This is a genomic window from Bacteroides sp. 3_1_23 (genome assembly GCF_000162555.1).
GTDB classification, from domain to species: domain Bacteria; phylum Bacteroidota; class Bacteroidia; order Bacteroidales; family Bacteroidaceae; genus Bacteroides; species Bacteroides ovatus.
In genome coordinates, this window is record NZ_GG774949.1 from 2,337,472 (window position 1) to 2,395,142 (window position 57,671).

A 57,671-nucleotide genomic window follows, 5' to 3' on the forward strand; every position below is an offset into this window, starting at 1 on the left:
GAATCAGATACGACAAATACATTACGTAAAGGGAGAATCGGATAATCCTAAACTAGCGGAACTGTATAAGTCCTCACCGCAGATTAAAGAACTTTTAAGCGTGTGTCAGAATTTCAGAGATATGATTAATGGGAACACTTATGATAAGGATATTAGAAAGTGGATTGAAAAAGCGAAGGCAACACGGAATATGGCACTGACGAACTTTGCATATGGTATTGAAAAAGACTGGGAGGCAGTACAGGCAGCTATTGATATCCCCTTCAGTAACGGATTACTGGAGGGGACAGTGAATAAAATTAAAGCGGTAAAAAGACAGATGTACAATAGGGCAGGAATTAAACTACTGAGAGCGAAGATTATTTATTCACAATAGAAGAAGTACCACCAAATTTGACGAAGAACCAATAGTAAAAAAGTGTCTCATTTCAGGAATGAGACACTTTTTATTTTTATAGCTAAAAGCAATCCGTTACTTTTGATGCAAAATAAAACTACGACGTTGGCATCATCAACAGATTAATCGAATACTAAGATAAATAGAATATGAATATTGACAATTGTAATCACACCGACACAGAAAAACATCAAGAAGAAAAGATCTTTTTATATACTACCATTACTGGAAACTTGCAACTAATCCATTTAGAACAGATTGGCTATTTCCGGTATAACTCCAAGAGTAAACTATGGGAAGCCGTATTAAATAATAATCATACCCTGGCACTCAAAAGAAATACAAACTCACAAAAGATATTGAGTCTGCATCCCTATCTTATCCAGATTAGCCAGTCACACATTATCAATATAAGCTATCTGGTTTCGATTGAAGACAACAATTGCATATTGCTTCCTCCATTTAATGAGATGGAACTTTTACAAGTAAGCAAGTCTTTTATGAAAAAGCTAAAAGAAAAATATCCATGTATCTGATTGTATATAGCTCATCTTTATGCTTTATGCTCTATGCAACACCAAGCAATTCCACTTCGAAGATCAATGTCGAGTAGGCAGGAATAGAATCAAAAGATTTGATACCGTATCCCATTGCATAAGGAATATAAATAATCCATTTATCACCAACATGCATTTTCTGAAGTGCCACCTGCCACCCTTCTATTACATCACTAAGACGTAGGGCATCGGGACAAGTACGCTCATAAGAATTATCAAACACCTGGCCATCAATCAGACTTCCTTTGTAATGCACGGTAACAATGCTCCGTGCACCCGGAGAAATCGTACTTTCGCCAGTTTCCAAAACTTTGTAATAGATTCCACACGGCAACGCGAAAACACCTTCCTGAAAAGATAGTTTTTTCAAAAATCGCCGATTGGCCTCTTTGTATTCTTTCTTTTTCCCCATAAATAAATTGATTAAGAACTTGCAAAAATAATCAGAATAACAAAGGATTTAGCATAAAAACTGTATATTTGTTTGTTGAACTATAAAAAACTTCTCACTATGGGACAAACAAAGACTACACGTAGCATCAGTGCTACCGGACTATTCTTACTTATCATGATGACTGTGGGCCTATATTCATGCACACGCACTCAAAAAGACATCATTCCTTCTGCCGATTATGCACCGTATGTAAATGCGTATACGGGAGGAGTCATCTCGCAAAATTCGACCATACGTATAGAACTGACCCACGACCAACCCATGGTGGATATGAACAATGAGTTAAAAAGCAATCCGTTCAGTTTCTCACCTTCATTAAAAGGAAAAGCATATTGGGTTAGCAACAACACCATTGAATTTGTGCCCGAAGAAGGAGCGCTGAAACCGGGAACACTTTACGAAGGAACTTTCCGGCTCGGAGACTTCATCGAAGTGGACAAAAAGCTGAAAGAGTTCAACTTCTCATTCCGTGTACAGGAACGTAACTTCACCCTGCAACTGGAATCATTGCCGATTACAGCTACCCAACCGAATGAAATAAATATTAAAGGAGAGATACGTTTCAGCGACGTAGTGAAAAAGGAAGAGGTAGAAAAGATGCTGACTGCCAGTGACGGAAAAAAGAGTTATCCGGTGGAAGTCACCGCAACCGACAATCATACCCGGTATTTGTTTAGTATCAGACAAATCCCCAGAGAAGCCGATGATTACCCCTTGACTATCACAGCCAACGGCAACGCAGCCGGCATCGACCGTAAACAAAGCGAAGAAGTACTGATACCGGCGAAAGATTGTTTCCGTTTCATGTCTGCCGAACGCATCGACCAACCGGAAAATGGAATCGAGATTGTTTTCTCCGCTCCCTTATCCACCACTCAAGATTTAAAAGGACTGATTGAGATCCCGGAAATCTCCTCATCAATCTTCCAAATCAGTGAGAACAGAGTTTTTATCTATTTCGAAGCAAACACACAGAACAAACTGACGTTGAATATCCATGAAGGAGTCAAAGACAGTCAAGGTAAAGCGTTGGGAACTTCTCATACGATCTCATTCAGTGAAGTAAGTCTGAAACCACAAGTGGAAATGTCTACTACCGCCGCTATCCTGCCCGATTCGAAAAGTCTGATTATTCCTTTCAGGGCTGTCAACCTGTATGCTGTGGATTTGAGCGTGATCCGCATTTTCGAGAACAATGTATTGATGTTTATGCAAACCAATTCACTGGCCTCGGCCAATGAGCTACGCCGTTCGGGAAGACTGGTTTACAAGAAAACGTTATGGCTTGCCAAAGATGCTTCCAAAGACATTCATCATTGGGGAGATTACTCGATAGACCTTGCCGGATTAATCCATCAGGAACCGGGTGCCATCTATCGTGTGATACTTTCATTCCGTCAGGAATACTCCGCTTATCCTTGTGGAGGAGGCGAGAATCAGGATATGAAATTCGCCGACAGCAGCACCTCCGACGGGCTGACCAAAGTAAGTGGAAGTGTCTTGTCCGAAGAAGATGAAGCAATCTGGAATACTCCCGAAGCCTACTATTATTACAACGGAGGAACAATGGACTGGAGTGTGTACCGATGGACGGAACGTGACAATCCCTGCCACCCGTCTTATTATATGGATTCAGACCGGGCAGCTGCCTGCAACGTTTTTGCTTCCAATCTGGGAATGATTGTAAAACGGAACTCACTGAATAAACTGTGGATTGCCGTTAGTAATATTTTGGATACAAAACCGATAGGGAAAGCACAGGTAACAGCGTATAACTTCCAGTTACAACCCATAGGGAAAGGAGAAACCAATGGAGAAGGATTCGTTGAAATCACTCCGAACGGTGTGCCTTTCATTATCGTGGCAGAATCGGACAAACAAAAGGCGTACGTCCGCGTTGTGGACGGTGAAGAACAGTCGGTCAGCAGATTCGACGTGGGAGGAAAAGATATTCAAAAGGGACTGAAAGGATTTATATATGGCGAAAGAGGGGTATGGCGCCCGGGAGACACGCTGCACATTTCCTTTATATTGGAAGACCGCGAAAAGAGAATCCCCGACAAGCACCCCGTAGCACTGGAGATTTACAATCCGAGAGGACAGTTCTACACGAAAATGATTTCAACACAAGGAATGAACGGATTCTATACATTCGACGTTCCGACACAGGCAACAGACCCGACCGGACTTTGGAATGCGTATATTAAGGTGGGAGGAACCACCTTCCACAAAGGTCTGCGTATCGAAACCATAAAGCCCAACCGCTTGAAAATAAATCTGGCATTGCCGAAGGTTCTTCAAGCCACGGACAAGGATTTCTATGCCCCACTCACTTCAACCTGGCTGACAGGAGCAACTGCCTCCAAACTGAAAGCCAAAGTAGAAATGTCTTTATCGAAAGTGAATACACAGTTTAAGAATTACGGACAATATATCTTTAACAATCCGGCTACGGATTTCACGACTATCAAAACAGATATATTTGACGGCACACTGGATGCAGAAGGAAAAGCAAATGTCATGCTGAAAGTTCCGACCGCAACGGAAGCGCCGGGTATGCTGAACGCCACTTTCACCACCCGCGTGTTCGAACCGGGAGGAGATGCCAGCATCTACACTCAAACAATTCCATTCTCACCATTCACCTCTTATGTCGGTATCAATCTAAACCAGCCAAAAGGCAAATATATTGAAACTGACAAAGATCATGTATTCGATATTGTAACTGTAAACACGCAGGGACAGTTAGTGAACAGTTCTAATCTGGAATACAAAATATACCGCATCGGCTGGAGTTGGTGGTGGGAAAACAGTGGTGAATCTTTCGGAACGTATATCAACAACAGTTCCATCACTCCTGTTGCCAGCGGCAATTTACAGACAAGAGGCGGAAAAGCATCTTTCAAATTCCGTATCGATTATCCGTCATGGGGACGCTACCTGGTTTACGTGAAAGATAAAGAGAGTGGACATGCCACCGGAGGTACAGTTTATGTTGACTGGCCGGAATGGCGGGGACGTTCGAGCAAGACTGATCCCAGCGGTATCAAGATGCTTGCTTTCTCGCTAAACAAAGATTCTTATGAAATAGGAGAAACAGCCACAGCAATCATTCCTGCAGCAGCGGGAGGACGTGCACTGGTATCCATAGAAAACGGTTCTACCGTATTACGACAAGAATGGATAGAGGTTTCCAACGGAGGAGATACGAAATATACATTCAAGATTACACCGGAGATGACTCCGAATGTATATCTGCATATCAGTCTGTTACAGCCTCACGCACAAACAGTCAATGACCTGCCTATCCGTATGTATGGCGTCGTTCCGGTATTCGTGACTAACAGTCAGACGGTGTTGCAACCGCAGATACAGATGCCGGAAGTGTTACGCCCGGAAACCAACTTCAATGTGACCGTCAGCGAAAAGACCGGAAAACCGATGACTTATACATTAGCTATTGTAGACGACGGTTTGCTGGATCTTACCAATTTCAAAACCCCGGACCCATGGAATGATTTCTATTCACGCGAAGCACTCGGCATCCGGACATGGGATATGTATGATAATGTATTGGGAGCTTCCGCCGGAAGTTACAGTTCACTTTTCAGTACGGGTGGAGACGCCACATTAAAACCTGCCGATGCAAAAGCAAACCGCTTCAAACCGGTAGTCAAGTTTATAGGTCCTTTCTATCTGGGAAAAGGTAAGAGCCAGACGCATACGCTGAAACTTCCGATGTATGTAGGTTCGGTACGTGCCATGGTGGTTGCCGGACAAGAGGGAGCGTACGGCAATGCGGAAAAAACGGCTTTCGTGCGGACTCCGTTAATGATGTTGTCCACCTTGCCCCGTGTGCTTAGTATTCAGGAAGAAATCACCGTTCCGGTAAATATCTTTGCGATGGAAAATCAAGTGAAGAATGTAACCGTATCACTTCAGGCGTCCGGTGGAGGAGTACAGATTGTAGGGGCCAATCAACAGTCGCTCAAATTTAGCCAACCGGATGACCAGCTCGTGTTCTTTACCTTAAAAACAGGTAGTAAAACAGGAAAGGCTACCATCCATCTGACAGCCAATGGTGGCGGACAACAAACTAAAGAAACCATTGAAATAGAAGTACGCAACCCGAATCCGGTAGTAACCCTGCGCAACAGCCAATGGGTAGAAGCCGGACAAAGCAAAGAACTTTCATACAATCTAAGCAGTTCTTCTGCAAATAACCAGATAAAGCTGGAAGTATCACGCATACCTTCGGTTGATATCAGCCGCCGGTTCGACTTCTTATACAACTATCAGCATCATTGTACAGAACAGTTGACTTCCAAGGCTTTGCCTCTTCTGTTTGTCGGCCAATTCAAAACAATAGATAAGATAGAAGCCGAAAAGATAAAGACAAATGTACAGGAAGCTATCCGGCAGATTTATGGTCGTCAACTCCCCAATGGCGGATTTGTATATTGGCCGGGAAATGCTGTTGCCGACGAATGGATCAGTTCTTATGCAGGAATGTTCCTGACACTGGCACAAGAAAAAGGATACGCCGTTCATTCGAATGTACTGAACAAGTGGAAGCGTTTCCAACGTGCTGCCGCACAGAACTGGCGGATGCCGCAGGATGCAAGCGGCTGGCAACAATGGCAGTCGGAATTGCAACAGGCTTTCCGTTTATATACGCTTGCATTGGCAGGAGCACCGGAATATGGGGCCATGAACCGGATGAAAGAACAGGCAGGATTATCCATTCAGGCTAAATGGAGACTGGCAGCAACCTATGCACTGACCGGAAAGATGAAACCGACTGAAGAACTGGTGTATAATGCGGAAACAACAGTAAGCCCCTACTCTTCCATGAATCAGATTTACGGTTCCTCCGACCGTGATGAAGCTATGATTCTGGAAACACTGATCCTGATGAACCGGGAACGGGATGCTTTACAGCAGGCAAAAGTCGTTTCTAAGAATCTGTCACAAGAGGAGTGGTTCAGTACACAATCCACCGCTTTTGCTCTTATGGCAATGGGACGTCTGGCTGAAAAGCTGTCAGGCACATTGGATTTCGTATGGACATGGAACGACAAACAACAACCTGCCGTGAAATCGGCTAAAGCTGTGTTTGAAAAGGAAATCGCCACCACTCCCAAATCCGGTATGATTGCTGTGAAGAATCAAGGAAAAGGAGCGCTTAGCGTAGACCTTATCACACGCACACAGTTGTTGAACGATACATTACCGGCCATCAGCGACAATCTTCGCATGGATATAAGATATGCCAACCTGAACGGTACACCGATCTCTGTCAATGATATTATACAGGGAACTGACTTTATGGCTATCACCTCCATATCCAATATTAGCGGAACTTCCGACTACACCAATCTGGCACTGACGCATATCATACCGTCCGGTTGGGAAATATACAACGAAAGAATGGTTGCCCCCGAAACGGAAAGCGTAGCAGCCGACGGTTCCGGTAAGTCCGTCAGCAAATATAATTATCTGGATATACGCGATGACAGAGTATTGACTTATTTCAATTTGCGTCGTGGTGAAACGAAAGTATTCACTGTCAGACTGCAAGCGACTTATGCAGGTAACTTTATTCTTCCTGCCGTTCAATGTGAAGCAATGTATGATGTAAACGTACAGGCACGCAGCAAAGCGGGAAGAACAACTGTCAGTCGATAAATTTTAGGCACGGATTACACGGATTACGCGGTTTTGGTTAACGAGTAGAACCGTGAAATCCGTGTAATCCGTGTAATCCGTGCCTAATTATTTCTTCCCTAATCATGTTTCAAAAAGATATGTCTCTTAGCTTTTAACATTTAAATGAACCCGATATATAAATTCTTCAAACGATTATCCGTCACTAAGAAAGTAATGACAATAAGCATTACCCTTTTGACGATAGGATACATCTTTTGCCTTCCCCGGCAACTATTTCATGTACCCTACTCCACCGTTGTGACTGATCGAAACGAAGAATTACTGGGAGCACGTATCGCTTCGGATGGTCAATGGCGGTTTCCTCCCCGAAAGACAACACCCGAGAAAATCAAGCAATGCCTTATTACCTTTGAAGATAAACACTTTTACCACCATTGGGGAGTTAATCCGTTATCTACCGGAAGGGCACTCTATCAGAATTTAAAGAATAAACGTGTTGTAAGCGGAGGTAGTACCCTTACCATGCAAACCATCCGTCTCGCCCGAAACAAACCCAGAACTATCGGAGAGAAAGTCATTGAAATGATCTGGGCTACCCGTTTGGAGTTCCGGACTTCCAAAGAGGAAATCTTATCCATGTATGTCTCTCATGCACCATTCGGAGGAAATGTGGTAGGACTGGATGCTGCTGCCTGGCGTTACTTCGGTCATTCTGCCGAAGATTTATCATGGGCGGAATCAGCCATGCTGGCTGTCCTGCCCAATGCCCCCGCCATGATTCATCTATCCAAAGGACGAAAAACACTTCTTTCCAAACGCAACCGTTTATTGAAACAACTTTTTGAAGAAGAGATTATTGATGCGTCCACCTATGAACTGGCTATCAGCGAACCGTTACCCGACGAACCACATCCTCTTCCTCAAATAGCCCCCCACCTGGTTACCCGCTTTTATCAAGAAAGAAACGGATTATATACCCGCTCAACCATCGATAAAGGAATACAAACCCATATAGAGAGTTTGGCGGAACGGTGGAGCAATGAATTTAATCGAAGTGATATCCGTAACCTGGCTATCCTAATTATAGACATTCCCACCAATCAAGTGGTAGCATACTGCGGAAATGTACATTTCGACCGTAAGCAAGGGGGGAATCAAGTAGACGTGATTCAAGCTCCCAGAAGTACAGGCAGTATTTTAAAACCCTTTCTCTATGGTGCCATGCTACAGGAGGGAAGTCTATTACCGCAAATGCTGTTACCGGACGTACCCGTTAATATCAATGGCTTTACTCCACAAAACTTCAGCCTGCAGTTTGAAGGAGCCGTCCCCGCTTCCGAAGCTCTTGCCCGCTCATTGAATATCCCGGCTGTCACCATGTTACAAAGATATGGAGTACCCAAATTTCATCACATGCTGCAACAAATGGGGTTCAAGACTATCAACCGATCAGCCTCCCATTATGGATTATCACTCATTTTAGGAGGTGCCGAAGCTACTTTATGGGATGTGACGAATGCTTATGCACAAATGGGACGAAGCCTCTCCAACAGTCATTCCAACGACCTTCCCCAAGAAAAGGAAGTGCAGATACTACTGGGAACAGAAGAAAAGACAGTTTCGGAAAGAGATGGTTCAAGAAAAGTTACTTCAGGAAAAACCATTTCAAGAAAAACAACTTCGAGAAAGGATATATCAGAAGGAGTCATTTCTGCAGGAGCGGCCTGGCTCACCCTTTCCGCCTTAACAGAAGTCAACCGCCCTGAAGAAATTGACTGGAAATCAATCCCCTCAATGCAGACTATCGCATGGAAGACCGGAACGAGTTACGGATTCCGTGACGCCTGGGCCGTTGGCGTGACTCCCCGCTATGCAGTAGGCGTATGGGTAGGAAATGCAACCGGAGAAGGAAAACCCGGATTGGTCGGTGCACAGACAGCCGGTCCCGTATTATTCGATATATTCAATTATCTCCCATCTTCACCCTGGTTCGAACGTCCCAAAGGAATTTTCGTTGATGCAGAAATATGCCGTCAATCCGGTCATCTGAAAGGACGTTTCTGTGAAGAAACCGATACCGTACTGATCCTTCCTGTCGGATTACGGACGGAGGCTTGTCCTTACCATCATCTCGTCACACTATCCGCCGACGAAAGCCACCGCATCTATGAAAACTGTGCAAACACGGAACCTACCATTCAGAAATCATGGTTTGCCCTGCCGCCCGTATGGGAATGGTACTATAAACAACACCATCCGGAATATAAACCGCTGCCACCTTTCAAAGCCGGCTGCGGAGAAGATTCTTTCCAACCCATGCAGTTCATCTACCCTCCGATGAACGCCCACATCAAGCTGCCCAAGCAACTGGATGGCAGCAAAGGCTTTATCACGGTGGAACTGGCACACAGCAATCCCAATGCCACTATCTTCTGGCATCTCGACGACACCTATCAGACACAGACACAGGATTTCCACAAAATTTCCCTGCAACCTGCTCCCGGCAAACATTCCCTGACGGCAGTAGACGGAGAAGGTAACACAGTTTCCACCACTTTCTTCATCGAATAAACATCTTATTTTATTATCTTTGCCGCATGAAACAGCCATTAAAAGAAAACGGTGGACTACCGGCATCTATCCTCTGGACACTTGCTATTGTGGCCGGTGTCTCGGTAGCCAACATCTATTATATTCAACCTCTATTAAATATGATACGCCATGAACTTGGCATATCAGAGTTCAGAACTAACCTGATTGCCATGGTCACGCAAATAGGCTATGCGGCAGGATTGTTGTTTATCACCCCTCTGGGAGATTTATATCAGCGTAAGAAAATCATTCTGGTCAACTTCACCGTTCTGATATTCTCTCTATTGACTATCGCCCTGACGCACAATTTTCATTTGATACTTATCGCTTCATTCCTCACGGGAGTTTGTTCGATGATTCCACAAATATTCATTCCGATAGCCGCCCAGTTCTCCCGTCCGGAAAATAAAGGCAGAAATGTAGGGATTGTCTTATCAGGACTATTGACCGGCATTCTGGCTTCACGTGTCGTCAGCGGATTTATCGGTGAACTGATTGGCTGGCGGGAAATGTATCACATCGCTGCAGGCATGATGTTTATCTGCGCAATCGTTGTATTAAAAATCCTTCCTGACATTCAGACCAACTTTCAGGGAAAGTATAGCGGCCTGATGAAATCTCTGTTAGCCTTAGTGAAAGAATACCCGCAACTGCGCATTTATTCGATCCGGGCGGCACTGAATTTCGGTTCCCTCCTCGCCATGTGGTCCTGTCTGGCTTTTAAAATGGGACAAGCCCCGTTCTTCGCCAACAGCGACGTAATCGGTATGCTGGGACTTTGCGGAGTGGCCGGAGCATTGACCGCTTCTTTCGTAGGAAGATACGTAAAGCAAGTAGGTGTACGCCGCTTTAACTTTATCGGTTGCGGATTGATTCTCTTTGCCTGGTTACTGTTCTTCATCGGTGAAAACACTTTTATTGGTATCATTGCCGGAATCATCATCATTGACATAGGGATGCAATGCATCCAACTTAGCAACCAAACAAGTATCTTCGAACTAGACCCGCGCGCTTCGAACCGTATCAATACAGTTTTCATGACTACTTACTTTATTGGCGGTTCAATGGGAACATTTCTGGCGGGCAGCTTTTGGCAACTGTATGGTTGGCACGGAGTTATCGGTACCGGAGTCGTTTTAACCGGAATTTCTTTATTAATTACGACTTTCTACAAGAAGTGAGTCAACAAAACGGACGGTCAAACCGTTTATTACAATAAAAAAGCCAATGAAATACGGAGTTAACAGACAAATCTTACTTATCACAGCCGGCACCGTCTGGATTATAGCCGGTGCGAATATTCTGCGAATAGGAATTGTAACCTGGTTAAACACCTCCCAAGATTGGATGTTCAAAATAGGAGAAGCCACCGTCGTTTTCTTGTTATTCTTCGTTCTGGTGTTCAGAAGACTTTATTATAAACATACCCAACGAATCGAACAAAAGAAAGAACACAAAAATTGCCCGTTCTCCTTTTTCGATGTGAAAAGCTGGATTACAATGATCTTCATGATTTCTCTGGGAATTACTATACGTAGCTTCCATCTTCTGCCCGAAACGTTCATTTCTGTTTTCTATACCGGATTATCCATTGCCCTCATCCTGACAGGGGTACTTTTCATCCGTTACTGGTGGATAAGGCGTAAGACTTTCGCTAATTAAGCCGGTCTTATACATATTCCAATCAAATACAAACTTATAATAATTTTTATTGCCTGACGTTTTGAAGCAAAAGATTTCATTCTTTTTTGTTGTATCTTTGCGCGGCCATAAACAAAACAGTAGCCGGAAAACAAATAAAAGGTTATAAGAATCAACATGAAGAAAGCCCCCTCTCCCATTGTATCATTGATACCGATCATTGTACTGGTGTTATTATTGTTTGCCACTATCCGCACATTTGGCAGTGATGCCCTAAGCGGCGGAAGCCAAGTGTCACTACTCACCACTACAGCTATTTGTATCCTTATCGGTATGGTGTTCTATAAAATTCCCTGGAAAGATTATGAGCTCGCCATCACCAACAATATTGCCGGAGTGGCAACAGCCATTATTATTCTATTGATAATCGGTGCGTTGAGCGGGATCTGGATGATTAGTGGAGTAGTGCCTACGCTAATCTACTACGGGATGCAAATTATCCATCCCAGTTTCTTCCTGGCATCTACCTGCATCATCTGCGCATTGATTTCCGTTATGACCGGAAGTTCGTGGACTACCATTGCTACCATCGGTATCGCCCTGATGGGTATCGGAAAGGCGCAAGGTTTTGAAGACGGTTGGATTGCCGGAGCCATTATTTCAGGAGCATACTTCGGAGATAAAATATCTCCTTTATCCGAAACCACCATCCTGGCCTCTTCTATCACAGACACTCCCTTGTTCCGTCACATCCGTTATATGATGATTACTACGGTTCCATCTCTTGTCATTACGCTAATTATTTTCACCGTAGCAGGATTCTCTCATGATGCCAACAATACACAACACATCGCAGAAGTGGCAACAGCTCTGAATGAAAAGTTTCATATCACTCCGTGGCTACTGATAGTTCCCGTAGCAACCGGGATATTGATAGCGAAGAAAGTGCCGTCTATCGTTACGCTGTTCCTGTCTACCCTGCTGGCTGCTGTTTTTGCTTTGATCTTTCAGCCGGATTTGTTGGAAGAAATTTCAGGAATTGCCGCTTCCGGATTCGATTCACTGTTTAAAGGACTAATGATGACTATCTACGGAGAGACAAATTTACACACGGATAATGCCGTTCTGACAGATTTAATTGCCACACGTGGCATGTCAGGAATGATGAATACGATTTGGTTGATACTATGTGCCATGTGTTTCGGCGGAGCAATGACAGCAAGCGGCATGGTGGGAAGTATCACTTCCATCTTTGTGCGCTTTATGAAGAAAACAGTCAGCGTGGTCAGTGCGACGGTTTGTTCCGGTCTGTTTCTTAATCTGACCACTGCCGATCAATATATCAGTATTATTCTGACGGGAAATATGTTTCGCGATATTTATGCCAAGAAAGGGTATGAAAGTTGCTTACTAAGCCGTACCACGGAAGATGCAGTAACCGTTACATCCGTATTGATCCCGTGGAACAGCTGTGGAATGACTCAAGCCACTATCTTGAGTGTACCCACACTTGTGTATCTCCCTTATTGTTTTTTCAACATTATCAGTCCTTTAATGAGTATCACCGTGGCAGCCATCGGATATAAAATTGCACGACGTTCGTGAACAATCTGGCATACACTTTGTTTTTGCAATAAACGAACAACATATTAAACCTAAACAAAAAAAAGTTATGAAAAAGTTTATTGCATTAGTAGCATTAGTATTAGTGAGTGCAAGCACAATGATGTATGCACAAGAAAGTAACGCAGCAGCACGCCGCGCAGAAAGAAAAGCTCAAAGAGATGCAGAGAGAGCGAAACTCCGTGCCGAAGAAGAGGTGCAGGACATGGCAGCCTATCAACAAGCTGTACAGGCTTTGAAAAACAAGCAATTTGTATTGGAAGCTAATCAGGTTGTCTTCCGCAACGGTATGAGTGCTTTTGTTACTTCAAACACCAACTTCGTCCTGATGAACGGCAACAGAGCTACCGTACAGACTGCTTTCAACACTCCTTACCCAGGTCCTAACGGAATCGGTGGTGTGACAGTAGATGGTAATTCTTCGGATATGAAGATGAATATCGACAAAAAAGGAAATGTGAACTGTTCATTCAGTGTTCAGGGTATCGGCATCTCCGCTCAAGTATTTATTAATATGAGCAGTGGAAACAATACAGCTTCGGTTAGTATCAGCCCGAACTTCAGCAATAACAACCTGACATTGAACGGAAATATCGTTCCGCTTGACCAGTCAAATATCTTCAAGGGACGTTCCTGGTAATCCGGATACAAGAATCTTATCATAACTCCGCTACAAATCACGCAAAATGCGTACATTTGTAGCGGAGTTTTTTTTATTCAGTATGGCTTATGAGAGAATTTATCATTGCAGACAATCAGGATATCAGTAAGGCAGGAATGATGTTCCTGTTGAGTAAACAAAAGGAGGTATCCCTTCTTTTAGAAGCTGACAACAAAGCTGAACTGATTCAGCAGCTACGATTGTATCCGCAAGCAGTGATTATCCTGGATTACACCTTGTTCAATTTTGCGGGGGCAGATGAATTGATTGTCCTGCAGGAAAGATTCAAGGAAGCCGACTGGATTCTATTCTCTGACGAACTAAGCCTGAACTTTCTCCGTCAGGTATTATTCAGCAGCATGGCTTTCGGGGTAGTGATGAAAGATAACTCAAAAGAAGAAATCATGACTGCCATTCAATGCGCCACCCGCAAACAAAGGTATATTTGCAATCATGTCAGCAATCTGCTGCTTTCGGGAACTTCTTCTCCGCTGGCAGCGTCAAGCATGGACGACCATTTGCTGACGCAGACAGAAAAGAATATCCTAAAAGAAATTGCATTAGGGAAAACAACGAAAGAGATTGCCGCAGAGAAAAATCTTAGTTTCCATACGATCAACAGCCATCGTAAAAATATCTTTCGTAAATTGGGAGTGAATAATGTGCACGAGGCTACTAAATATGCGATGAGAGCAGGGATTGTGGATTTAGCCGAATACTATATCTGACACCGCTATTCACTAACCTCTACCCCTCTAAGGGAACTATTTAACAGACGATTTCTCCGCTTCCCACGCAAACTTTCGTCTCTTCATCATAAATCACCCCAAACTGCCCCGGAGCAATGCCTTGCAGCTTTTCAGAGGACAAAATGTGGAATTGCTTCTCTCCTTCCTGTATCAGTTTTCCTTTGGTAAAGTCGGGAGTGTGACGAATCTTGAAAGTGATGTCTATCTCCTTCTCCTGCCCTTTCCAGGGATTATCAGTAATGAAATGGAAATCATGCATCCGGAATTCATTGCCGTACTGTGTTTCCACACCGTAACCGCGGGACACATAAATTGTATTTTCTTCAATATCCTTCTTGACTACGAACCAGGGACCACCACTCAATCCAAGCCCTTTGCGCTGGCCGATTGTGTGAAACCAATAGCCGCGATGTGTACCCAATTTCTTTCCGGTTTCCAATTCAATAATCGCCCCTTCCTTTTCTCCTAAAAAGCGACGGACAAAATCATTGTAGTTTATCTTCCCGAGAAAACAGATACCCTGACTATCTTTCCTTCTGGCACTCGGCAATCCGGCTTTATTGGCAATCTCACGTACTTCTTGTTTCATCAAACCTCCAATGGGAAACATGAGTTTGGAAACTTGCAAGTAATCAATCTGTGCGAGAAAGTCTGTCTGGTCTTTCACAGGGTCTTTCGCTGTGCCCAACCAAGTTTTACCGTTGCGTTGCAAGGTGGTGGCATAATGACCGGTTGCCGTAAAGTCGAAGTCTTTCCCAACACGCTGTTCAAAGCAACCGAATTTGATAAGCTTATTACACATCACATCCGGATTAGGCGTCAGTCCCTGCCGGATTTTATCAATGGCATAGGCCGCTACATTCTCCCAATACTCCTGATGCAAATCCACTACCTCCAAAGACAGACCGTACTTACGTGCCGTAGCAGTAGATAATTCAATATCTTCCTCTGCCGAACAGTCCATATATTCCGCTCCGTCCATGCCTATCTTAATATAAAAAAGAGTGGGCTTATATCCTTGCTCACAAAGGAGATGTACAACAACCGAACTGTCGACACCTCCTGATAATAATGCAGCTATATCCATGAATAATGATTCGTCTATTAATAACGTTCTATATGTAAGCTAATACCTATTAAAAAATTCTATGCTACAAAGATAAGGCAAGAATCTCTAACAGCCAATCACATATTGAAGGCATTTTTATACCATAAATGTGGTAGATAAGCAAAGTATTTCCTACATTTGCACAGTAAAAAGCTTTTTATGATGACGAAATTAAGAAAGATAATCCTCATACCTGCCCTGAGCATCGTATTTATCAGTGGCTTTTTCTCCTGTGGTGTCGACCGCTGGCCGGAGTATGCCCATCAGACCGCACTGGATACATGGATGTACGACATCATGCAGCAGAACTATCTGTGGTATCAAGATCTACCTTCCTACGATGATGTGAATCTGTTTCTGGATCCTGCTTCGTTCTTGTCTAAAGTGAAATCGAAAAGCGACAGTTATTCGTTTGTGGATTCTGTGATGGAAACTCCATTGCCTAGTTATGGATTTGATTACTCGCTGGTCCGGAATCCGGATATTGATACTGCCTATAATGCACTGATTACTTATGTTATTCCAGGTTCACCGGCGGCTCAAGCAGGCTTGGAACGTGGTAAATGGATTGTGAAAGTAGACACTTCATATATCAGTAAGAAATATGAAACAAAATTACTGCAAGGTACAGAGCCATTAGAAGTTACTCTTGGAGTATATCAGAAGATAGAACCGGAAGACCCTCCTGCAGAAGAGGAAGAAGATGATATCTATCGGGTAGTGCCAGTAGGTGATCCGGTAAAGATCGGTGCAGCTGTATCATTAGTAGACAATCCGGTACATTACAAGACAATACTCCCGTATAAAGATGGTGAAGTAGGATATTTAATGTATAATAGCTTTATAGCAGGCACCAAAGATGATACGGAAAAATACAACAATGAACTACGTGCCTGGTCGGAGGAACTTGCTCAAAAGAATATCCATAAAGTGATACTTGACCTACGTTATAATAAAGGAGGAAGCATTGACTGTGTACAGTTATTAAGTGCAATTCTTGTACCGTCTTTTTATCTGGGAGAGACGATGGCGTTTCTTGAATACAACAACAAGAATACGGTCAAGGATGCAACCTTGACATTTGACTCCGAACTATTAGCTCCCTCCGGTAAGAATCTTGATTTAAGCACTCTTATTGTACTCATCAGTGGCGAAACTGCAGGAGCACCAGAAATGTTAATGCATTGTTTGAACGAAAAAGTTAAGCAACTGGTTGCTATCGGTAGTTCAACTAAAGGACAAAATGTAGCTACAGAACAATTCGTCAATGAAGAGTTTCTATGGTCTATCAATCCCGTCGTATGTACAATATACAATTCAGAGCATACCACTTATTCGGGATTTAAAGCAACTTACTCCGTTAACGCTTCAACCGATTATTTGAATTTCTTACCTTTTGGCAATCCAAACGAAACACTATTAAGCGTGGCACTCGGTTTTTTGAATGGTACTTATCCCCCTAAAGATGATACGGAAACAACTCAAAATGCACAACGTTTAAAGATAGAGAAAAGTGTAAATAGTCCTTCAAGCCGGGTATTCACAGGAGGAAACGGATTAAGAATCAAGTAAAACAATAAGGAATTGCCATTGGGGTAATGGATTGTTGGTAAATACACGATCAGAAAATCCTGTGATATAAATTCAGTATAGATACTTATATAAAGGAACGAAATGATTCTCCTATAATCGGATTGTTTCGTTCCTTTTGTCAATAGCAGATTTACGCATCATTAACAAAAGAATCCCATTATTCCACCTTTTCAAAACAGACCGTCTGATTCTACTAAACAAAGCGTCGGTTTACATCTAACAAAGCATCGGTTTACACTTAACAGAGCGTATGATTTACCCTGATAAAACACCTGATTTACCGTCCCCCAGCAGCTAAAGAGTCTTTAGACCCGGGCTTACAACCGCTACAAGCCGGGGTGAGATTCTCCGTCACCGCAGCATACAACAAAAAAGGAGAAAGCTTCCGCTCCCTCCTTCTATCGTAGTTTAACCTCAATCTATTTTATGATTCTGTACCAAAGATACAACATTGAAAAGCCAAAGTCAAGTATTCCCGGTTTTATTTCTTGAAAAACTTATCAAAGAACAGAATCTGATAATCAATGGAGTTATTCCAATACTGCCCTGTATGTCCTCCCGGACGGGTAATAAAATCATGATCGATCTTTTTTTCTAACAGGCGGTTATGCAAATCCTTGTTCACATTCAAAAAGAAATCTCCTTCTCCACAATCGACAATGATAGCCAAATCGCCATTCTCTATCTTATCAATCTGATTGATAACGGTATGATTATCCCATACTTCCTTGTTAGATTCATATTCTCCCAACTGCTTGGACATGTCCCAGTTTTTCGGGAACGGGCGAATATCCATCCCTCCGCTTGTACTTCCACTGGCACCAAACGTATCTTTATGACGGATCGCATTCCACATCGCTCCGTGTCCACCCATACTTAATCCGGTGATGGCACGTCCTTTTCTGTCGGCAATCGTCTTGTAATGTTCGTCGATATACTTCACCAGTTCCGATGAAATAAAAGTTTCATAACGATAAGACGGATTGAGCGGACTATCCCAGTACCAGCTATTCTTTCCGTCCGGACAAACGAATATAATTCCTTTTTCGTCCGCAATTTGAGGAAGATTCGGTTTAATTCCAATCCATGTTTTAGCATTTCCACCGTAACCGTGCAACAAATAAATGGCGGGACAAACTACTGCTTTCTTCCCCAGCGCAGCATCCGGCGTTACCACCACCACTTGCACATCCTTATTCATGGAAGGACTTTTAATTAATAAAGTATCTACTTTGGCAGCAAACGAAGGAGCCACCCATACTAAAAAAAGAGCAATTAATAGAAGTTTTTTCTTTTTCATTGTGTGTTATATAGTTAGATATAGTTATTCCTCTGCTACTGCGGAAGGATCAAATTTAGAAACCGGCATTTCAAAGGTTTTATGACATTGTTTACAGGTATAGTTCCAGTGGTTGTCTCCCGGGGGAATGACCATTAATGCAGAAATGATAGCAGCCCCCATCGCACGCCAGCGCTTTCCTTTTCTCAAAACCAACTGAATGTCCGATGAACCGCAATACGGACAAAGCGTTAATTCTTCCGGCCAACTATCGTTATCCTTCAACACTTGAACAGCATTCTCGTAGTCTTCATCTGCCACCAATATATCCACCCCCGCTATACTGCTCACACAACTTTTATACAAAGTAGAGAAGTTCTCATTGTGCAGAATAGACTCGATGCCTTCATTCTCCAATGCCCCTTGAAGGATATGTGCTTTCATCGCATCATTACAAGTTATCAGTTTTACAGTCTTCATAAGGAATCTGTTTTTAATATGTCCTACAAAAATAAGACATAAAAATGAAATGAGAAACAAAATCCGGCTAACTTTATCAGGAAGTAAAACGAATCAAATAAGAAGTGACTCTATTTTTATTCACGGAAGGTATCATTCTTTAATACTTTTTTTGTACTTTCGCAGCAATAATTCGCAATCACATGAAAAGACTGTTGACACTGCTACTATTTTCAAACCTTCTACTTTCCCTGCTACAGGCACAACCTGTACATCGAATCAGGGGAACGGTTATTGAGAAAAACAGCCGTCAACCATTAGAGTTCATTAACGTAATGGTTCTCGGGCTGAACAAAGGTGGCGTCACCAATGCGGAAGGCCATTTCACCATCGAACAAGTACCTCCCGGCATCTACCGCCTGCAAGCAACTGCCATCGGCTACAAAAGTGTCACTACTCCCGAATATATTGTATCTACCAAAGATCTGAATATCTCGATAGAGATGGAAGAGAACCTGACCGAACTCGCAGGAGTAACCGTCACCGCTTCTCCTTTCCGACGTGATTTGGAAAGCCCCGTCAGCCTGCGCATTATCGGATTGCAGGAAATAGAAAAAAGTCCGGGAGCTAATCGGGACATTTCACGTATTGTTCAGTCTTATCCGGGAGTTGCCTTCTCACCGATTGGATACCGCAACGACTTGATTGTGCGCGGTGGTTCTCCTTCTGAAAACCGTTTCTACTTGGATGGAGTGGAAATTCCCAATATCAATCACTTCAGTACGCAAGGAGCCTCCGGTGGTCCGGTGGGAATCCTCAATGCCGACCTGATACGTGAAGTCAATTTCTACACCGGTGCTTTCCCCACTGATAGAGGAAACGCACTTAGTTCCGTTCTTGATTTCAAGTTGCGCGACGGAGATATGGAGCACAACTCTGTAAAGGCTACCCTCGGAGCATCCGAAGTCTCACTCGCCTCCAACGGGCATATCGGGAAAAAGACCTCTTATCTGGTATCTATACGTCAATCTTATCTGCAGTTCCTGTTTGATATGCTCGACCTCCCTTTCCTGCCGACTTTCACCGATGCGCAGTTCAAATTGAAAACCCGGTTTAACGAACAGAACGAGTTGACAGTGCTGGGACTCGGAGGAATCGACAATATGCGATTGAACACGAAAGCGGATAGCGAAGACAACGAATATATTCTTAGTTACCTGCCGAAAATCAAGCAGGAGACATTTACATTGGGAGCCGTTTATCGTCATTATGCAGGCGCACATGTGCAGTCAGTGGTAGTCAGTCACAGCTATCTGAACAACCGCAACACCAAATACCGTCAGAATGATGAAAGTATTCCGGAGAATCTGATGCTCCGCCTCCGTTCTACCGAACAAGAGACAAAGTTCCGTTTCGAAAACAATTCTTCTTTCCGCAACTGGAAGGTCAACCTCGGATTGAACCTGGATTACAGCCAATATACCAACACCACCTTTCAAAAGGCATATACCAATCAGGCACAAACGTTTGATTACCATACTTATTTGGGGATGATGCGCTGGGGACTTTTCGGCACTATCAGCTACTCTTCGATGGACGAACGCTTCACTGCTTCTTTGGGATTGAGAGCGGATGCCAACAATTATTCATCGGCGATGAAATCACTCTCCGACCAGCTTTCACCGCGCATATCGCTTTCCTATCAACTTGCCGATCACTGGTTTTTAAGCGGAAATGCAGGACTTTATTACCAGTTGCCTCCTTACACGGCTCTCGGTTTTAAGGATAATAACGGAACGTATGTCAACAAATACAATCTCCGCTATATGAAAGTCAGCCAGGAAAGTCTGGGTATCAGTTGGCGCAAAGGAGATACTTTCGAAGTTTCCGTGGAAGGATTCTACAAAGATTATGATAAAATTCCGCTCTCCGTTGTGGATGGCATTCCTCTTACCTGCAAAGGAAATGACTACGGGGTGATTGGCAACGAATTGCTGACCTCCACCGCCCAGGGACGTTCGTATGGTGCGGAGATTTTGGTGAAATGGCTGATCGCCAAGAAACTGAATCTGGCTTCTTCCTTTACCTTATCTAAAAGCGAATACCGCAACGACAAAGAGAGTGAATACATTGCATCCGCATGGGACAACCGGTATATCTTCAACTTACGGGGAACCTACAATCTGCCGCGCCAATGGAGTGTCGGGATGAAAGTCAGTTGCATCGGCGGTGCTCCTTATACGCCTTATGATGAAGAAAAGTCATCTCTGGTATCTGCCTGGGATGCACAAGGTAAAGCATATTACGACTATTCTAAATATAATAAAGAACGTCTTCCGGCTTTTGCACAGGTAGACCTCCGTATCGACAAGACATTTTATCTGAAACATTGTATGCTGGGATTCTATCTTGATTTGCAAAATATCACGGTAAGCAAACTGAAACAGCAAGATGTACTGATGAGCACCGGTATCATCGAAAATCCGGAAGCCCCTGCCGACAGTCAACACTATAAAATGAAACGCCTCAAACAATCGAGCGGGACATTGCTCCCCACATTAGGAATAACATTTGAGTATTAATTTATGCATAAAACTGTAAACTAGAAAAGAGTATGAAAAGAGAAATCGCTATGATTGCCTTCGTATTGTTAGGCATGGGTATGACAGCTTCTGCACAATTCGGCAAGAAGATTAATTTGGGAAAAGCGTTACAAGCCGGTAAAGACGTAGTATCAGCCGTTACTTTATCTGATGCGGACATCGCCAACATGAGTAAGGAGTATATGGTATGGATGGATGCTCATAATCCATTGACCAAACCTGATACTGAATATGGCAAACGTCTGGAGAAGTTGACGGGACATATCAAAGAAGTGGATGGACTGAAACTTAACTTTGGTGTATATGAAGTGGTAGACGTAAATGCTTTCGCTTGTGGCGACGGTAGTGTACGTATTTGCGCCGGTCTGATGGATGTGATGACGGATGAAGAAGTGATGGCAGTGGTAGGACATGAGATTGGCCACGTAGTTCACACAGATTCTAAAGATGCCATGAAGAATGCTTATCTCCGTTCAGCCGTGAAGAATGCAGCAGGTGCCAGCAGCGATAAAGTAGCCAAACTGACCGACTCCGAGCTGGGAGCTATGGCTGAAGCTCTGGCAGGCGCACAATATTCACAGAAGCAGGAAAGCGAAGCGGATGATTACGGAGTAGAGTTCTGTGTAAAGAACGGTATCGACCCGTATGCAATGGCTAACTCACTGACTAAGTTGTCCGAACTGTCGAAAGATGCTCCACAAGCTTCTTACCTGCAAAAGATGTTCTCGTCACACCCGGATGCCATGAAACGTATCGAACGTGCGAAAGCAAAAGCAGCAACCTACGCTAAATAATAACGGACATCGTTCCTAAATCAAATAAAGGAGGAGATACTGCGGTTGACAAACCAATGTATCTCCTCCTCTGTTTTTGATAAAAAAGGACACACTATTATTAAAAAATCATTAATCTATAACATAGATTTGCATAGTGCCCTGATTTCTTGTAATTTCGACCCTATAACCATTTTAATCCATTTATGGAATTTCTTATCATACTTCTCTTACTTGTACTGAATGGCATTTTTGCCATGTATGAAATTGCGCTGGTATCATCCAGCAAAGCACGTCTTGAAACACTTGTCGCAAAAGGTAACAAATCAGCCCGTGGAGTTTTAAAACAATTGGAAGAACCGGAAAAGTTCTTATCTACCATTCAGATCGGTATTACGCTGATCGGTATCGTATCCGGTGCGTATGGTGGTGTGGCTATTGCCGACGACCTCGTTCCTTTCTTTTCCCTCATTCCGGGCGCAGAAGCTTATGCACGCAACCTGGCAATGATTACTACCGTAGCAATCATTACCTATCTTTCTCTGATTATCGGAGAGCTAGTACCCAAATCTATCGCTCTTAGTAATCCCGAGCGATACGCCACTTTGTTCAGCCCGGTCATGATTCTCCTGACAAAGGTTTCTTATCCTTTTGTATGGTTGCTGAGTGTCTCTACCCGGCTACTGAATAAACTCATCGGTTTGAAAAGCGAAGAACGCCCCATGACGCAGGAGGAAATCAAAATGATTCTCCATCAAAGTTCGGAACAGGGTGTGATTGACAAAGAGGAAACGGAAATGATACGTGATGTGTTCCGCTTCTCCGACAAACGGGCTAACGAACTGATGACGCATCGCAGAGATCTCATTATCCTTCACCCTGATGATACGCAGGAAAAGGTGATGAAGACAATCGAAGAAGAACATTATAGCAAATATCTGTTGGTGGACGAACGGAAAGATGAGATTATCGGTGTGGTTTCCGTAAAGGATATTATCCTGATGATAGGCAGTAAAAAGCTGTTTAACTTACGCGAAATAGCCCGTCCTCCCCTCTTTATTCCGGAAAGTTTATATGCAAATAAAGTTTTAGAGCTATTTAAGAAGAACAAAAACAAGTTCGGAGTTGTTGTTAACGAGTATGGCAGCACAGAAGGCATTATCACACTGCACGACCTGACCGAAAGTATCTTCGGAGACATCCTTGAAGAGGATGAAACGGAAGAAGAAGAAATCGTCACAAGGCAGGATGGTTCGATGCTGGTGGAAGCTTCAATGAACATCGACGACTTCATGGAGGAAATGGGGATTTTATCCTATGAAGATCTGGAATCGGAAGACTTCACCACTCTGGGGGGATTAGCCATGTTCCTGATTGGCCGTATCCCGAAAGCGGGAGACATCTTCACCTACAAGAATCTGCAATTCGAAGTGGTGGACATGGACCGCGGACGAGTAGACAAACTGCTTGTCATCAAACGGGACGAAGAGCAGGAATAGGATAGCAAAAAACGAGCAATAGCTCACTATATTTATATTAACTTAAAGCACTTAACGATGAAAAAAGTAATTATGTTAGCAGCAGTCGTAGCTGCTTTGGCATCATGCCAATCAAAAGCAAACAAAGCCGCAGAGGCTCAAGCAGACAGTCTAGCTCTTGCTATGACTCCGATTACCGAACTAACTGAAGTTTATGAAGGTACTCTTCCTGCTGCCGACGGTCCGGGTATTGACTATGTACTAACCCTGAACGCTGCAACTGACGGTGTGGATACTGCGTATACACTGGATATGACTTACCTCGATGCTGAAGGTCAAGGACAAAACAAGACTTTCACTTCAAAAGGAAAACAGCAGACTGTACACAAGGTAGTGAACAAAAAACCTGTGACTGCTGTTAAGTTAACTCCGAAGGATGGTGAAGCTCCGATGTATTTCGTGATTGTAAATGACACCACTCTTCGTCTGGTGAACGATAGCTTGCAAGAAGCTGTCAGCGATCTGAATTATGACATCATCAAGGTAAAACAATAAAATAAACCTAACCCTAACCAGTAAAAAAAGCTCTGCACGGAACCTTCGTTCTTGCAGAGCTTTTCGTTTTTTACTCTATCATCTATACTAATCTAATTATTCACTTTATTAGTTCTACCGATACTTTGATATTACCGTATTCATAAGCCCGGTAATACTGTTATCCCAATACTCCGTGTCCTTCTTGCAGACGTTTCAGCCTCAACAAGGCTTCGATATAATAATAATCTGCATAAATAATAGAAGCATCTATCTCTGAATGAGCCGGCCAATGCCCTACGCTATGAAGCAGGAAAGACGGTTTGCTCTTGCCACTCTGATAACTGTCAGAGTTCAGGCTTGCCAGCATTTCGATAGCTGCATCTTTATAACGTTTTCCGGTTCCATTCGGGAGGTAAGTGGATAGTTCAAGCAAAGCAGAGGCCACCACTGCCGCAGCAGAAGCGTCACGCGGAGCATCCGGTATTCCCGGTGCACTGAAATCCCAATAAGGAACCTTGTCTTCCGGCAGACGTTCGAGATAGACATCTGTCACTTTCTGCGCGAAATCAAGATACTTAGGATCTTTCGTTTCACGATAAACTACCGTGTATCCATAGATTGCCCATGCCTGACCACGCGCCCACATGGTACTGTCAGCATAACCTTGGTGGGTTACTCCTTTTATCAGATTACCTGTAATGGTGTCGTATACCGCTACATGGTAAGATGTATAGTCGGGACGGAACTGGCATTTCATCGTTTTATCGGCATGAGAAACGGCAATATCATATAAATAAGGATTTCCACCATTCTTCGCTGCCCAGAAAAGCATTTCGAGGTTAATCATGTTATCCATGATGGTATTGTGCGGCCAGTTGCGGGGTTCCACTTCACGAGGCCATGAAAGGATGGTTCCTACGATAGGATTGAACAGAGTAGCCAACGTATCGGCTGTATCAAGAATCACTTGTTTGTAAGCCGGATTCTTGGTCAGGCGGTAACCATTTCCGTAGCTACAGAACACGAGGAAGCCCAAATCATGGTCGAAAGCCGGAGTCTTGGAAAGGAATTCCAGTGAGTTCGTGAACTTCTCCGCTTCTTTCTGAATCTGTTTATCTTTCGTATATTCGTAATCATACCACAATACTCCGGGCCAGAAACCGGCACACCATTCTTCCTTCGTCGCTTTCCGACAATTCCAATGATGTTCGTCAGTCATGATATTACGTGGCATCATTGTATAGTCGATGCCGGAGTCTGTTTTCAGTTCCGCAAGCGTACGTTGTGTCTGCTCTGCACAATAGTCCAATGCCTTATTCACATCCAATGTACCGGACGGCTGATGAACACACGTACAGAAACCTAACATCACAGCCAAACCTACTACAATCTTTTTCATCTTAATCTGATATCTTCGAGTTAATTCTTAATCTTTATTTCTCTTTGTCAATTATTGATTGGTCAATTACTTATTCATCCGAAACCAATCGACATCTGCCCATCCCCGATTGCCTTCATTCGGAGTCACACAGAATAGTCCGACTTTGGCTCCAATCCATTTGCCCTGACGGGCTGTGAAAGACTCTCCTACTGTCGTATATTTCTTCCCGTCCAGACTATAAGCAAGTGTACAAACGGCTCCTTTACGAACCTTTACTTGCAAGTAAACAGTTTGCCATTCATTATCTGCTACTCCCGGCATCTTCAAATATTTTACCGGAATGTTTGCCAATTCTTTTATCTGTTCAGGATTTTGCTGTTCCGCATCCTTACAAACTGCCTGTTGCAGAATAAACTGATCGCCCGCCTTGCGAATAGAAAGATAACTATAATCCCATCCCATCACAATAATTCCGGTTTGTTCTCCATCCTGCTTGGCAGTAAATGTCAGCTTGGTCGTAGCTGTAAATTCTTCAGCCGGGAACTTTTGCATCAACAGATTAGGAACTTCCCAGAAGTTCACAAACTCTTTCGACAGACTGCCTGTATAAAGACGGATAAATCCCAAATCGGTAGTAAACCCGTAGGTGTCTTTTTTATTGGCATGCCATTGCCATTGTAATCCCAAATGCCGGGTATTGAATTCGTCACTCTCCGGCGGAGTAGCAATCGGATAGGTCTTTCCCACATTCGGTTTCTTATAAGTCGTTACAGGTTCACCGCAACCGTCTTTATCCTTGTCCACTCCGATTACAGGCCAGTCATTTACCCACATCATCGGATTCAGATGGATCACACGTCCGTAAGCGCCTTTATCTTGAAAATGGACGAACCAGGATTCTCCTGTGTTGGTGTCTACCCAGCCGCCCTGATGGGGGCCGTTTATCGTTGTCTTTCCTTGTGCCATCACGATTTTCGATTCGTAAGGGCCATAGATGTTCTTTGAGCGAAGCACCAATTGCCAACCGGTTGCTACCCCTCCTGCCGGAGCAAAAATATAATAGTATCCGTTGCGTTTATAGAGCTTCGGTCCTTCTACGGTATGATTCTTTCCATCATTTCCGTCGAACACCATCACCGGATCGGAAATAACTTCTGTTCCTTCCGCATTCAGTTCGCAAATGACGAGGATACTGTTCACCCCACTACGACTTCCGGCATAAGCATGTATCAAATATACTTTTCCGTCTTCATCCCACAAAGGAGTTGCATCAATCATTCCTTTCCCTGCTTTTACCAATACAGGTTTGCTCCATTTTCCTTTCGGGTCTTTGGTTTTAATCATATAAATTCCATAATCCGGATCCCCCCAGTAAATATAAAATTCTCCGTTATGAAAACGAATAGCCGGTGCCCATACGCCTTTACCATGCTGTGCCTTATCGAAGAAAGGTTCCGGCTCCTGAACCGGTAACGCATAGTTTACTAACGACCAATTAACCAAATCATTGGAATGAAGAATAGGAATTCCGGGAATACAATTAAAGCTGGATGCTGTCATATAGAAATCATCTCCGGCCGCACAGATATCCGGGTCTGAATAGTCAGCATGAAGAACTGGGTTCTGATAAGTTCCATTCCCCTTATCAGCCACCCAGGTCTTAGAAATTTCTTGTGCGCCTGCCAATGAACTGCAAGCCATCATTCCTGCTAAAAACAGAATCTTTTTACGCATATACCTTACTAATCAATTTCATTCAAAACTAGATTCGTTATTCCTAAAAACAGGTTCTTTCTACCTTATATAAAAACCAATCACTTTTAAAACTGAATCCTATCATCTCTGATTTCAAAACAATCTATTTACTGACCTATTTACTTATATATACGAAAGGGATTAGGTAAATACCTAATCCCTTTCCAACTTTTTTCTATTTATCTAAAAACTCATACCCATTTTATTCACGATATAACATTAACGTAGCCCAGCCCAATTGGTCAAAAGCGCCACTATTAGAACCGTAGCGATTAGCAGTCTCTCCTGCCCCACCTTCAGGACGCATTTTATCCGCCAGTATTTGAGCATACTTATAACCACTGCTCAATCCCTTAATCTTTGCATAGTGAGTATAGAAAATTTCCCATCCGGGACGAACTTCCCCACGACCATCGTCAGATACTACCTTATGATCTTGTCCGTGATTTTTATCTTTACATGTACAATTTGTACAGTACTGATACTCTTTAAAAGGTATTTTTGTTATATCAATCAGCCATGTACCATCCGAATTGTCATTTTTCACTCCATCCGTTGCATTGCTAAGTGCTACATATTCACCCATTTTCATAACTGCGTTATTATTAGCCGCGAAGAAATCTAGTCGGGAAATGTCTTTATTATCCTGATAGAATGTATAAGCTATCTGACAAAGATTAGCTGTTACGGCTGCCGACATTTGAGCATGCCCCTGGTCGCGTCCGCTTTCCTGATTCTGACATATCTCTTCACCAGACAGTGGATCAACATGAGTACCCTGGATTAAATTATTAAGAGCTCCATTGCCAACACCATTATAAAAGTAGTTCACAATATAGTTAACCATATCATCATCTTCAGTTAAAATACCAATAGACAAATAGGAGCACATATTAACTAAATCCCAATTCGACCAGTAATGTAAAGCACAATTGTTACTACCTTGATGATTATCCAGAAAATCTTTATTTTTAGAAGCGAATACTTTCACCATCCACGTTTTAAAAGTAGTTTTATCTGCTTCTGTCCAACCATCATAGGTTTGCATTATTTCTGCCGCATTAGCAAAAGTATATCCTTGCGCACCTGCCGCTAATTTATGATTAGCATCATTTGAAGTCACTTCCGTACAGGTTGCAGCCCATTGATTCAAAATGTTAACCACATTCTTTGCATACTGTTCAGTACCGGTAAGTTTCCATAAAAGCGCCATCTGATAAGCAGCTGCAGCATCCTCCATAGCATAGCTGTAGTTTTCACTACTAAATCCCGTTCCAGTTACATCACCACGAACAATCTTTGTCTGTGGTTGCGGAGTATAGGAAGAAGCTGATACATAACTGGAGTTTTTCAGATTTTCAAACTCATCCTTTACTTTTTGAGGTGCAGTCCCATCATTCAGCATTTTCTTTACCCTATCAAAATCTGCCTGATTAAACATCGCACAAGGATGATTGTAAGTATATTCAGCTTCTACCGGAACATATACTCCTTCCGGAAGTGTCAAATCCACTACTCCGAATTCATTCTCACGGCAGGAGGTCTGCACTGCTATCAGCAGTGCGAAACCCATTATCTTAATTGTATTTTTATTCATAAAGAATCTATTTTGAGCCTTAATTTATTATTCTATTATTTTATCACTTCATAAGTCAGCCCTTCTGACTTAATATATGCTTGCACATCCTGTAATGTTTTGAACGTCTGAACCCAGTAAACATTATAACTTACAGCTGTAGACGATACAATATCAGCATATTTGAATTGAAGAGTTGTAAACGATGCAACAGCAGTTGCCGGGAGTAAACCACCTGTACCCCATTTCTGACTGGCCATATCATAAATAAGCACATGACTTCCATCGCTACATTTATAATCATTCAGCCATTTATTGTTATTTCCGTCTAGACCACCGGAATATTTAGTACCATCACACATCCCGGATGCGTCAAGAGTTATATTACGTGCAGTTACTCCCTCATAATCTTTCACATCATCCATGCGAACTGCGAAAATAGGATAATTGCCAGAATGTAACCAAGAGGTTGTACTCTTACAAATCAAATCTCCACGGCATTTACCACCGGTTAATTTTGTATTGATCGTTATATAGCCTCCATCTTTATTCCATGTATGTGATTCCGCATTTGAAGCATTAGCCCATGTATAATTCTCATTACGGAAAAGCTCCCGTATTAATCCTTCTGCCAAATTCAACTCTATAGACGAAGAATTACCTGTTTCCGGACAGGTGGCAGTTATAGTAACCTTGCCAAACACCCCATTCGCATTGAAAGTAACAACACCTGCCTTCACCGTAGCAATAGTTTCATCACTTGATGTCCACTCTATCAATGACTTGGTACAATTTTCCGGCACTGTTGTAAAGTTCAAAGCAACGCTCTTTTCTGCAATAGCAAATTCATAGCCATTAGTCGATGAGTAATTTTGGTCAATAGCTACCTCCTCCGGTTGTACAATTGAGTTCACGATAATTTCTTTAGTTGCGATCACATTTGCGCCATCTAAAGAAGTTGCAGTAATAGTAACGGGCACAGCCGCACCTTTACCGCTGTCCAAACCTGTAACAACTCCATTCTTATCTACTGTAGCAACAGTTTCGTCAGAACTTGACCACTTCACAGTTTTATAAGTCGCGTCAGATGGTAAAATCCCAGCTGTCAACTGTACAGTTTCTCCTGCATATACATTATCTGCACTTGAAGTAATCGTAATACTCTCCGCACTAATCAGTGAATTCACAACCAACACTTTCAAAGCACTAGCCACATCGCTACCCGAATAATAAACACTGGGGGCAACTTGAATCACCGCTACACCTGTACCGTCACCACTAATAGCATTTACTGTTCCATTAGCATCTACTGTAGCTACGTTTGCATTACTGGAAGTCCAATTTACCTCTTTATAAGTAACATCATCAGGAGTTATATTATAGCCCAACTCTATTTTCTCTCCTTTTACTAAGGGCAAGACTTTCACTTTCGTGTCATCCACATAAATAAGTTGTTGTAAATCTTCTGAAATAATCATTTCTACCGATTTAGGATAAATCGCTTTAGATAGTGGGGATACCTCATCATTATCATCACATGACAGAAATGTGGAAACGACCGCTGTCATAAACAGACAACCTAACCCATATTTTAATATCTGTTTCATACGTTTTTTCTTTTATTCATTATTACAATAATACATCTTAGTTTTTCCATCCCGGATTCTGTTCCAATTGTGGATTCAACTGCAACTGGTCAGAAGGTAGCGGATAAAGATAAAGTTTATCATTCCAGGTACGATCACTATAGAGTATAAGGCAGCCGTCACTACTAAGCGAACGTTTATGATCAGTCCAGTTGGTTTCAAACCAAGTCCCTGTAACTTGCACTCCAAGCTGATCTTGCGGCATCTCAACTGGTGCAGTAGCCCAACGTTTCAGATCATCAATGCGAAAACCTTCCAGTACAAGTTCAACAGTACGCTCCCTACGGATTTCTTCACGCATTGAAAGATTGTTTGCCGAAACCAATTTGCTACTCAATTTTGGCATATCCGGATTGACACGAAGACGAACCAGATTTAAAGAATAATCTAATTCCGGATCCGTTATAGTACCATTTAGTTCATAAACAGCTTCGGCATAATTCAGCAACACTTCTGCATAACGAATAACTGGAAAGTCATAAGATTCGTAATAATCTTCCAACTGACGTTCTGTGCCCCACTTACGATTTTGATAGCCACTACCAGAACGTACATTAGCGGTCAGGCTACTTGTCAAATCTGCATCTGTCCAGGTTGTACGCCATTTTCCATCGTTATTCCAATACTGTTGTCCATGATACAGCATATTATTTCCCATACGGTTATCTCTATTTTGGAATTCATCAGTTACTCCGGCATATTGTTGAAACTTGGATGATTTCCCTATAGGCAACCCGTCAGAACAAAGGTACATATTCGCCAACTTACGAGTCACATAACAAGCATTTGCCACCATACCGTGAGTCAGATTCCATGCTGTTTTATCTCCATTACGATGACGTTTCACAAAGATATATTCTGTATTATCACTCTTTGAAAGGTTGGCCGGATTGCATTGTGCTCCATCTTCTAACGTAAACATATAACGATAACTCTCATTCGCTAATTTTTCATTATAGAAGATTTTATATTTACCACCTTTAATAACCTCATTAGCTGCATCCCTGGCAATAGTCAACAGTTCCGTGCTGCGAGTAGTATTTGAAGTAGCATCTTTTCCATTTGTATGAAATTTTTGCCAGGTACCTTCATATAATGCTACCCGTGACAACATGGCATAAGCGATATATTTATTCAATCGTCCGGCTTCGGAAGACGTTTCGGGTAAACTGCCGGCTGCCTCCTTCAAATCTTTAATTACCTGATCTATCACTTCACCGCGATCATTACGCTTCCCATACAATATTTCAGAGTCCAAGTCTAAAGGTTGTGTAAGAACGATGGCGTCTCCATAAAGCTGCACCAACTCAAAATGACTATATGCACGGAAGAATTTTGCTTCAGCAACAGGCACTGCAATATCTGCAGGTACAGCAAAACTTTCAGCATTCTTCAACAACAGGTTAGTATAATAGATACGTTTATATAGTCTAGTGTAATTAGCATCTGTAGCAGGAATAGCATTTGTACCCTGGCTATACACATTCATAGATGAACCCGCCACTAAATCTGAACGAAAATCACTATGAGGCTCGTCTGATACAGCACGGTTGAAGTCATGAGGCCAACTATAAAATTGATTGGCAAATAACTGGAAATTGGTAGCATTGTTCCACACCAGATTATCACCCAAATCCGACAATGGTTCTAAATTCATGCAGGAAGTTGTTACCGCCATGAAGGAAAAAAGACATGCAGCTTTTATATATTGCTTTAGTTTCATATTATCAATTATTTAAAAGGTTAAATTAGCTCCAATGGTAAAGTTACGAGTAAACGGATAACGTTTCACTCCCTTAGCAGCTTGAGTAGTATTATTGGTATCTCGAGCCGATGCTTCCGGATCCCATCCATCTTTAATTTTGGTGGTCTCCCATAAATCTGCTCCTGTCACATATATACGGGCACCTGAAATCGCTTTTGTTTTATTCAAAAGCTTGGCAGGAAACGTATAACCGATTGTCACATTCTTCAAACGAAGGTAACGGCCATCTTGCGCTGTCAAAGAAGATGCCTGATAATTATAATTATTGATATTACTTTCATTAGTATATGGAGCGTAGTAAGCATCCCGGTTATTTTGACTCCATGTGTTACCAAGAGAAGCAGTGCTTGTATTGGTATAATTACTACGGAATGGAACAGTCCAGTTATCAATCGGACGATAAACAAATCGATTGGCAGCTCCTTGAAAAACGACATTTATATCAAATCCTTTATAATCTGCGCCAAAGTTGAAAGAATAAGATATTTCAGGAGTATCACTACCCAAATAGATATAATCTTTTTCATCCAACACACCATCTCCATTCTCATCGCAATACATATTGTCACCTACACGCAAGTTAGATGGCATACCAATACCATTATTATTATAATACTTAGTCTTGTAAGCAGCCAGCTGTTCCTCGTTTTGAATTTTACCTCCGTAACGCAGACCGAAAATTGAATTTAGTGGATAGCCTTGCTGTGTTTGTACATATCCTGATTTCAACACAGTTGTACCACCATAGTCGACTAATTCATTACGGGCAAAAGTAAAAGTACCACCTACATGATAATTTACGTCTCCAATCCGGTTACGATAATTAAGCTGACCTTCATATCCCCAACCTTCAAACTTTCCGGCATTAGCTTTCGGAGCAGAATCACCTAACGTCCCCGGAAAAGTAACATTCACTAACATATTATTATTATGCTTCATAAACGCTTCAACAGAACCGGTTAGAGTTCCATTTAAAAAGCCAAAGTCAACACCTATATTATAATTCTTAATACGTTCCCAACTACGTGTAGTGGAGGCCAGAGTTCCATTTGTTTTAATATAAGAAAGCTTATTGGAACCAATATATGCACCATCATCTCCAGCCGCAACCAGATTATAGAGCTGTACCCCATCATAATTTCCAATACCACTCTGATTACCCACTTCGGCATAGGAAAGACGTAATTTCAAATCACTTAACCAATCGACTTTCTGCAAGAAAGATTCTTCTTTTATACGCCATCCAAGTGAAACACCATAAAAGAAATCCCAACGGTTTTCAGGTAAGAATTTAGAAGAACCGTCATAACGTCCATTCAATTCCAACAAATAACGTCCATCATAATCATAGTTGAAACGTCCGAAATAAGAGAGGTTTGCATTCTGATACTTCTTCTCATCACCAGTCAGAGTCACATCCCCCGAACCGTTTACTATTTCCATACCGTTCTGAATATCTTTAACCATTACACCGAAATAAGTGTATTCTTTAAATTCATACTGCGCGCCCAACGTCAAATTCAGCTTATGTTTTTGAGCAAATGTCTTATTAGCCGCCAAATATCCGGAGACAGAGTAAAAATCCATTCGTGAACTTGTCTGTGTATAAGTTGAGTTTGCCTGGCTTGGGTCTGTCCGTACTTCTACATCACCCATATAATTATAAAAAGTAACAGCGTTTGTTGTTTTATTACGAGCTGCCGTACTTGTACTATATCCTACATTGGCATTAGCTGACAGCCAATCAAAAATCTGATAATTCAAAGTTTCGCTTAATGAAATAGCAGAAACAGAGAGTTTATTGTCGCCTCCATCACGTACAACAGCTGCAGGAGATCCCCATGTTCCCCAAGCATATGGTTTTCCATTCAATGATTCAAAAGGAAGACCGGGCATAGGTAAAGTGGCAGACAAAGCTGATTCAATCTGCGTTGGCGCAACTTGTTCCTGACGATTATACGAAATAGAAGAATCTAATTTCAGGTTCTTAGTAAACTTATACGTATTGTTCATACGAAAGTTATAACGCTGGTTGTTGTTATTACCAAATTGTAAGGTAGAACCATCATAAAGATAACTCATGGAAATACGATAAGATGATTTCTCCGAACCACCGGAAACACTTAAACTATGTTCTGTACTCCATGTATCGCCAAAAAGCGTATCCAGCCAATTTACATCATCCGTAAATACAAAATCAGCGACATCAGTAAAATTGGTCGAACCGAATGGATTAGGACTGTAACGCATATCAAGATAAGAACCTTTATATTTCTTCGCTAATTCGGCATAAGTATACCATACGTCAGATGTCTTTTTATCATTAGTCAATGCTGTCATTACACCATCTGCCCATTGGTCGATATTCATAGCAGAGGCCATCAAACCAACAGTCTTCAAAGTAGCACTACCACTATACTCTACCTTTACTTTACCTTCAGCACCTTTCTTTGTAGTAATTAAAACAACACCACCGGCAGCGCGTGAACCATAGATTGCAGCCGCACCGTCTTTCAAAAAGTTCATTGATTCAATATCATTGGGATTCAACAGCCGAAGTTCGTTCACACTCTCATACGCCACACCATCAATGATAATTAATGGTTCTGTACTATTCACAGACACTGAACCGCGCAAACTCAATCCCCAACTCTCATCTCCCGGAGCAGAGGAACTACGAGTAATCATGACACCTGGCACCTGCCCCTGTAAAGCTTCCAATGGACTAGACAGTCCTCCTTTTTCCTGAAGCATTTTAGCTCCTACAACCGTAACAGCACCTGTTAATGAAGATTTTTTTTGGGTACCATAGCCTACAACCACCACTTCATCCAACACTTCAGAATCTTCCTGCAATGTAATTTTCACAGGTGCGCTACCATTCACATTAATTTCTCTTGTTTTATATCCAATATAAGAAACAACCAAAGTCCCCGGATTGACATTGCTAAGTGTAAAGTTTCCATCTATATCCGTGATTGTACCATTAGTAGTTCCTTTCATCAGCACACTAGCACCAATTATTGGTTCATTATTTGCATCCAACACAGTTCCCTTCACAGTCACAGTCTGCATCACAGATTGTGACCTGTCAACTTCTGCATAAGTCTTCTGGGGTATTCCTGTCAATAAGGCAGAAGCAACCACCATTGAAAATAAAAATCTTTTCGGTGAACATTTTAAGATATCATTCATAAAATTAAATTTGAGGTTTAAAAATAGTATTAAATTTTTGTTCTCTAAAATAAGGTGAGGCATACAAGTACCTCTTTGTAAATTCTGACTCCTTTTCCATAAGCACAAAGGGTTATTTATTAATGAATAAGATTATATACAATTCCGGAAAAACTCGCGCATTTCACGACGTCCCAGAAACAAATGGTTTTCCACCGTCCTGCAACTTAAATTCAGTTCATTTGCGATTTCCGGAGACGTTTTATTTTCGAAGCGGTTCAATGTATAAATTAACCGACGTTGTTCGGGCATAGCTGCCAAGCGGGTCCGTTCCATTGTCATTAAATCATCACCGATAATTTTTTCTTCGGTTTCATTGGTAGAAGCGGACATAGTATCATAGATGTAGCTGTCTATCTCCTGTTTCTTATAATAACGACGGATATAGTCGATTACAATATTGCGGGCAATGGTGAACAAGAAATATTTCACTGTGTCCGGACGGAGCATTTGCTTGTAGTCCAGCAGACGTACAAATACATCCTGGGTTAAATCCTCCGCTTCGTAGCGATGAGTGATACGATAAGTAATATAGGTAAGAATCACCTGATAATATTCTTCATAAGAACGGGTGATAATGTTGTCGGAAGTGTTAGCTATTGTCTCCATAATACTATCTTTTTCGGTTTTGATCACGATGCAAATATAGAGGTGATTTGGGATATAACAGCCAGAAAATAAAGCAGATCAATCTCAATGAATCTAGGTAGACTTATTTAAACATACAATTCTAATTATCAATATATTACGTTTACAAAAAAGAGAGTATCACTTTATAAAATGAGACTCAAATCACTCAAATCAACGTATCTTTGCTCCACTTACGCTCGTTTGCTCCCATCCTCTTCCCCTCTTCAATTTTATTATTTGATCGTTTCATTGTCACATCAAAGCTATTAATGAAGTACGAACATTAATAGATAAATTCCGTTTCATTAAAGATAAACTTGCTTTGCACTTATTGCAAAGTTATGTTTGATTAAGGGTAAACTATAAATGAAAGCTTCAATTATATAATTGCAAGCTTTGTTTTTATAAACGCAAGTTTCATTTATAAAAACAAAGCTTGCGTTTATAGATTACTCCCTATAAAAAACAACTTTGCAATAGGACCAAAAGAAGTTTATATAGGGAGAAGAAGAACTTATCTATTAATAGATTACGAGAAAAAGACTAGTAAAAGGAAAATCCACTTGGTGAAGGGAGGTCCTTCACCCTATAACCCCGATGAATAGGGCGGTGTGAAGGGTGAAAGGGATATGAGTATAAAATAGATTTCAGTGATAATAAGTCGAAAAGTTACTCTTCTTTGGCTGTTCCACCTATACTACGAATATATTCATTCGGAGTGACTCCCGTACTCTTTTTGAATGAACGGAAAAAAGAAGCGCGAGAACTGAAGCCGCAAAGTTCTGCCAGTGCTGTTAATGTATAGCGGGAATATTGACTATCTACCACCATTTTCTTGAATTGAGTGACGCGGTATTCGTTTATAAAATCATAATAAGACTGATTGAGATATTGATTCAAAAGATACGATAATGAATGCGAAGAAGTATCCAAAGCAGAAGCCAGATCGCCCATTTTCAAATCAGGATTAATATATGGCTTTTCTTTCTCCACATAAGCAACCAGTTTCTTATGGAGTTCTTTACATTCTTCTTCAGTCAGCCTGTTGGTTTTATACTTTTCTTCGGTTGCAGCGATAGAAGACTCTTCAGAAATCACTTCCGCCTGTTCTATCATTCGGTCTTTCTGCTGTGTATTCTCTACGGATACGGAGATTGCCGATGCAGGAGAAGTAAGCAGGCGGCGCATACGATTCCACACATAATATCGTATAAAAGCAATAATGCCTATAACTAATAAAACAGAAAGTGCCCATCCCCACCAAGGTATCATAGGACGCACCGTCACTTGATAAACAGCCTCCGACTGTTCATTTCCCGGAAGGCGCACACGGAACGTATAAGTTCCGGAAGATAATCCATAATAGGAAACCTCATTCTGCGCAGCCAATAGTTTCCAGTCTTTATCCACTCCTTCCAACTGATATTCGTATAATAGAGCAGAAGGCAGACCATAAGCAAAATCCGTAAAGCAGAAAGTCAGATTATTCTGATTATATTTTAAAGACGGGTTGGTAAAAGAAATGCCATTAGCCAATATATCCGTAAACACAATCGGACGGACTTTACCACGCACTTCATCCACGCGCTTCGGATCGACATAAATCAAACCTTTGGTGTTGCCGAACCATAATATTCCTTTTTCATCTTTATAAGCAGCCCCATTCGTAAAGGTGGGTCCCGGTACTCCATCATTGAAAGTGAAGGCATCGTACTCTTCTCCTTCTTCCTTTATGCGTAACAATCCATCATTGCAAGCCACCCACAACCAACCTTGGTTATCTTCCACGATCGACATCAGCGAATTGTCAGGAAGCGTAGAAAAGACGGAACGGTTCCGAAAACGATCCATCGTTAAAGTAGAGGTAAACAGACTTCCCTTTTCACGAATAAAATAAAGGTTGTGTCCTGTATCTTCATAAATGGTACGCACCTTATCCCTATGCACAAATCCTTCAGGGAACACATTCGATCGTAAACTTTGAGAAGCAGGATCATATATACACATACCGGTTTCCGTGGCAATCCATCCTTTGCCGGTAGAGTCAAAACTAACTTCATAAACGTTACCTTCCGGCAATTGGGAATTGGCGCTGGTAAAGTGTTTGATCTGCTTTGCCTGTCTATTATAACAGAACAATCCCTGTGAAGTGCCTATCCAGAGATTTTCTTTTTCATCCGGTCGCACACAAAAGATATGTCCTTTCTGAAACAGCTCTGCATCTCCATCTCCTCCCTGGGCAAAATATTTTAGAGATAACGTCTCCGGATTCAACACCATCATACCTCCGCCATACGTACCGATATAATATTCGCCTTCATAAAAGCAAATTGTCAATATCAAATCTGAAGTCAAAACAGGTTTCACAAAACTCTTTACGACTCCGGTAGTTTCATTTATATAATACAAACCATCACGTGAACCGATGACCTTTTCGTGTCCTCTGTTGACATAAGAACGAATGGAAAGATTGGCAGAGTTAAACAGAGGAGGATAAGCATAAGTTTGGAAAAGACCATTCTGATAAAGTGAGTAATCTAAACCTGCCTGAAAGTGCCCCACCCAAACAGCACCTCTGTCATCCACCAATAGTGAATAAATGGAATTACTGCGAATACCTTCTTTATCACTTACATCGTGACAAAAACGACGTGTCACTTGTTGGGCTTTATGCGAAAGGAAATGAACGCCATTGCCATCTGTTGCTATATATACAGTCTCCTTTCCATCACTGGATATGTCGGAAATGACATCACAGCCTAAAGATACTGTATGCGAAAAGCTCTTTTTGTTTATATCGAAACGAACGACTCCCTGGCTCATTGTACCTAGATAAAGGGTTTCTCCAATACGAGTCAGGCAGCGGAAGTAATCGGCCTCGGGAACATTCTCCTGGAAATGCCAGGAATCAATCTTACCATCTTTCAATGAATAAGAGAATAAACCTTGCACTGTAGCCAGCCATAACGCACTTTTATCTTCATTCAGACAGAGATCCATAATTCGATTACAGGCAGCCAGCATATTCCGGTCGGTCAATACTTGGAGCAATTGCCCGTCCTTTTGGATGAACAGCCCTTTCTCCGTACCGATATAGAGAATATCTCCATCCGGAAGTAAGGTATTTACAGCAAAATCTATCTTTTCGGGAACAATTCTCTCCAACTGGCCGTTCGCACGATTCAGACGCCAAAGTCCGATACCGTTTCCTACCCAAAGCTGATTGTCGGCTGTTTCCGTGATGCAGTTCACCCGTTTCTTTCTTCCGGAATCCACGCCTCGAAATTCATAATGTCGAACTTTCACACCATCAAAACGATCGAGGCAATTATCTGTTCCTAGCCATACAAAACCTTCCGAGTCTTTATAAATGGCATTCACCAATAACCCGGACAGTCCATCGGACATGACTACATTACGAAATGTATAATTCTGGGCTTGCAGATTTACACCACAAACCAAGTATATGATTAAAAGAATCAGATATTTAATCGTGTTCTTCACTTACAACCGTTTCCTTTCATATTAAACATGTGACAAACATACATAAAAATCTCCAAAAGAGCACATTCCTTCTTATAAAAAAAGTCTCCCCTTCGTATCTGTTATATGTGATAAACAAATACGAAGGGGAGAAATTATTTACTCAATGCTATTGAAGATTTATTGATATTTCACTTTCACATGAGCGTTTTTGTAAACAACAGGGAAGTTATTACCATTCACAATAACAGTTGTCGGTTTCTTCTCACTTCTGAACGTTGCATGGAAAAAAACAATGCAGGCCTTGTTCTATAATATATTAATCAGTTACAATATTATTCTTTATTGAGCGCTTTTCAAAAATTCTTCCAATGCAGCATTAAATTCTTCCGGGCGTTCCATATTCAGCATGTGTCCGCAATCGTCAATTACTTTCAGTTTTCCATTGGGAAGATATTGTAAAATGGGAGGTTCTTTTGAGAATCGGTTACCGGAAGAATGACCTTCAACAATTAAAGCAGGTACATCGGGATGATTCTTTTTCAATTCCTCGATGGCATCCAAACCAGCTACCACCCGTACTTCTTTGTGTAAAGGTTGCCACGCATCCCACTCATCGATCATTTTCCATAGAGACTCACGCATTCGTTCACGCTGACTTCCACCGGATTTCATCAATCCTTCAAACCACTCTTTCTTCATCACATCTACCCCTTTCTCTTTCAAAGCAGCAATCTCCTTATCACGTACTCTTGCTTCTTCCGGAGTCATCGGTTCACTTGGGCCTTTCGATTTCCGAATGTTTCCACTGGCTAAAAAAGCAGATAACATCCGGTCAGGGAAATACGCCAACATATCAGCAGTAATAAACCCACCCAAAGAAAGTCCGACGATATGCGCTTTCTTGATGTGCAAAGAATCCATCAAAGTAACTAAATCTTCAGCGTGTGTGAATTGATAGTCTTCCGTTTGTGAAGACGAAATGCCATATCCTCTCAAATCATAGCGGATCACACGATATTTTTTGCCAGTACGGAAAATTGTTCATCCCACATACGATGATCCAAAGAATGACCATGAACAAGGATGACGGGAGCACCTGTGCCGGCTTCCTCATAGTAAAGAGAACCGTTGCCCACTTCAACGCAGCCTTGTTTCACAACCAACGGATGTCCCTTTACAATCTCTGAAACAGTTCTCGAAATTACAGGACTACCATAAAAAGATGAGAAACCATCTTCTTTACTGGAAGCACCGACTACATGAGCAATAAAGAAGCCATAAACATTCTCCCGTTTATTGATCCACGGGTAAGCGCCAGCCCATCCTGGTGAACTGATTTGATAGGCTTCTCCTGTCTTTTTATCGACCAGTTCACGCCACTCACCTAATCCGTAAATGCCATTATGAGACTGTCCCAATGCTCTTTCCGTATATTCTCCGGGAGAAACAACAGCATTTTTCACTTGGTCGGCCTGCATTTCCTTTACAGTCTCGGTTGTCAGTATCCGCTTATCATGATATATTCCTTCGTGATAAATCATAGACAGGAAATGAATATAATCGTTCAAGGTAGTACACAGACCACCACCTAACATCGGGGCATGTCCGCCATCTGTATTTATCGGAGTAAAATGAGAATTTTTCATTTCTAATGGCTGTGCTAATAATTCCTGAAAAAGAGTTTCAAACTCTTTCCCCATTGCCACTTCCGCCATTCTTCCGGCAATCTGCATGGCAAGCCCTCCATATTGGAACCGGCTTCCCGGAGTAAAAACCGTATCTAACGGCAATATCTCAATAATGGCGGAATCCAGATGATTGTAATTATCTACACGCGGTTCAGGAAGATAGGGACGCACTCCGGAAGTATGAGATAACAATTGTCGCAAAAGGATTTTTCCTTTGGCATCTCCCTTAAATTCCGGCAACCACTTTTCCACAGGGTCATCCCAGTCCAAACTGGTACTATCCACAACCGCTCCGATAACAGCAGCCGCCACCCATTTTCCGGCAGAGGCTACGTATACTTTTGTATCAGGAGTATAGCTACCATAGTTCTTCTGAAAAATGACAGAATCATTCTTTACTACACAGATAGAAGCACCTGGATAGTACTCTTTACTCACCCAGCCTTGAATAACAGAATCTAATGAAGAGAAGTTATAACGACTCCCTTGTACGGATGATACATTGCAGGAACCTGCAATAAAACAGATACTTATAAAAATTATGATTAATAATCTTCCCTTCATTTTCGTTATCTATTAACTTCGTATTAAACACAAATTACACGAACTACGCTGTTGTTTGATGCAATTATATTTGATGCAATTATAATTATAAAACCGCGTAATTCGTGTAATTCGTTCTTAAATTTTTCTATTTCGACTGCAAATCCCAATATACCACATAACGCTGATGATGTAAATCATAAAGCGGACGAATCACATCTCCTTGTTCTGTTGTAAATTTCAGTTCTTTTCCTGTACGCTGCAAAGTACGTTCCGGATGTTTCATATCTACTTTCAATGAGGTACGCAAATCGGCAGGCACATGGAAATTATAAGTATAATAATCATTATAAAGAGCAGGATTAGAGAAAGGTGCGGGAGCCTGCATACCTTCCGTACCCCGTTCTCCGGCAAGCACTAACGGGCCATACAATAAAGCCACTTTATTCGGATTATCGGGAGTGGCTTCCAATTCAATCTGCATCGGGTAAGTAGCCGAGATACGGTCATTATCTTTCCAGTCACGGGTGATAGCGATGTAAGAACCCGACTTTTGTTTTACTGCTACTTTTTTACCGTTCACAAGAACTTCCGCTTTTTTACTCCATGAAGGATATCTTAGATAAACAGTAGTACGAACCGGTTTCTCGGCACGAATAATAAACCGGGTCGTTTCCTCTTTCGGAAATTCCGTTTCCTGGAGAAGGGTTAATCCTTTTTCTTTCCAGGTGACTTGGGAAGGAATAAACAGATTTACGTAGATTCCCTGGTTGTTGTGGTAGTAGATAGCTTCTCCATATTTAGCATGATTTTCGAATCCGCTGCCGACACAACACCAGAAAGAGTTCTCTTTGGTACTATACAGTTTATGTGAGCCCGAAAGTAAGGGTAAGAAATAAGTAACCATTCCTGTTTCCGGATCTTGCTGTCCCAGGATATGATTATATAGTGCCCTTTCATAATAATCGGCAATAGATGAATCGCCCGTCCAACAGAAAAGATGACGACTAAGTTTCAACATATTATAAGTACAGCAGGTTTCTCCGGTATAGCCGGTCAAGTGTTTAGAAAATTTCTTCGGGTCGAAAAAATGCTCCTTATCACTACTGCATCCCGGAGCAAAAGTATGGTGGTCAATCATGGTATGCCAGAAGAATTCCGAGAGCTTTTTGCTAGTCTCATTCTCTGTCAGTTCATAGTTACGCGCTTCGGCTATGACTTTCGGGATAAACGTATTCGTATGTTTGGTTCCCAAATCGTCCCGAAGTTCTTTCAACGGGTCAATTACATCATTATGGTAGAAATATTCGGCCAACCAACGGTAACGTTCATCTCCTGTGATAGCATACAAATTGTAGAATGATTCGTTGACACCTCCAAACTCATTGCGTATCATGAGTTTGCGGGTTTCTTCACTAAGTGGCTTCAGTTTGTTATAAGCCCAGTCGCCCATTTTAGTCACTGTTTTCAAAGCCTGCTGATTATCTGCATACAGATATTGGTCTATCAGACCGGAATAAAGCTTATGCAAGGTGTACCAAGGTGCCCAAACACTCTTTCCACGGATATTTCGGTTTATCAGTTCTTCGGGAAAAGCACTTAAATATCCGCCTTTCAAAGCGTTCTGAACTTCGGTCAGCCCGTTGACAAGGCTATCCCCTTTCAGCTTGAAAATCTCACTTCCGGTAGCAGCATACATCAAAGCGTAAGCCGAAAGCAGATGTCCGGTAGTATGTCCGCGAAGTTCACAGTCCAAGGATTCCCAACCACCGAGTTTTTTCACTGTCATATAACCGCCTTCACGACCGGCAAAGACTCCGGCATTTGTCCGGAAACTATGCAACAGGCGACTTACGTCGATAGAGGTCATCCATGCGGAATCCCGCAACATATTGTCACGAAAGCGACTCGGTAATAAACGGACGTCTTTCAAATCAAAACTTTCTACCCGAACAGGAGCCACTGTCTCTTTTTTCATTTTCCCCTGGTGCTGTCCGGGGTACACAGATTGAGCCGACGATATAGCCGATACTGCCAATAATGCGATTGCAACTAAAGATTTCTTATTCATAATCATTTTTAATATCCTTATTTATTATTGGATACGAATAGACTCCGCCTATTACTCAATGCAAAAATACGAATTTAATATTTCATGGATAAATGAAAAAACTCCGTTCTACCGGTTCGGCAGTCTGTACTTCTCCTGCCAATCCATATTGCCATGCCACCACAGTCACTTTCAACGGGAACTTACTGCGTGGGGGAATTCGAGTAAATACCAACTTGTTTCCCTCTATTTCTGCCGGCCCTTCTTTCACGTAGTAATATACGGGTAGCCCGCAATCGGAAGTTGCATGTAAAGAGATAGTTTCCGTGCCTTTCTTCACATCGTCAAGACCCGGAAAAAGAATATGCTGGCGTTTACCTTCCGTATTGCGATAGGGAATCCGGAAACTAAGTTCCTGAACAGTGCTTTTATAGTGCTTGTCACCATCATTGCTGGCTAGAAGACAAATATCTCCCGTACGGCGCTTATTGTACATTCCCATACGGTAGAAACGGACAGTAAAGGTTGTGTCGTTCACTTTCTGAACCGGACCACAGATACGGGTTATTTCAGGAGAAGTGAGCGAATGTTCGCCAGAAATTGCAGTATGCAAGCTATCCGTATATACAGCTTTCAGATGAAAAGTCAATCCGTCTTTTTCCGGCAGGAAGCGGGCGGCAACTTTCACATGGGATTTGGGATTATATGTGAGTAATTGCCCCTTTTGTACAAAACCTAAATATTGTGGTTTCTTACCTCTTTCCCGGCGATAGCGTTCTTCCGTCATTTCAGCCATTTCCTTATCGAAATACCAGAATGCATCGTGCGAGTCTCCTTTATACTCTTTATAAGGAGCAGCTTTTGCACGTTTCTTCTGATTCGGATGCCACCTTTCGGCAAGCCAGCCATTCTGCGGATTCAGCTTCTTCAATTCCACAGGCTTATCCAAATCATACGTTGCGGGCATACGATATTCCAGTGCTTTCTTTAAGAACAACGCAATATAACCAGCGGTACGGTCGGCTATATCGAAATGCCCGCGTCCTGTGTCGCAAAGGAAAGAGACGCAACTTTTAGGATACATCATACGGAATGCCAAAGCCGGATTTACACGGTCTTCCCACCATTCGTATTCGCCTTCAATCATCAATCCAGGGATGCCGTCAATCGTACGTTTCCCCCACTCCATATTGTCACGACCATATCCGGTAAGGTTAGTGCGTGGCGCATCTCCATGTAAAGAGATAATGGCTAATGTGCGGTCGGGATTCCAAGCAGCGAAGTTCCACGGATAGGTAGCCATTGCCGAATGTCCGAACGGAACAATCGGAGCATATTTCAATTCGTTATATCCGCTAACAGAAGCAAAGTCATCCAACATTTGTTCAAATGCCTTTTGGCTTCCGGCAGTTATGTCCCATTTCTGATCCCACCCCGGAGTTATCCATATCAGTGCCAGACCTATTTCAGACATTTTCTCCCGAAACAAGGCGTTCTCAAACAGAGTTTCTTCCGTCATATTATGAGTACCTATCATAACCCCTTTTATTTGGACACAATCAGACGGTATCCATAAAAAAGCCTGCGGATGGTCATTCGTCTCGTTGGAAACAATACCCGAAATCTGCACGGACCACTGCCATTCGGCAGCTATGCTACTTGGTAATAAACTAACAGCCAATATTACAAATATAAAAAACCGAAATAGTTTCATGTTTAATTCATTTATCATTCTCCCATATAATACGCAGTAATGACTACATATACTCAACCGAAAAATATAAAAAACTATTATTATCGGAAGTCTTTCACTGGCTATTTCACAAAAACGTTGTATCTTTATTCTCTATTAAGAAAGGAGTTATATGGATTTACGTACAGCAAATGTCACAAGATATATTCTTGCCCTGCGGGAAGGGGGCTCATTACCGGCTTTGGCCGAAGCTGACGATGAATTTAAGTATGTGGTAAAGTTCAGAGGGGCAGGACACGGGACGAAAGCGCTGATTGCCGAACTGATTGGCGGGGAAATTGCCCGTACGTTGGGGTTCAGAGTACCAGAGATTGTTTTTCTGAACCTGGACGAGGCTTTCGGACGGACGGAAGCGGACGAAGAAATACAGGATTTACTGCAATGGAGCCGCGGGTTGAATCTGGGGCTGCATTTTCTGTCGGGAGCATTAACGTTCGACCCCGTTGTGCATAAAGTGGACAGTAAGACAGCCTCGCAAATTGTGTGGCTGGATGCCTTATTGACCAATGTAGACCGTACTATCAAAAATACAAATATGCTGATGTGGCATAAGGAACTGTGGTTGATTGACCATGGGGCTTCCCTCTATTTTCACCATTCATGGACTACTTGGCAAAAGCATGCGCTTAGTCCGTTCGTGCAGATAAAAGACCATGTGCTGTTGCCGTTTGCCGATAAATTGGAAGAGGTGGATGCTGAGTTCAAGCAACTGCTGACTTCTGATAAAATCCGGGAAATAGTCAATGCAGTTCCCGATGACTGGCTGAACTGGACGGACGGGCAGGAAACTCCGCAAGACCTGAGAGATATTTATATTCAATTTTTAGAAGAAAGGATAAACCATTCCGAAACATTTGTAAATGAAGCGCAAAATGCAAGATAGGCACTTATATGAATACGCAGTCATCCGTTTCGTCCCCAGGGTTGAACGTGAGGAATTTATTAATGTAGGTATTGTACTGTTTTCCAAACGGTGCAAGTATCTTAAATCCCTTTATACAATAGACGAAAACAAATTGAAACTGTTCTCTTCCGAATTGGACATCAACTGTCTGATAGAAGGTCTGAAAGTCTTCGACAAGATTTGTCAGGGAAATAAAGAAGGAGGAGTTATTGCCAATATGGACATTCCGGACCGCTTCCGGTGGCTGACTGCGGTAAAAAGCTCCTGTATTCAAGTATCCCGTCCTCATCCGGGATTCTCTACAGATTTAGATAATACTTTAGAAAGGTTGTTCAAGGAATTAGTTCTTTAATTCCTTGAATAACCTTTCCACTCAATGAATGAGAAAACTCTCCTCTTCTCTCATTACGACCCGGAAATGGTGAAGTGGTTGATTAATTATAGCAAATAATACCTCACTATATTTTTCAGGCACGGATTACACGGATTTCACGGTTTTAGAAATGATGGTTGCATAAAGCAACAGTGTAATCTGCGTTATCCGTGCCTAAAAAGAAACATAAACTTGCCTACTTAAGCGGAGTGAAATGCAATGCGGCTCCGCCACTTGCTTTTAGCTTCAAAACAAGCTTATCTCCGGCTTTTATCTTCTTATGAGTACTGCGTACTTTCGTTCGTGTATTCAGCTTGTCATCATCTTCGTACAGGTGAAGCATATACTTCTTACCTGATTCCAGAAAATCCGTAGTCAATGTAATTGTGCGGGCTTCCGTATTCGTCATTGCTCCTACAAACCAGTCATTCCCCGAACGACGTGCCTGAACGATATATTCACCAATCTCCCCATCTAACGCGCGGCTGTCATCCCATACACTCGGAATTGCTTTCCAAAATTCCAGTTCTTCTTCTCCCTGGTAGAATTCCGGTCTGTCATACCAAAACATAAATTGCAAAGGACTGTAATACACAGCTGCCATCGCCAACTGATGTGCTTTCGTATTCTTCACCCGGTTATTGAAATAGCAAAGCGTATAGTCTCCTGCACCTGCCAGATAGCGGGTAAAAGGGAGAGTCGTATTGTGTGTGGCATCCGGCATTTCTTCATTTCCACGAATACCTTCCTGCGTCATCAGGTTAGGATAAGTACGGCTGAAACCTGTCGGACGATATTCGTCATGAATATCTACCATCAGACCATATTCTCCACATTTACGAACTGCATCATGCAGCCAAGTACTCCAACGCTGATTACCTATCTGTACAAAACCGAACTTGATACCTTTCAATCCCCATTTTTTATACAAAGGCAACAGAGTATCCAACTGCTGCACTAATGCACGCTGATTGACATACACCATAAGTCCGATTCCTTTCGATTCGGCATATTTACACAAAGCAGGTATATCAAGGTCTTTATCAGAAGAAACTGTAGTAGCGTCCGAACTCATTTTCATTTCCGGTCCGTACCAGCCTGCATCCATGTGTACATACTGAATACCGCGTTCTGCCGCAAAATCAATGGCCGCTTTTACTCTATCTTGTTTCAAGTCGCCCGAACGGAATACTTTCCCGGGTTTGATCCAAGAAGTATCAGCCAGTTTGCAAGCCGGATTCAGATTCAAGACAAGATCATTATTATTAATTAAATCGACCGGACGTTCGCCAACCATGATTACACGCCACGGAGTACTGTAAGGAGAAATAATATCGACGCTACTATACAGGCTTGTCTCCAAAGTGGAAGGTTTCTCTGCCGATAAACGGAATTTACCACGAACATAATCCACCATTTCCGCTTCCAACAAGGCTACAGATAATCCATCAGGCAGTTTCAATGTCAAAGGACGCTCACTCTCCTCTTTGCCCCATCCTTCCAACGGACGGAGTTCATAAGGCCCTTGTGCCCAACGTTCATAATACGCCATCGTTCCTTCAGGCATTGTGAAGCTAGTCTGCTCACCGACGATATGCAAGAAAAGCCCGTTTGTCATTTCCGGAAAATGATAGCGGAAAGTAACTCCTTCATTATAGGCGCGGACTATGATATTCATAAAGTAGTTTTTACGCTTATCATAACCACCATCCCGATTACCTTTTCCTTCTCCTTTCTTGAACTTCAAGGTCATCTCATTATAGCAATCACGAACCTCCGCACGCTCGCCATATACAGGCTTCCATCTCTCGTCCGTCTTTTGATGTTCAGTCCCCGTCAACTTCAGATTCTCACACCAAAAATGACAAGTATCATTCGGTATACCCAACGCCGATTCAAACAACTGATTTTCAATCAGAACACCCAGTTTACTTTCTTCAATCACCGGACGATTTTTATAAGTCAAGGTATAATACATTTGTGCATTATCCTCTCCTACCGCACGTTGATAAAAGGTAAAACGATAAGCTCCATCAGGAGACGTCAGTTCCTGACGGGTTTCTGTCATCACATCTTGCGCTTTTATCAATGCCGGTATCACCAACAACAAAAGCAAAATTCTTTTCTTCATTCTATTTACGTTCATGTTTATTCATCTTTCCTATTATATACGAACGAGAAAGAAATTATACTCAAATGTTTATTGCCTGAAAAGCTTATTCCATCTGTTCCCTATAAAAAGTAGGTGTCATTCCTGTCACCCTTTTAAAAATGCGGTTAAAATGTACAGGTGATTCAAATCCGCAAGTAGCACTGATTTGAGATATATTCATCATACTACTATTCAATAGTTTACAAGCATATCCGATACGCATATCAAGTACATACTCTTTGAATGTTTTTCCTGTGTTTTCTTTAAAGTATCGGCAGAAAGCAGTAGGGTTCATCGCTGTATAAGAAGCAATTTCATCCAGACCGATAGACTCGGTATAATGTTTATTCAAATAGGCAATCACTTTTTCCATTCTTTCATTACGCATAATCGAAGGAGACGGAGTATAATGAGAAGTAGTCAGATACTTCCTGTGATTACTGGTAGCCATCATTTGTAGGAGTGAAAGCAACAGGATAATTTGATCTACTCCTTTGGCAGAAGGTATTTGTTTTAATAGCTTAATGATTTTCCCCGAACGGGTAATTGTGAATTTAATTCCTCTGCAAGCATCCTCCAATAAATTCCTGATAGGAATAAACTGGGAGTATTGAGATATAGAATAATGCATGAAGTCTTTTTCAAACTGAATATTGACTCCTCTTACTTTCAGTTCGGATTTTTCTTCGTTATCAGATTCTTCCCCGCCGTCCGGTGGACTTTGCATACTATGAGGCAGTTCGGAACCGAAAAGAATCAAATCACCTTTTGAATAGGAGATAATGCTGTCACCCACCAGACAATCCCCCTCTCCCTTCTCCACATAAATAATTTCATACTCACTATGAAAATGCCACGGATACGTGAAACGTGGATATTCATAAAAGCGGGCACGGACGGGATTAGAAGTCGTAATAGTCAACTTCTCATTCATTATCTTCTTCATAAATCTCCTTTCTAAACTGCTTTTGCAAAGATAGGTAAATATCTTGCAAAAATACGCATCATAGCATGTATAAAAACCCGCTATTTTTGCATCCATTCATAAAAACATTTGATAGAAAACATGAACGAATTATTTAGTATTGCCGGTAAAGTTGCTGTTATTACCGGAGCAGGTGGTGTACTGGGCGGAAATATTGCCCAACACTTTGTACAGCAGGGAGCAAAAGTTGTAGCTATTGACATTCGTCAGGAGCAACTGGACAACCGTGTGGCTGAACTTAAGCAATACGGTAACGATGTAATCGGCATCATCGGTAATGTACTTGACATCGCCAGCCTGGAGAAAGTAGCCGAAGAAGTCGTAGCCAAATGGGGACAGATCGATATTCTATTGAACATTGCCGGTGGCAATATGCCGGGAGCTACTCTCGAACCGGATCAGCACTTCTATGATATGGACATCTCTTGCTGGGAAAAAGTGACTAACCTGAATATGAACGGTACAGTTTATCCGTCTATGATATTCGGTAAGGTAATGGCAAAACAGAAGAAAGGATGCATCATCAATGTATCTTCTATGGCTGCTTATAGTGCTATCACCCGTGTACCGGGTTACTCGGCCGCTAAAACGGCAGTAGCCAACTTCACCCAATGGCTGGCAAGCGAAATGGCACTGAAATACGGTGATGGTATCCGTGTAAATGCTATCGCTCCGGGATTCTTTATCGGTGACCAAAACCGTCGTGTACTTATCAACCCGGATGGTTCATTGACCGACAGAAGTAAAAAGGTGTTAGCCAAAACTCCGATGAATCGTTTCGGCGATATCAAAGAATTGAACGGTGCTGTACAATTCCTGTGCAGTGAAGCCGCTAGTTTCGTAACGGGAGCTATGTTGCCTATCGATGGTGGTTTCAGTGCATTCAGCGGCGTTTAATATTTAATCTTTTAATTTATTCAAACGCTATGATGGAAAAAACATGGAGATGGTTCGGCAAGAAAGATAAAATCACCTTGCCGATGCTCCGTCAGATAGGTGTTGAAGGAATCGTCACTGCATTACACGAGGTACCGAACGGAGAGATTTGGACAGTAGAAGCCATCAACGATTTAAAATCGTATATTGAATCGTATGGGTTGCGCTGGTCGGTCGTGGAAAGCCTTCCGGTTTGTGAGGCAATCAAATATGCGGGTACGGAACGTGAACAGTTGATTGAAAATTATAAAGTAAGTCTTGCCAACCTAAGTAAATGCGGAGTGAAAACAGTCTGTTACAACTTCATGCCGGTAATCGACTGGATACGTACGGATTTACAGTACCCTTGGCCGGACGGTACCAGTTCGCTTTACTACGACCGTATTCGTTTCGCTTACTTCGACATCAAAATACTGGAACGTGAAGGAGCTGAAAAAGACTACACAGAAGAAGAACTGCATAAAGTTGCCGAGTTGGATAAGGTTATCACAGAAGCAGAAAAAGACGCTTTGATTGATACGATCATTGTCAAGACTCAAGGTTTTGTTAATGGCAATATCAAAGAAGGAGATAAAAATCCGGTTTCCATCTTCAAGCGGTTACTTGCTTTGTACAAAGATATAAACCGGGATGCTTTGCGTGAAAATATGCGTTATTTCTTATCTGCAATCATGCCTGTATGCGAAGAATATGGAGTTAATATGTGCGTACATCCGGATGACCCTCCATTCCAGGTATTAGGTTTACCACGTATCGTTACCAATGAAAATGATATTGAATGGTTCCTGAATGCCGTAGATAATCCTCATAATGGATTGACTTTCTGTGCAGGCTCTTTGAGTGCAGGCGAACATAACGATACACGTGAGTTGGCTAAGAAATTTGCAAAAAGAACTCATTTCGTACATCTGCGCAGCACAGCTGCCATGCAAGGTGGAAACTTCATTGAAAGCTCCCATCTTACGGGAAGAGGACATCTGATTGATCTTATCCGTATCTTCGAAAATGAGAATCCGGGATTACCAATGCGTGTAGACCACGGACGAATGATGCTGGGAGATGAAGATAAAGGTTATAATCCGGGATATTCCTTCCACGGACGTATGCTGGCTCTTGCACAAGTAGAGGGAATGATGGCTGTAGTAGATGATGAGAAAAGACGACAGATAATATTATAATCATTACAGTACTGATATAGTCAGAGCTTCGTCAGAGCAATAACCTCGTTATTTGTTTCAAGCGTTGAAACTGATGGTTTCCCGTCTTGAAACTTTAGTTCCAAAGGCTCGAAACTCCAGTTCCAAAGGCGGGAAACTATAGTTTCTAAAGCAGGAAGATTCTGTCTCAAAGACAAGAAACAACCATTCTGTCTCTAGGCTTTTAGTTATAATCATATAATTCCGATACAATAAATACAACGGACTGTTCTCTCAATAGCTAAACCTTTCAATGCCAATGCATACTCATATCATTTGGTAAGCGTCGGCAGTGTGAGGGTAAATTTTACCCTCACACTACCCTCACCTTTACCCTCACCCACGAAAGTACGATGGATAAAGGGATTGAGAGCCGGGTGAGAGTGTGAGGGTAAAATCAACACAATCTTTTATTTGTTAGCTACTTTATCTGTATCTTCCCTACAAAATCTTTTTTATCTATATTCAGTTCTTCCAAAGAAGTGATCCGTTTGCCGTTCAACATTATGTTCTCAAACAAAATATTCTCAACCTTCCTATTCTTATCATAACCTTCCATCAAAGAAGGACTGATATATTTCCCGGTACATGAAATATTACGGAACGTTATGTTTCTGACACCTCTGCCGGGACCTGTGTTATATTTTTGGTTATACATCACCCGAAGATGAAATAACTGTCCTTCCTGGATATGTTCCACACGAATATCCTCAAAAGTGATGTTTTGTGCCAGATTGTGATCTCCTACATTAATAGTCATGCAGCCTTGATAATCACGATCGTCCTCATCATGTTCCAAGATATCGATATTCTTGAACAATATATCTTCTAAAACCTCATCTCCTGTTTTCGTATTTCCATGCGTACCGATATTGATAGGGTGAGCAATATCCGCCCATAGTGTAGAATTAAGTACACGGATATTACGAGAATCTCCATAATAATTCCAACGATGCGTATAGATGGCTATACAGTCGTCTGAATTACGAAGAAAAACATCATCAATCACTACATCCGAGCAAGACATAAAATCCAATCCATCACTCCAACCCTGATAACTGAATGATTTCAGATTCTTGATAGTAATTCCCTGTGATTGTCCACCGGAAACTGTATAGTGACGGGAGTTGACAACTGTAATTCCATCAATCAGTACATTCTTGGAGTATGCCACCGATATTCCCTGCTGCGGTTCAAGCAACATACCGTGTCCGAGAATCTTTACATTCTCTACACTGTCGCAAGTCAGGCAACCTTTCAGCACCGCTCCACCTTCCAGATAGACAGTCGTGTTGGAAGGAATACGGAAGCATTTGCCTGCCACATCTGTGGGTTCGTGTATGCCGGACTCAAAATACATCACATTCGGATCACTTTTATCAGGCACATTCTCAATGATCGGATTGGCAAACACATGCAGATTATTCAAACGGTCACCGTTGAACTCTACAGAGAGCTTTTGTGGTTTATCCAATGTGAACAGCAGAAAATTTCCGTCTATCTCCGGCTGAATGCCTTTAGATAGTGGACGCACTACTGCTGAACGGAGTTCCCCGTTATTCTTTTGCACCAGCACTTCCACTTTACCGGAAAAATCAAACTGTACCATGGTTGCATCCGACTTGGTATCCATATCCACCTTTACATTATATTCGTAAAGGTCTACCCAATCTTTTTCACCCACTTGCCGTACTTTTACTGTATAATCGTCATTATGGCGGGCATAGTAGATGCCTTGTGGCACCGGATAGATGACAATTTCTGCCTGTATAACTCCTGAAGTCATTACAAGTAAAAATGTAAGCGCTATTCGTATCAATCTATTCATTTTGAATTATTCATTTATTGTGCATACATCAATGTACCGAGTCCAAGTACATCATACCCACCAGAGTTAGCATCATAATAACCGCCGCCGCCTTCTATTCCTACATATTCGGTAGCAATCTTAGTATATTTGAGATTATCATCCGAGATGTTTTTTATCCCTTTGTAATGATAGTAAGGCAACGCCCATATCGCACGTTTGATCCATTTACCGCCACCAAGTGTTGTTTGTTCTTCCGGAATCGGATATCCCCATTGACTCTGTTTTTGCCATATATAAGTAGTATATGGTACAGTCTCATTGGTATAATTACAGCAAGCGGCATATTCGCAGGCCCGTAGGAAGAGATTATCATCATAAGCAAAGAAATCGTCTCCCTGGCTCCATGCCAACTGACAAATAATTCCCATCAATCCGACACACATCAACGTGTGTCCTTGGTCACGTCCACTTTCCTGCCATTGAGCAAAGTTATAGTCCGGTGCATAATCGTGATAGATAGCACGACGTAAACGTCCGTTTGTATCACCCGTCTGCAAATGGGCGATACCTTCATTATAAATATCACGACGATCGGTTACAATGCCGATAGCCATTTTAGCCGCTATATTACAAAGACACCAGTTAGCCCAATAATGTAACGCATTCGTATCGTGATGACGTTTCAGGAAATCATCATTAGCAGGATAAAACACTTTAAGCAACCAATTCTGGAACGCTGCGAAGTCCGCACGATCCCATCCTCCATAATCCCTCAATAATTCACCGGCAATAGCAAATTCATAACCATAAAGTCCTGCAGCAAGCGATAAATTCGTATTACCTGTTACACCTACACAAGTCTGTACCCACTTATTCAGATTCTCCACCGCTTTTGCCGCATATTCATCATCTTGTTCAATTTTCCAACGAAGCGCTTGCTGATATACAATAGTGGCTCCTCTGGCTGCATTCATATAATTTTCATCACCGGAAACTCCACGTTTAATCCATTCCGTAGGATAAGTATCTGCCGTCTTCTGCGAAAACTGACTTTCTACTAATAATTGATAAGCACTTACCCAAGGCTCTTCTCCGGCAGCTTTTTTATCCCGGATACGCTGGAAGTCTTCCTCTGTATGCAACCCTTCATGCAACATGGGTTCCGTTGACGGTTTAAGTTCAACTTGTTCCAAATTTACGTTATTATCAGGAAGAGGAATTTTATTCAAATCAGTTTCCACATTGACACCCGGAAGGTCAATGCCGTCACCACATCCTGCCAAAAACAGGATAGCGAATACCACGACTATATAATATATCTTTTTCATCATTTTTTTGGTTTAATGGTACACCGCATCTACCATTGATTACGGTGCACCCAATTATAGTTTATTGCTCTACTAACTCTAATTTGAAATTATCTATCTTAGCCCGTCCTTGTTTTACTGTAATCGTACATACAAAACCAATGACAACATCGGTAGGCTCTTCAACAGAAATATCAACTACTACATCACCCGTACCCGAAATAGAAGCGTTTGCCAAACTCTTACTTGGTATATCACTCGTATTTGCCATCTCATTACCTTTACAAACCGCAACATAACCGGTAAAACCTCTGCCATCATATTCATAAACGTGTGCCGTCAACTTATATTTTCCTTTTTGAAGATGAGAAGTCTGATATACCTTACCATCATTTTTAGGATTGTCAAATCCCCAATCTGTTTGTAAAGCCAAACCTGCATCACTTCCATCACCATATTTCGTTTTAAATGCCAAATCAACAGCAGCACCTCCTTCACCAGCAGTCAAGTTAGAGTTCTGAACTATCCAATAAGCAGCTTTTGCCCACTCTCCTTTTTTATGGAATCCTTTATCTCCACCTTCTTTTACATATTCAAAAGGCTGTTTATAGTTCATGAGTACATATTGAGAAATATCTCCATCCGTCGGCAGAGGTCGCAATATATCACTCTCTACGGGTTGTGCAATACCTTCAAACACCATTGTTACTTTTCCACCATTGAAACCTTGCGGAACCGTTACAGTAATAGAAGTCGTAGTAATCTCTTTAACCGTAACGGGTACGGATATTCCCTCAAAAGTAACTGTAACAGAATTCTTATCCGTTCCAAAACCTTTTCCTGTAAATGCTATTTCCTGTCCGGCTTTTACTAATGTACCATAAGGATAAATATACGGTGTTTCAACAGAAGTGATTTCCGGAGTTGCCCAAACCTCAAATGTGCCTGATTCGCCCATCTCTATTTCCTTACCCTGAATTATCAGTTTAATCTTCACCGGAGCTTCAGATGAAACTCCTTTGGGAACATTCACTACGATATTACCTTTATCATTCAGTGTCACTTTATCACAAACTGTTTCTCCGAAAAAGACCTGAATATTTTCAGCTTTCGTACCAAAGTTCTGACCAATGATCGTTACTTCCGCATTAATGTATCCGGCTTTCGTTGAAATGCCTGTTACTGTCGGCATCGGTAATACCGTATATTTCAACTGTGTCCCGATAGCTTCAAACGGAGTAATGACAGTAATTGTATAATCTCCGGCTTCCAACGAAGCAGGTACAGTGAGTGGAATACTCTTATCCGTCAAATTATCTGTATCTATTGCAGCTTCTACAGGTTCTCCGCCAGCTTTAAAGAAAGTTACTTTCAAAGGCTCCAACCCTTCAACAGACTTATCCAGCAATTCTTGCACAAGATTGGTTCCTGTTATTGCAAATTTACTGCCAGCAAAACCTGATGGAACCGGTTCGTCTTCCTTAGGAGTATCAAGCGTTGCATGCTTCAACACAGTGAAAGGATAAGAAGCCAAATCAATCGTTTGTTCTGCCATAATAAGTGTCATAACTCCACTGACAGCTGTCTCGGGAATTTTGGCCGTAAATTCGGTATCAGTAGGTGTACCCACAATCTCTGCCTTGTCTGTGGAAGTCCCGAAAGTCAAAGTATACAGTGTTTTAGAAGAAACAAATTCTTGTCCTTCGAAAACGATACTGGCACCCGGAAAACCATAAGAAGGTTTCACTACGCTGACACCCGGCTTACCAAGTACACGATAAACTAGATCAGTCTCCACACGTTGCCCGAAAACCTCAACGGTTATCTTTCCGTTTGTTGCCGATTCCGGCACTTTCGCAAGGATAGCATCATCGGCGCAGGAGACTACTACTGCCTCCTGGGAACCGATAAATACTTTCACATCTTCTGTTATGATACCAAAATCACTGCCACTTACGGTAAACTCATTCCCAACATATCCTTCTACGGGATCTATCTTTGTTACAGTCGCCACAGGATCAGTGTAACTCATTGAAACAATTTCTTCGTTATCCTCGTCACAAGCAGCTAATGCGAAAAGCGAGAGAAAAACGGGAAACAGATAGTTATATATTTTCTTCATAATCTTAATTATATTATCACGATGAATTACTCTTTTTTCTTTTTCCACATCATTCAAGAATCAATTTCAATTCTGTCACCTTAAAGTATGAATTACCTTTAGCCAGAGAAGTCAGGAATCCAATGACAACATCCGTTGTCTCCGTCACTTCAAATGAAGGTGTAACCAACGTACCCGAATCATTCGCTGTTCCCATTTTATCATA

General features: G+C 42.0%; 40 protein-coding genes (1 of these 40 running past the window's edge). 18 read left to right on the forward strand and 22 right to left on the reverse strand.

The features are described 5' to 3' along the window. Both HMPREF9010_RS15070 and HMPREF9010_RS15065 read left to right on the forward strand, forming a co-directional pair. Window positions 1-376: transposase (locus HMPREF9010_RS15070; protein WP_198139067.1), on the forward strand; the 376-nt coding region annotated here is incomplete at its 5' end. A 170-nt stretch (window positions 377-546) separates the two neighbouring features. Next, the gene (locus HMPREF9010_RS15065; RefSeq protein ID WP_004296947.1) at window positions 547-933 is read left to right on the forward strand and encodes a LytTR family transcriptional regulator DNA-binding domain-containing protein; all 387 of its coding nucleotides are present in this window, start codon (window positions 547-549) and stop codon (window positions 931-933) included. A gap of 31 nt (window positions 934-964) precedes the next feature. Here the strand turns inward: HMPREF9010_RS15065 and HMPREF9010_RS15060 are convergent, their stop codons facing one another. Continuing rightward, window positions 965-1,366, reverse strand: a complete 402-nt coding sequence (locus HMPREF9010_RS15060) for an FKBP-type peptidyl-prolyl cis-trans isomerase (protein WP_004296948.1) — start codon at window positions 1,364-1,366, stop codon at window positions 965-967. 99 nt (window positions 1,367-1,465) lie between these two features. Between HMPREF9010_RS15060 and HMPREF9010_RS15055 the strand changes: the two genes are divergently transcribed. From HMPREF9010_RS15055 to HMPREF9010_RS15025, 7 genes are all read left to right on the forward strand, one after another. Continuing rightward, window positions 1,466-7,096 carry an alpha-2-macroglobulin family protein gene (locus HMPREF9010_RS15055; protein WP_008648394.1) on the forward strand — a complete coding sequence of 1,877 codons (5,631 nt, stop codon included), beginning with the start codon at window positions 1,466-1,468 and terminating at the stop codon, window positions 7,094-7,096. Window positions 7,097-7,240: 144 nt separating this feature from the next. Then, window positions 7,241-9,649, forward strand: a complete 2,409-nt coding sequence (pbpC, locus tag HMPREF9010_RS15050) for a penicillin-binding protein 1C (RefSeq protein ID WP_008648397.1) — start codon at window positions 7,241-7,243, stop codon at window positions 9,647-9,649. Window positions 9,650-9,675: 26 nt separating this feature from the next. After that, a complete protein-coding gene (locus HMPREF9010_RS15045) occupies window positions 9,676-10,851 on the forward strand; it encodes an MFS transporter (RefSeq protein WP_008648399.1) in 1,176 nt (391 codons plus the stop codon). A gap of 46 nt (window positions 10,852-10,897) precedes the next feature. Beyond that, window positions 10,898-11,332, forward strand: a complete 435-nt coding sequence (locus HMPREF9010_RS15040) for a hypothetical protein (RefSeq protein WP_004305936.1) — start codon at window positions 10,898-10,900, stop codon at window positions 11,330-11,332. Window positions 11,333-11,488: 156 nt separating this feature from the next. After that, window positions 11,489-12,916, forward strand: coding sequence for a Na+/H+ antiporter NhaC (gene nhaC / locus HMPREF9010_RS15035; protein WP_004296953.1), 1,428 nt, complete (start codon window positions 11,489-11,491; stop codon window positions 12,914-12,916). 67 nt (window positions 12,917-12,983) lie between these two features. After that, entirely contained in the window at window positions 12,984-13,574 is a 591-nt protein-coding gene (locus tag HMPREF9010_RS15030; protein WP_004305931.1) for a DUF4251 domain-containing protein, read from the forward strand. Between the two features lie 89 nt (window positions 13,575-13,663). Next, on the forward strand, window positions 13,664-14,323 hold the full coding sequence (locus HMPREF9010_RS15025; protein WP_004319560.1) for a LuxR C-terminal-related transcriptional regulator: 660 nt from the start codon (window positions 13,664-13,666) through the stop codon (window positions 14,321-14,323). A gap of 40 nt (window positions 14,324-14,363) precedes the next feature. Here the strand turns inward: HMPREF9010_RS15025 and mnmA are convergent, their stop codons facing one another. Continuing rightward, window positions 14,364-15,431 (reverse strand): tRNA 2-thiouridine(34) synthase MnmA, encoded by a 1,068-nt coding sequence (gene mnmA / locus HMPREF9010_RS15020; protein ID WP_008648405.1) that lies wholly within the window; start codon window positions 15,429-15,431, stop codon window positions 14,364-14,366. A 180-nt stretch (window positions 15,432-15,611) separates the two neighbouring features. On the opposite strand from mnmA, the gene HMPREF9010_RS15015 reads away from it, so the two are divergent. Beyond that, the gene (locus tag HMPREF9010_RS15015; protein ID WP_032852531.1) at window positions 15,612-17,024 is read left to right on the forward strand and encodes a S41 family peptidase; all 1,413 of its coding nucleotides are present in this window, start codon (window positions 15,612-15,614) and stop codon (window positions 17,022-17,024) included. Between the two features lie 502 nt (window positions 17,025-17,526). Here HMPREF9010_RS15015 and HMPREF9010_RS15010 read toward each other — a convergent pair. Then, complete coding sequence (locus HMPREF9010_RS15010) at window positions 17,527-18,345, reverse strand: alpha/beta hydrolase (protein ID WP_004305919.1); 819 nt, start codon at window positions 18,343-18,345, stop codon at window positions 17,527-17,529. Between the two features lie 24 nt (window positions 18,346-18,369). Further along, window positions 18,370-18,804 carry a DUF2007 domain-containing protein gene (locus HMPREF9010_RS15005; protein ID WP_004305917.1) on the reverse strand — a complete coding sequence of 145 codons (435 nt, stop codon included), beginning with the start codon at window positions 18,802-18,804 and terminating at the stop codon, window positions 18,370-18,372. A gap of 182 nt (window positions 18,805-18,986) precedes the next feature. Here HMPREF9010_RS15005 and HMPREF9010_RS15000 point away from each other — a divergent pair, with 182 nt between their 5' ends. The 4 genes from HMPREF9010_RS15000 (at window position 18,987) to HMPREF9010_RS14985 (ending at window position 24,192) form a co-directional block, all read left to right on the forward strand. Further along, window positions 18,987-21,365 carry a TonB-dependent receptor gene (locus tag HMPREF9010_RS15000; protein WP_008648410.1) on the forward strand — a complete coding sequence of 793 codons (2,379 nt, stop codon included), beginning with the start codon at window positions 18,987-18,989 and terminating at the stop codon, window positions 21,363-21,365. Between the two features lie 32 nt (window positions 21,366-21,397). Further along, window positions 21,398-22,180 (forward strand): M48 family metallopeptidase, encoded by a 783-nt coding sequence (locus HMPREF9010_RS14995; RefSeq protein ID WP_008648412.1) that lies wholly within the window; start codon window positions 21,398-21,400, stop codon window positions 22,178-22,180. Between the two features lie 185 nt (window positions 22,181-22,365). Further along, window positions 22,366-23,658, forward strand: coding sequence for a hemolysin family protein (locus HMPREF9010_RS14990; RefSeq protein ID WP_004305907.1), 1,293 nt, complete (start codon window positions 22,366-22,368; stop codon window positions 23,656-23,658). 57 nt (window positions 23,659-23,715) lie between these two features. Beyond that, on the forward strand, window positions 23,716-24,192 hold the full coding sequence (locus HMPREF9010_RS14985) for a copper resistance protein NlpE N-terminal domain-containing protein (protein ID WP_004296964.1): 477 nt from the start codon (window positions 23,716-23,718) through the stop codon (window positions 24,190-24,192). Between the two features lie 160 nt (window positions 24,193-24,352). On the opposite strand, the gene HMPREF9010_RS14980 is transcribed toward HMPREF9010_RS14985, so the two are convergent. The 12 genes from HMPREF9010_RS14980 to HMPREF9010_RS14935 form a co-directional block, all read right to left on the reverse strand. After that, window positions 24,353-25,573 (reverse strand): glycoside hydrolase family 88 protein, encoded by a 1,221-nt coding sequence (locus HMPREF9010_RS14980; protein WP_008648414.1) that lies wholly within the window; start codon window positions 25,571-25,573, stop codon window positions 24,353-24,355. Window positions 25,574-25,639: 66 nt separating this feature from the next. Beyond that, on the reverse strand, window positions 25,640-27,289 hold the full coding sequence (locus tag HMPREF9010_RS14975) for a glycoside hydrolase 43 family protein (RefSeq protein ID WP_008648417.1): 1,650 nt from the start codon (window positions 27,287-27,289) through the stop codon (window positions 25,640-25,642). A 223-nt stretch (window positions 27,290-27,512) separates the two neighbouring features. Beyond that, complete coding sequence (locus HMPREF9010_RS14970) at window positions 27,513-28,907, reverse strand: alginate lyase family protein (RefSeq protein WP_008648418.1); 1,395 nt, start codon at window positions 28,905-28,907, stop codon at window positions 27,513-27,515. Window positions 28,908-28,942: 35 nt separating this feature from the next. After that, entirely contained in the window at window positions 28,943-30,493 is a 1,551-nt protein-coding gene (locus tag HMPREF9010_RS14965) for an Ig-like domain-containing protein (RefSeq protein ID WP_009040933.1), read from the reverse strand. Window positions 30,494-30,530: 37 nt separating this feature from the next. Next, a complete protein-coding gene (locus HMPREF9010_RS14960) occupies window positions 30,531-32,255 on the reverse strand; it encodes a RagB/SusD family nutrient uptake outer membrane protein (protein ID WP_008648422.1) in 1,725 nt (574 codons plus the stop codon). A 12-nt stretch (window positions 32,256-32,267) separates the two neighbouring features. Continuing rightward, window positions 32,268-35,555 (reverse strand): SusC/RagA family TonB-linked outer membrane protein, encoded by a 3,288-nt coding sequence (locus HMPREF9010_RS14955; RefSeq protein ID WP_032852532.1) that lies wholly within the window; start codon window positions 35,553-35,555, stop codon window positions 32,268-32,270. Window positions 35,556-35,624: 69 nt separating this feature from the next. After that, the gene (locus HMPREF9010_RS14950) at window positions 35,625-36,140 is read right to left on the reverse strand and encodes an RNA polymerase sigma-70 factor (RefSeq protein WP_032852533.1); all 516 of its coding nucleotides are present in this window, start codon (window positions 36,138-36,140) and stop codon (window positions 35,625-35,627) included. 690 nt (window positions 36,141-36,830) lie between these two features. Then, on the reverse strand, window positions 36,831-39,665 hold the full coding sequence (locus HMPREF9010_RS14945) for a two-component regulator propeller domain-containing protein (protein WP_008648426.1): 2,835 nt from the start codon (window positions 39,663-39,665) through the stop codon (window positions 36,831-36,833). A 321-nt stretch (window positions 39,666-39,986) separates the two neighbouring features. Then, on the reverse strand, window positions 39,987-40,658 hold the full coding sequence (locus HMPREF9010_RS26555) for an alpha/beta fold hydrolase (RefSeq protein ID WP_008648428.1): 672 nt from the start codon (window positions 40,656-40,658) through the stop codon (window positions 39,987-39,989). After that, entirely contained in the window at window positions 40,655-41,899 is a 1,245-nt protein-coding gene (locus HMPREF9010_RS0124325) for a serine hydrolase (RefSeq protein WP_008648430.1), read from the reverse strand. The genes HMPREF9010_RS26555 and HMPREF9010_RS0124325 overlap by 4 nt, the downstream gene beginning before the upstream one ends. A gap of 127 nt (window positions 41,900-42,026) precedes the next feature. Continuing rightward, a complete protein-coding gene (locus HMPREF9010_RS14940) occupies window positions 42,027-43,949 on the reverse strand; it encodes a glycoside hydrolase family 127 protein (RefSeq protein WP_032852534.1) in 1,923 nt (640 codons plus the stop codon). 82 nt (window positions 43,950-44,031) lie between these two features. After that, window positions 44,032-45,642 (reverse strand): hypothetical protein, encoded by a 1,611-nt coding sequence (locus HMPREF9010_RS14935; RefSeq protein WP_008648432.1) that lies wholly within the window; start codon window positions 45,640-45,642, stop codon window positions 44,032-44,034. Window positions 45,643-45,793: 151 nt separating this feature from the next. Between HMPREF9010_RS14935 and HMPREF9010_RS14930 the strand changes: the two genes are divergently transcribed. Both HMPREF9010_RS14930 and HMPREF9010_RS14925 read left to right on the forward strand, forming a co-directional pair. Beyond that, the gene (locus HMPREF9010_RS14930; protein ID WP_008648433.1) at window positions 45,794-46,564 is read left to right on the forward strand and encodes a HipA family kinase; all 771 of its coding nucleotides are present in this window, start codon (window positions 45,794-45,796) and stop codon (window positions 46,562-46,564) included. Beyond that, the gene (locus tag HMPREF9010_RS14925) at window positions 46,554-46,937 is read left to right on the forward strand and encodes a DUF3037 domain-containing protein (protein WP_008648434.1); all 384 of its coding nucleotides are present in this window, start codon (window positions 46,554-46,556) and stop codon (window positions 46,935-46,937) included. Before HMPREF9010_RS14930 ends, HMPREF9010_RS14925 begins: the two co-directional genes overlap by 11 nt. Before the next feature lie 217 nt (window positions 46,938-47,154). Here HMPREF9010_RS14925 and HMPREF9010_RS14920 read toward each other — a convergent pair whose 3' ends face one another. Next, the gene (locus tag HMPREF9010_RS14920; RefSeq protein ID WP_008648435.1) at window positions 47,155-49,104 is read right to left on the reverse strand and encodes a glycoside hydrolase family 97 protein; all 1,950 of its coding nucleotides are present in this window, start codon (window positions 49,102-49,104) and stop codon (window positions 47,155-47,157) included. A 70-nt stretch (window positions 49,105-49,174) separates the two neighbouring features. Then, entirely contained in the window at window positions 49,175-50,056 is an 882-nt protein-coding gene (locus HMPREF9010_RS14915) for an AraC family transcriptional regulator (RefSeq protein WP_004310215.1), read from the reverse strand. A 120-nt stretch (window positions 50,057-50,176) separates the two neighbouring features. On the opposite strand from HMPREF9010_RS14915, the gene HMPREF9010_RS14910 reads away from it, so the two are divergent. Next, window positions 50,177-50,992, forward strand: coding sequence for an SDR family oxidoreductase (locus HMPREF9010_RS14910; protein ID WP_008020332.1), 816 nt, complete (start codon window positions 50,177-50,179; stop codon window positions 50,990-50,992). 29 nt (window positions 50,993-51,021) lie between these two features. Continuing rightward, window positions 51,022-52,209 carry a mannonate dehydratase gene (gene uxuA, locus HMPREF9010_RS14905; protein WP_008648437.1) on the forward strand — a complete coding sequence of 396 codons (1,188 nt, stop codon included), beginning with the start codon at window positions 51,022-51,024 and terminating at the stop codon, window positions 52,207-52,209. A 439-nt stretch (window positions 52,210-52,648) separates the two neighbouring features. On the opposite strand, the gene HMPREF9010_RS14900 is transcribed toward uxuA, so the two are convergent. The 4 genes in view from HMPREF9010_RS14900 to HMPREF9010_RS14885 are tightly spaced (at most 58 nt apart) and all read right to left on the reverse strand, a layout consistent with a single transcriptional unit that may run on beyond the window. Beyond that, complete coding sequence (locus tag HMPREF9010_RS14900) at window positions 52,649-54,055, reverse strand: glycosyl hydrolase family 28 protein (RefSeq protein ID WP_008648439.1); 1,407 nt, start codon at window positions 54,053-54,055, stop codon at window positions 52,649-52,651. Window positions 54,056-54,069: 14 nt separating this feature from the next. Continuing rightward, complete coding sequence (locus HMPREF9010_RS14895; RefSeq protein WP_008648440.1) at window positions 54,070-55,368, reverse strand: alginate lyase family protein; 1,299 nt, start codon at window positions 55,366-55,368, stop codon at window positions 54,070-54,072. 58 nt (window positions 55,369-55,426) lie between these two features. Further along, complete coding sequence (locus HMPREF9010_RS14890) at window positions 55,427-57,466, reverse strand: IPT/TIG domain-containing protein (RefSeq protein WP_050428261.1); 2,040 nt, start codon at window positions 57,464-57,466, stop codon at window positions 55,427-55,429. 49 nt (window positions 57,467-57,515) lie between these two features. Next, window positions 57,516-57,671, reverse strand: partial view of a DUF5013 domain-containing protein gene (locus tag HMPREF9010_RS14885; RefSeq protein WP_008648444.1) — the final stretch only. Its footprint extends 1,038 nt past the window's final position; 156 of the gene's 1,194 nt are visible here — the last part of the coding sequence; the start codon falls outside the window, past its right edge — the gene reads right to left on this strand; it ends in the stop codon at window positions 57,516-57,518.

Excerpts from the sequence above, each read along its gene's own strand:
- HMPREF9010_RS15065 (WP_004296947.1), top strand. The coding sequence starts at position 547 with ATGAATATTGACAATTGTAATCACACCGACACAGAAAAACATCAAGAA.
- HMPREF9010_RS15060 (WP_004296948.1), bottom strand. The coding sequence starts at position 1,366 with ATGGGGAAAAAGAAAGAATACAAAGAGGCCAATCGGCGATTTTTGAAA.
- HMPREF9010_RS15055 (WP_008648394.1), top strand. The coding sequence starts at position 1,466 with ATGGGACAAACAAAGACTACACGTAGCATCAGTGCTACCGGACTATTC.
- pbpC (WP_008648397.1), top strand. The coding sequence starts at position 7,241 with ATGAACCCGATATATAAATTCTTCAAACGATTATCCGTCACTAAGAAA.
- HMPREF9010_RS15045 (WP_008648399.1), top strand. The coding sequence starts at position 9,676 with ATGAAACAGCCATTAAAAGAAAACGGTGGACTACCGGCATCTATCCTC.
- HMPREF9010_RS15040 (WP_004305936.1), top strand. The coding sequence starts at position 10,898 with ATGAAATACGGAGTTAACAGACAAATCTTACTTATCACAGCCGGCACC.
- nhaC (WP_004296953.1), top strand. The coding sequence starts at position 11,489 with ATGAAGAAAGCCCCCTCTCCCATTGTATCATTGATACCGATCATTGTA.
- HMPREF9010_RS15030 (WP_004305931.1), top strand. The coding sequence starts at position 12,984 with ATGAAAAAGTTTATTGCATTAGTAGCATTAGTATTAGTGAGTGCAAGC.
- HMPREF9010_RS15025 (WP_004319560.1), top strand. The coding sequence starts at position 13,664 with ATGAGAGAATTTATCATTGCAGACAATCAGGATATCAGTAAGGCAGGA.
- mnmA (WP_008648405.1), bottom strand. The coding sequence starts at position 15,431 with ATGGATATAGCTGCATTATTATCAGGAGGTGTCGACAGTTCGGTTGTT.
- HMPREF9010_RS15015 (WP_032852531.1), top strand. The coding sequence starts at position 15,612 with ATGATGACGAAATTAAGAAAGATAATCCTCATACCTGCCCTGAGCATC.
- HMPREF9010_RS15010 (WP_004305919.1), bottom strand. The coding sequence starts at position 18,345 with ATGAAAAAGAAAAAACTTCTATTAATTGCTCTTTTTTTAGTATGGGTG.
- HMPREF9010_RS15005 (WP_004305917.1), bottom strand. The coding sequence starts at position 18,804 with ATGAAGACTGTAAAACTGATAACTTGTAATGATGCGATGAAAGCACAT.
- HMPREF9010_RS15000 (WP_008648410.1), top strand. The coding sequence starts at position 18,987 with ATGAAAAGACTGTTGACACTGCTACTATTTTCAAACCTTCTACTTTCC.
- HMPREF9010_RS14995 (WP_008648412.1), top strand. The coding sequence starts at position 21,398 with ATGAAAAGAGAAATCGCTATGATTGCCTTCGTATTGTTAGGCATGGGT.
- HMPREF9010_RS14990 (WP_004305907.1), top strand. The coding sequence starts at position 22,366 with ATGGAATTTCTTATCATACTTCTCTTACTTGTACTGAATGGCATTTTT.
- HMPREF9010_RS14985 (WP_004296964.1), top strand. The coding sequence starts at position 23,716 with ATGAAAAAAGTAATTATGTTAGCAGCAGTCGTAGCTGCTTTGGCATCA.
- HMPREF9010_RS14980 (WP_008648414.1), bottom strand. The coding sequence starts at position 25,573 with ATGAAAAAGATTGTAGTAGGTTTGGCTGTGATGTTAGGTTTCTGTACG.
- HMPREF9010_RS14975 (WP_008648417.1), bottom strand. The coding sequence starts at position 27,289 with ATGCGTAAAAAGATTCTGTTTTTAGCAGGAATGATGGCTTGCAGTTCA.
- HMPREF9010_RS14970 (WP_008648418.1), bottom strand. The coding sequence starts at position 28,907 with ATGAATAAAAATACAATTAAGATAATGGGTTTCGCACTGCTGATAGCA.
- HMPREF9010_RS14965 (WP_009040933.1), bottom strand. The coding sequence starts at position 30,493 with ATGAAACAGATATTAAAATATGGGTTAGGTTGTCTGTTTATGACAGCG.
- HMPREF9010_RS14960 (WP_008648422.1), bottom strand. The coding sequence starts at position 32,255 with ATGAAACTAAAGCAATATATAAAAGCTGCATGTCTTTTTTCCTTCATG.
- HMPREF9010_RS14955 (WP_032852532.1), bottom strand. The coding sequence starts at position 35,555 with ATGCCTCACCTTATTTTAGAGAACAAAAATTTAATACTATTTTTAAAC.
- HMPREF9010_RS14950 (WP_032852533.1), bottom strand. The coding sequence starts at position 36,140 with ATGGAGACAATAGCTAACACTTCCGACAACATTATCACCCGTTCTTAT.
- HMPREF9010_RS0124325 (WP_008648430.1), bottom strand. The coding sequence starts at position 41,899 with ATGAAGGGAAGATTATTAATCATAATTTTTATAAGTATCTGTTTTATT.
- HMPREF9010_RS14940 (WP_032852534.1), bottom strand. The coding sequence starts at position 43,949 with ATGAATAAGAAATCTTTAGTTGCAATCGCATTATTGGCAGTATCGGCT.
- HMPREF9010_RS14935 (WP_008648432.1), bottom strand. The coding sequence starts at position 45,642 with ATGAAACTATTTCGGTTTTTTATATTTGTAATATTGGCTGTTAGTTTA.
- HMPREF9010_RS14930 (WP_008648433.1), top strand. The coding sequence starts at position 45,794 with ATGGATTTACGTACAGCAAATGTCACAAGATATATTCTTGCCCTGCGG.
- HMPREF9010_RS14925 (WP_008648434.1), top strand. The coding sequence starts at position 46,554 with ATGCAAGATAGGCACTTATATGAATACGCAGTCATCCGTTTCGTCCCC.
- HMPREF9010_RS14920 (WP_008648435.1), bottom strand. The coding sequence starts at position 49,104 with ATGAACGTAAATAGAATGAAGAAAAGAATTTTGCTTTTGTTGTTGGTG.
- HMPREF9010_RS14915 (WP_004310215.1), bottom strand. The coding sequence starts at position 50,056 with ATGAAGAAGATAATGAATGAGAAGTTGACTATTACGACTTCTAATCCC.
- HMPREF9010_RS14910 (WP_008020332.1), top strand. The coding sequence starts at position 50,177 with ATGAACGAATTATTTAGTATTGCCGGTAAAGTTGCTGTTATTACCGGA.
- uxuA (WP_008648437.1), top strand. The coding sequence starts at position 51,022 with ATGATGGAAAAAACATGGAGATGGTTCGGCAAGAAAGATAAAATCACC.
- HMPREF9010_RS14900 (WP_008648439.1), bottom strand. The coding sequence starts at position 54,055 with ATGAATAGATTGATACGAATAGCGCTTACATTTTTACTTGTAATGACT.
- HMPREF9010_RS14895 (WP_008648440.1), bottom strand. The coding sequence starts at position 55,368 with ATGATGAAAAAGATATATTATATAGTCGTGGTATTCGCTATCCTGTTT.
- HMPREF9010_RS14890 (WP_050428261.1), bottom strand. The coding sequence starts at position 57,466 with ATGAAGAAAATATATAACTATCTGTTTCCCGTTTTTCTCTCGCTTTTC.